Raw genomic sequence first — 57671 nt, forward strand, 5'->3', positions numbered from 1 at the left:
AGAACAGAAAAGGATAGCATGTATGAACTGTCCGCAAAAAATGACCGACTGATATGGTTCAGCGTGAGGGCAGAATTTTGCGTAAAGGCAACGAAAACAAGGAGGTGTTTATTTATCGTTATATTGCCGAGGGTAGCTTTGATTCATATTCTTGGCAAATACTTGAAACTAAGCAGAATTTCATATCACAATTTTTGAGCGGAAGCACATATCAAAGGTGCATCGCAGATCTTGAGGAAAGTGTTTTAACTTATGCCGAAGTTAAGGCATTGGCACTTTCAAATCCATTGATGAAAGAAAAGGCAGAAAAAGAAAACGAACTTAAAAATCTGCTTATTCTCAGTGCAAAGAATAATGAATATGAGTGGTCTCTCAAGGAAGAATATAAAGAATTAAAAGACGCTATTGAAAGACAAAAAATTCGCCTTTCCAACTCAAAATACAATGCACAATATATACAGGAAATCAGTAACACAATTTTAGCGAAACTCAAAGAATTTAAAAATTCCTTCACTCCTGAATTTATTAATTCAAAATCCGATAATATTAATATAGATTTTTTCAATTTCAGTATTTATCCACCATATAATCAAGATAAAAAGAAACCGTATTTATTTATTGAAAGGCTTGAAACAAAATATATTTTATATGTTGGGGAAAGCGCTTCGGGCAATGCAAGAAGACTCAAAAATTTCTTTTCAACATTTGATTTGCAGATCAAAAAAGACAAAGAAGCATTGCTAAATCTTGAAAAACGAAAATTTGATATTGAAAATCACGAAAGCAAATCCCAATACAAAGAGCAAATTAAAAAATGTAGAGATGAGCTTGCAGAAATTGAAAAGCAACTTTCTTTATACTAAATCGTTGCCGTGAAAATTATCTGGATATTAAAACTCCTTTGTGGTATTGTGTGGTACTGCAAAGGAGTTGATTATTTATGACAACACTACAAGATTTATGGTATGGGAATATTAGACCAAACGAAGATAAAGTTATTAGTGACGAGGAGAAAAGATTGGTTGAGTTGATTGCACGGCATCACGAAACATTATCTTCTTCCCTCAAGAATGATGAGTTAGTTGTGTTTGAAAAATATGTTGATTGTTTTACCGAATACGCTTCATTGATTGAGGCTCAGGCATTTGAAATCGGTTTCAAATTAGCACTCAAACTAATGAAAGAATAGGAGAACATCATGTGTAAGATTATTGAATCTTATAGACACGCAGAGCTTATCTCTGTTGAAAAAATATCGGATAAAAATTATCGTGATTGGAGATGGCGTGAGTGTTTCCTTTTCCTAGAAGGTCAGTTGTATATTTTAGAAAGTAAAGATATAAGACAAGGAGAATGCTTCATATATTTCAATCTTAGAGATGGTTATCTAAGAACAAATTTCGGAACATATATAATCGAAGATAACATAATCACAATGACAACCAAAAACAGCGTTTACAAATTCAAGATTTACCATTGATAACAAAATAGGATTGACCCAAACAGTAAAAAATGCAGTCGAAAATCGGCTGCATTACTTTTTGTTTATAAACCTATTCATTTTTGGAAATCGGAAGATAGATTTCAATATATCTTTCTTCTTTATTAATCATAGTCCAGTTAGTTACATAAAGCTGATTGCGTTCATCATCTAATTTGTATCCGCTATTTAACAGCCATTCATTATCAACAAGTGTATGATAATATACATCCTTTAACTGTTCTGTAGGATACTTGCATTTTTCGGTTGTTACCTTTGCGAATAAACCGCCGTCGAAATGTACTTTTTCACATCCGGCTGGAGTATTGTCGCATTTTGTGCAGATGCAGTGAACATACTGAAAATCATCAATCTTTTTATAAACTTCATACCAGATGTGGTCATCTGTCATTATATCGTTTTGCTCTTTTCTTGATGCTTCCCACGCGTCGTCATCATTATCCCATCGAATATCAATATCTGTATTCATATTGCCGGGAGCGATAGTTTTGTAGCCTGTAAAATCTTGACTGCCTAACTTAACAATTTCAAATTTCATTTTGCTTCCTCCGTTTACTTTGATTTCAAGTGTGATTTTGTTAAATAGGTTAAAATTTGTTTTACCCTTTTTGACCTTGTTAGGATTGATGCCGTGGAATTCTTTAAAAGCTCTTGAAAAGCCTTCACTGCTGTCATATCCGTACTTCAAAGCAATATCAAGTACAGAGCTTTTATTGTTGATTAGTTCAAAAGCGGCAAGCGTCAGTCTGCGATTTCTGATATATTCTCCGACTGTATATCCTGTGATGCTCAAAAAAGTTTTCTGAAACTGATTGATATTCATTGAAGTAACGAACTGTAAATTATCATATTTTATTTCTTCCATTAAGTTACTTTCAATATAATCAATACCATTTTGCAAGTTGTCAACTTGATTCATATTCATCCTCCTTTCAACACTATTTTAGTAAACGGAGAGTAATTTTTCTTGATATTTAAAATTTATTTTTATCGGTTATATATTCCAAGAGGTTTAGTTGTTATCCTATGAAATATTTCGTTAATCTTATCATACTCACAGGCAATTGCATAAATTAATCTATGCCGAATGCTTTGCGATAAGTTCCTTTAATAATTTTGAGAAACTAATATCCTTCTTCATCGGCAAAGTCTTTACCTTTGCTGTATGCTTGATAGTTTGGAGTTTGTTCCTTGATTTCAGAGATGAGCTTGTCACCGTCGTAATTTCCGTTTTTGTAATCAGCGATTTTTGGTTCAAACATTTCAACCCAGTTATAATAATCATAAAAGAAATCGTAGCTGTCAAGTTTACTTCTTGTGCAGTACATTTCAATTCTGTGCTTTTCTTTGTGGTACAAATCAAGCACAGGATCGTTCTTAATATTTCTATGGTAAGTCAGCTTGGCTCCAAGCACCTTGCAGGTCTTACCTTTAATGTTCACCCTGTCACAGTACAGGGTGACTTTTTTCGTTTTAGGAACAAAATATTTGTCGCAGTACTTACACTGTGCAATCATTGGATTTGAAATTACATAGTTGTAAAAAAGTGCATTGTAGTAATCGGCAATAGAATCAAGCAACAAATATTCTTTTGATGCCTTGTCCTTGTATTCAAATATGGTTTGCAGATTTAGGTTTAACTCCCGGTCGTACATAGCAACATTTTTTCTGTCTTCATTGATTAGCTGTATATGTGATAGGTGCGTTAAATCCTTTTTGAAATTAAATTGCATATAGATTATGGTTTCGATTTCATACCAAACCTTATCCATATCATCAATATTGATTTGACCTTGAGTTTGTTCTTCCAATCTTTGAATTAAGCATAACAGAATTGCAGAAATAGGATGTGAATATTTCTTAATTTCTTTCACTATCCTTTTTGCCTCAACAAAGAATTGTCTGTAAGTGAAGAAGTCGGAATTGTTTTGCTTAACCTTGTTATAAAACTTTGAAAGTCTCTTTCTGCCCTGTGATATAAACGACAAATCTGCTTCAAGCATTTTGAATATTTCGTTATTAACCGTTGACTCATAATAATGCTCAAAGCAACCGTCCTTTGTTTCTTCGTAATAGTATAACTCTATTTCTTTTCCATTGTGAACATAGAGCCTTGCCGGCTCTAACATATAGTAGTTAATCGGATTCAAGCAATCACTTCCTTGTGATGGATTAAAAATTGAAAAATCGTAATTATCAATCCCTCACGCAAAAAGTTGAGGGGTACGGTTCAATTCTGCTACCATAATATCACAAGGAGGTGGTACAGGCAATAATAATACATCAATAGTACAGAAAATGTATCTGTGGCAAGGAGGTGAAAAAATGAATCGTAAAGAAGGTAATTATTTTCGTGTTCCAAATGATATATTCGGCAGTGGAATTGAAAAGAGAGCATTCGTTGTTTACTGCTACCTGTCAAGGTGCTCGGATATGAAAACAAGGCAATGCTATCCATCACTTAAAACAATAGCAAAGGCTTGCAACTTATCTGTCACAACAGTAAGACGAGCATTGGCTGATTTGGAAAACGGTGGCTGGATTGATATAGCCCAAAGGTTCACAGACAACGGTCAGGAATCAAACCTATACACAGTGCTAAATATTTAGGCTACCCCAGTGGTCAAAAGTAGCAACAAACAATTAAAAACCCTTTCAAAAAACTTAATACGAATACGACAAGGTAATCGGCTAACACACAAAAATCAATTGTGAGCAATTTGTGAGAGCGATTTGAGAGGTTAAAAGACAACTTAATAACGGCGATATGCTGACGATTTTGGAGTGAAATCAGCCTCAAAAAATAGGGTGGATTTTTAAGCAGGATAAAGCAGTGTGCTTAAAAGCACCCTGCGAATCACATCGGACCGGCAGTGCCGACCGAAAAAGTCAGTGTTTTAAGTGGGTTTGAGAGTTAGTGCAGGCTAAAATCCTTGGTGTCTTTCAGTGTTACGAAAATGACGGTTTGATGAAAAATTGATGTCTTTAATATGGTAACACCCCATATTATAGACTTTTCGGGAGGTCTAATGTTGGTGTAATAAGAAATAGGAGGTAAAAATGAGCAATGAAAATAAGCAAAGAGTTGCTCTGTATCTGGATAAAGAGTTAGTCCGAAACGCAGACATAATCAAAACTAAATACGGTTACAAATCACGCAATGATTTCTACGCCAAAGCAATAGAAGCATTTATCGCAAATAAAATTATCGAAAGCAATGACAATGCCATTTGCGAAATACTTGCCAAAGCGATTGAAAAGAGCAGTGAAAAAAGCAAGGGTGCTATTGCACAAGGCTTGTTCAGATATGCAGTTCAATTGGAAATGCTGATGAGAATGTATGCTGAAGATACACAGCACTCTCCAAATGAGATTCGTGCAATAGAGCGTGAGGCAATCAATAATGTTCAGCGAAAGCGTGGCAAGGTTAATCTTGAAGAAATCATTGCAGGATACTACAACGACTATAACGGTTAGGAGGAAAAATTGAATAAGATACATTTCAATGCAAGGTTAAGCGAAAGCACTATGGAAATCATTGATAAGTATTATCAATTTGATAATTACAATTCCAAATCGGAATTCATTGAAGAAGCCATAAAGCATTATGATTCTTATCTTAACGCAGAGGCATCTACTGAATTTCTTGAAGCGGTAATTGATGATGCAGTAAAAAATAATATGGAAGCCATAGCAAATCGTATCGGAACTGTACTGTTCAAGCAGGCAGTTGAGATTGATATGATGATGCATGTTACTGCTGCTACCAATGAAATTGACGAAGGAACGCTGAGCAAGTTAAGAGGAGAGTGTGTTCAGGAGGTTAAATCTTCACTCGGTCGAATTAGCTTTGACAGTGCAGTAAGAATTCAAAAAGGATAATAAAAAGTCCCGGTTGGTTGAGAGCCAGCCGGGCAGAAAGGAAATTTTATGAAAAGAATTTATTATGAAAAATTTGAAACGGAGGTGATGTTTTAACCTAACAAACTTGCATTGGTGATAATATTGGATTTCAATATTAAGAATGTACCAAGTGAAGTTTGGGAATCTATCGCCGAGTTGATTTATCCGCAGGTTGTAGAGTATTTTGAAAACGAAGAAAATCAAAACAAATATGAGCTTTGGTTAAAGCAACAAAGCGATAAATGAGAAAAGGCAAGAGCGTAAAAACTCTTGCCTAATTTATTATCTTGCGTAAAGGTGACTTATGCAAAAAGAAAATCCGAACCCATCGCCTAAAAACGTGAAGTTCGGATTTATCCAATATGGCTCCCCCTGTTGGACTTGAACCAACGACAACTCGGTTAACAGCCGAGTGCTCTACCGACTGAGCTAAGGAGGAATGTCTTTCTTTCTCTCTCGAGTGCTCACATATAATATCACTTTACAAAAGAGATGTCAAGACCTTTTTTATATTTTTTTGAATTTTTTTATCTGCTAATATCTTATGTATACATTCATTTCATTCTCGCCGCGGTTGCCCCATTTGCAGTACGGAATCAGTATTATTTCCTGTTCATCCTCTGCGGGTTTAATGAAGTCAAAATACAGCTCATCATTCTGTCTTTGGCGAAATCCCTTTGCCTTGACTGTACCGCTTTTACTGTCGTAAATCGGCTGGGTATCTGCGTCTATTCTAAGCATTTGCAAATCAGCCCCGTTGTCAATCTCCTCGACACAGTATACAAACGGACCTCGGCACACCGAAAGCTTTCCTACATTTTCTCTCACAAGATTTGAACAGCCTACAAGTCTGACAGACATATTGAAATGAGCATTAACGGTGACTTCGTTTGATACATCAAAATATGCGTAGCCGTTGGCTATTCTTGCTTTTTTGTCAAACGAATAGTCCTTGCACCAAGCGGGAATTCTTAATGCAACGGTGGTTTCTTTTTTGGGTGATATTGTGATGCTAACCTTTCCGTTTTCGGTATATTTTGAATTAACGACAACGGTTGCGTTATTTGCACGGTATTCGCCGCCGATATATTGATGTATATATATAATGTTATTATTTTCGGTTATACAGTATTCTCCTATTGATGACAGAAGCCTTGCAAGATTCGGCGGACAGCAGGCACAGCCAAACCATTTTTGACGTTCTGTTTTTACGTGACGCTTTCTGCTATCGCATTTGCTTGCCTTAGGCAAAACCTCAAGCGGATTAACATAGAAAAATCTGTCGCCGTCCTCGTTCATTCCTGCAAGCACCGTATTGTACAATGCACGCTCAATAGTATCGCCTATTTGTGAGTTCGGTGAGATTTTCAGCATCCTCATTCCGAAAAATATTAATCCTATGGAGGCACAGGTTTCGCAATACGCTAAGTCGTTCGGTAGGTCATAATCAAAGGAAAATGCTTCGCCGTCAACCGTGGAGCCAATGCCTCCGGTAATGTACATCTTTTTTTGCGTGATGCTTTGCCATATCTTTTGGCATGCCGAATAAAGCTCATCATCTTTAAGCAGTCTTGCAGCATCTGCCATACCGCTGTAAAGGTAAACCCCTCTTACAGCGTGCCCCACTGCATCCTTTTGTTCCTTTACGGGAAGGTGAGCCTGATTGTATACATAGCCGTTGCCGTCGGTTTTTATGCCTTGTTCAATGTCAAAATAGTATGGCTTTGTGCCACGTTCGTTGATGAAAAATTCTGCTGTGTCAAGATATTGCCTTTTGCCTGAGGCCTCATAAAGCTTTATCAGTGCCATCTCTGCAATTTCGTGACCGGGGTATCCTCGTTTTGCGTTGCTGTTAAAGGTTGAACATATTAAATCCGCAAAGAGCATTGCACATTCAAGAAGCCTGCGGTTGCAGGTTGCCTCATAGAAAGCAACGCCCGCCTCTGCCAAATGGCCAAAGCAGTAAAGGTCGTGATAATCGTGAAGATTGGTGAAAATATTTTTGGGATTATTGATGGTATACAAGGTGTCCAAATAACCGTTTGGCTCCTGCGCAGAGCAAATCAAATCAATAACCTCGCAGGCATTTTTATACAGCGTATCATCCCATTTATTAGTTAAGGAATAAGCAACTGCCTCAAGCCATTTGTAGGCATCCGAGTCTTGAAAAACCCAGCCGTGAAAAGCATTTTCGTTTGCGTTATTGTCATCGTAATGCCATTTGTCAGTAGGGTATACAGGCAGAGACTCTCCGTTTTTTCTTGCTTCAACAGCCCTTGATGCTTTTTTGAAATTCTCTATACAATAGCTTTTTTCTGCATTTTCAATTCGGTCGTTAAGCGCTTCGTATTGATAGGGAATAACGCTTTGCGAGATTTTATTTTGGATATTGCTCCAAAAGCCGTCGTCAATTTTTATGTTTTTTAATTTGACCTGATTTGAATATTGTTTTGTGTCCATATAATCACCGAGATTATTATAGTACATACCGCATACTTGTTCAACATTTTTACGAGCCTTGTTTACACTTTGTTCGCTTGACATTATCGGATAATGTTGATATTATTATATAATAAGCATTAATATATGTGGAGTGAAATTAATGAAAGATTTGGATTGTCTGTGTGCAGGCTGCTGGAATGAGCTCACCGAGGGTGCGGTTTGTGCCGAATGCGGCTTTGATAATGATACACAAAACGAAACAATTAATCTTGGTATAAAAACAGTTTTGGACGGTAGGTATGTTATCGGTAAGGTCGAAAAGGTAGAGAGCGATTCTGTTACCTATTCGGGCTACGACGGACAGCTTGACAGGCCTATTATTATCAGGGAGTTTTTCCCAAAGGGAATAGCAAACAGGTTTGATGACAGCGATGAGGTGCATGTTCGTCAAAAATATATTAATGAATATGCAAGGTACAAAAAGTCGTTTTACAACCTTTGGACCACTATGCAAAAGCTCCATAATCTGTCTGCTGTTGTTCCGGTTTACGATATGGTTGAGGCAAACGGCACATACTATGCAATTATTGAAAGCACCGAGTCTATTCCTCTAAGAGAATATCTTTTAAGAAATGAGGAAGGCTATATTCTTTGGGATACGGCAAGGCTTATGTTTATGCCCGTTCTTACTACTATTGAGGCACTTCACTCAAACGGTATTGTTCACGGCTCAATTACTCCGGACAACCTCGTGCTGTGCAGGGACGGCAAGGTGCATTTGGCTCCGTTTCCTATTACAGAGGCAAGCGACAAGGCAACTGTTCTTGAGTTTACGGAAAACGAGGGATACACTGCACTTGAGCAGTATGATAATAAGCACAGAATTTGTGCCGCAACTGATATTTACAGCTTTTCTGCCTGCATATACAGGGCTTTGGTAGGCACAAATCCACCGTCTGCCTTGTCTCGCGAGGCTAACGATAAGCTTATGATTCCCAATACTATTGCCGAAAAAATCCCCATGCATGTAATAAAGGCTCTTGTAGGCGGCTTGCAAATTTATCCGGAAAAGAGAGTTAAAACCGTTGACAGCTTCAGAGAGCTTCTTGATGCGGCTCCTGCTGTTAAGGCAAAGGCTGCCGTTGAGCAGGAGGATATTTATCAGGAGGGCGCAACAGGCGGTTATCCGGAATATAACGAAAGTAATGGTGAAAAGAAGCGTAAGGCAGTTGTTATCATTTTAGTTATTTTGATTGTAGCCGCAGTTGCCGCAGCGGTTTATGTTGTGCAGTTCTCCGGCTTGGTTGACAAAAAGGAAACAACAACCGCCGTGTCACAGATTAAAACCTATCAGGTGCCGAACTTTATCAACAACGGCTACACACAAAGCGATATAGAAAACAACGGCGCTTGGAACGAGCAGTTTAACTTTACCTTCCAGGGTGAGTATTCGGCAGATACCGAGGAGGGAATTATCTTTAAGCAGAATGTTGCTCCGGGTGAAACCGTTGACCAGGGCACAGAAATAATTCTTACCGTGTCAAAGGGTATTCAAACCCAGGCAGTTCCCGATGTCAGAGGGCTTGCTCTTGAGGAGGCAACAAAGCAGCTTGAGGAGCTTGGCTTTAAGGTTAGCACGGTTGAGGTTTACAACGACGGCACACATATTGAAAATACCGTTAAAAATTCCGATGCAAGCGCTCCCGCAGTAGGCAGTCTTGCCGCAGTAGGCGAGGAGGTTATTCTTCAGGTTTACGGCGCTCCGGAAACAACAACTGCCCCGACTGCTGTTGTTACAGAATAATATTGCTGTTTTACTCCCCTTAATACAAGGGGAGTTTTTGTATTTAATAAACGGTTTTTATTTATATAGTCTATTATTTTCAAAAAAATTTGACAAGCAGGCTGATTTTTGCTATAACATTAAACGGTTACAAAAAGGTTACAAAAATTACAGATTTGTAAAGGAGACATTGTTATTAGTAGATTATCAGTAAAAATCGTTGCTTCGGTAATGTCTGCTGTGTTTATATTGGGCGCTTCATTTACTGCTTATGCAGGCTCAATTCATCAGGATTACACAGGAGCAAAGGCGGTCGCTGCTTCAGAGCCGTTATATGTACAAAGCACCTTTGATATGATACGCTCACAAAACGAAAACAGCTTTTTTGTTGAAGCATATGATGTTAAGGAAAGCTCGGTAAGGCTAAGGTGGAACGGCGACAGGGTTTATTTGGGCTACAATATTTTTGTTTACAATCCTGTTACTCATCAGTTTGATGAGTATGCAACCACAAATAAAACCGATGTTGTAATTAATAATTTGCAAAACGACACATCCTATGACTTTATGATTACCTCCTGCGTAAATGATGTTATGCTTGGTATGGTGCATGTTGATACCGCATCGCTAAAGCCCGTGCTGCGTGTAAAGGATTCCTCGTCGAACGGTGTTGCTCTTAAGGTAAGCAATACCTACGATGATTCAAGGGTTGAAATTTACAGAAGCGAGGACGGTAAAAAATTCAGGAAAATAGCCACCGTTACCGACGGTAAATATTTTGACAGGGATGTTGAACAAAAGGAGTTTTATCGCTATAAGGCGGTTATGCACTTTGAAAACGGCAAAACCGAAAGCGATATTGTTGAGGCAAATGTTCCCGAAAAAATGGGGCTTCCAAAGGTGTCGGGTGCAACAAAAACATATGCATATTACACAGCCGTAACGGCAAAGGGCTCGCCTCAGTATGCCTTGCTTAATTCACCCGAATGCCATACAGATGAAAAAACAGGCATACGAATGATAGGGGATTATTATTGCGTTGCGCTCGGCTCGTACTACGGCAGCCGTATAGGTACAAGATACCGCATAACATTCTCGACAGGAAAATCTATCAAGGTTATTTTGTGCGACCAAAAGGCTAACAGGCACACCGACAGCAAGCATCAGTATGCCCGCAGAAACTGCGATGTTATGGAATTTTATGTGGAAAAGTCAAAAATTCCCGACGGCGTTCGCGGAAACTACGGCAATCTTGAGCAGTTTAAGGGTGACATTGTCGGCATAGAAAGATACAGCCTGTAATAATTTTAGTTGAGGGTGTATAGTATTATCAGAGGTGTTTGATATGTTTGAACAAATTGAATTCAGTCAAGTAAAGGAAAATGTTGTTGATTTGATTGCAAGGCAATGGGCATTGGTTACCGCAGGCGACGAAAAAGCCTGCAACACAATGACAGTATCATGGGGTGCTGTCGGCGAGCTTTGGGGTGTTGATACCGCAACAGTTTATATCCGCCCTCAAAGGTATACAGAGCAGTTTATTGACAGCAATGACTATTTTACCGTTTGCTTTTTCCCGGAAGAGCTCAAGCAACAAATTCACGGTGTGTGCGGCTCCAAGAGCGGCAGAGATACAGATAAAATTGCCGAGGCAGGCATCACTCCTGTCTATGATGAAAATGCACCGTATTTTGAGCAGGCAAAGCTTGTGCTTGTTTGCAGAAAGATGGCAAAGGGCAAATTTGAGCCTGCACAGCTCTGTGATAAAGGCATTGCGGATAAGTGGTATCCGGAAAACGATTATCACAATATTTACTATGGCGCAATAGAAAAGGTGCTTATCAAAAAATAGATATTGATTTATTACAAATAATATTGTATAATAGACAAACAGAGGTGCTTTTACACCTTCTGCGTAGCGTATGGGCCCTGTGCGACAGGAAGCTACGAACCTTGTCAGGCGGGGAACCGAGCAGCAATAAGTGGATTATTCTGTGTGCCTCAGACAAGTCTGTACGTTACGCTGAGGGCGTAAAAGCATTTATTCATTTTGAGCGAGGTAAAGGGATATGTATCAGGTGCTTTATCGAAAATACAGGCCAAGGGTTTTCTCCGATGTTTACGGACAGGACCATGTTACCTCTACGCTTAAAAATGAAATTCAAAACGGCAGAGTATCACACGCGTATTTGTTTACAGGCTCTCGCGGTACAGGCAAAACTACCTGCGCAAAGATTTTGGCAAAGGCTGTAAACTGTGAGCATAATGTTAACGGCGAGCCGTGTAACGAGTGTGAGGTGTGCAAAGGGATTGATAACGGCTCAATCTATGATGTTGTAGAGATAGATGCTGCTTCAAACAACGGTGTTGACAACATTCGTGAGCTCAGGGATGAAACAAATTACGCTCCAAGCCGAGGAAAATATAGGGTATATATAATTGACGAGGTGCACATGCTCTCAACAGGGGCATTCAATGCATTGCTCAAAACCCTGGAGGAGCCACCCGCTCACGTAATATTTATACTTGCCACAACAGAGGTGCACAAGCTGCCTGCTACAATTTTGTCACGCTGCCAAAGGTTTGATTTCAAGCGTATTCAACCTGAAACAATGGCGGTAAGACTAAAGGAGGTTGCAGGCATTGAGGGACTTGAGCTTGATGATGACGCCGCAATTCTTATTGCAAGAATTGCAGACGGTGCATTGCGTGACGGCTTGTCTGTTCTTGACCAATGTGCAGGCAGAAGCAAAAGCATTACGGCATCACTTGTTTCCGAGGTTGCAGGGCTTGCAGGCAGAGAGGCAATGTACAAGCTTTCCGACTGCGTAGCTAACAGAGACAGCAATTCGGCAATGTCAATCATCAGCGACCTATACCAAAACAGCTTTGATATGGAACGCCTATGTGTAGAAATGATTAATCATTTTCGCAACCTGCTTGTTGCAAAAACCGTGCGCAAAAGCAGAGAGCTCATTATCTGCACGGATGATGAATACAATACAATAATAGAGGCATCAAAGGGATTTAGCGTTGAAAGCATTGTTTTTGCACTTGATTTGCTTCAGTCAACTCTTGTAAAAATCAAGGGCGGTGCCACCGCAAGAATAGAAATGGAAATGGTGTTCATTAAGCTTTGTGAGCCAAAAATGGAGGAGAGTATTGCTTCTCTGCTTGACAGAATTTCAAGGCTTGAGAATGCTGTTAAGGGCGGTACGGTTGTACAGGTAACCCCGACAGCTCCCGCAAAAATTGAGGTTAGCGAGCCAACTCCTGTTCAGCCTCAGGCAACGCAGGAGATTACAGAGCCGGTGGTTGATGAATTGCCGTCGGAGCCTGATGTAAAGCAAGAGCCGGTGGCAGAGGAGCCACCGCTTGACGAACCGCCTCGGCAGGAGGCAGAGGAGCCACAGCCTGCTCCCCGGCAGACGGCACCTGCACCAAGCTCAAACGAAACTGTCGAGTTTATGCAATGGGGAGAATTTATGGATGTTCTGCACAGAACAAACATTCCTCTTTTCGGGGTGCTCAACGGCTCAAAGGGATATGTCAGAGGCGAGTATTTTCTGCTTGACAGCCCAAATCCTGCAGTTAGAGATTTTATAAAGCTTCCTATTCATTCAAAATCAATTAAGAGTGCCTTGCTTGAGGTGACGGGTACAAATTACAAGCTTGGCCTGTTCAAGCGTACGTCGGAGCAATCTGCACCAAAAAGAGATCCGCTTGAGGATTTAATCAATCAGGCATCGGGCTCAATAAATATTGAATACAAATAATAGAGAAAATATTATAAAGGAGAATACTATGAAGGCAAGAATTCCAAAGGGTATGGGCGGCGGCCCACAGAATATGCAGGCAATGCTTAAGCAGGCTCAAAAAATGCAAGAGGATATTGAGGCAAAAAGACTTGAGCTTGAGCAAAAGGAATATGTCGTAACATCTGGCGGCGGTATGGTGGAAATCACTATGACCGGCAACCATGAGGTTAAGGCAATAGGCATCAATCCGGAGGTTGTTGATCCCGAGGATGTAGAAATGCTTGAGGATATGCTTGTAGCAGCACTTAACGAGGTTACTCGCCAAATTGACGAAGAGGCTGAAAGAGAGCTTAATTCCGTAACAGGCGGCTTAAACATTCCGGGACTTTAATTGATATTAGGTAGGTATAATAGCTATGGGGTACAATCTTGCACCGCTTCAAAACTTAATAGATCAGTTTGAACGTATGCAGGGTATCGGGCACAAAACCGCACAGCGTATGGCGTTTTATGTGCTTGGTCTTTCCGATGCACAGGCACAGGAATTTGCCAAGGCAATTACAGATGCCCACTCCAAAATCAAGCAGTGCAAAATTTGCTGTGATTTGGCTGATGACGAGCTTTGCCCTATTTGTAAGGAAAAGGATAGAGATAAAAGCATTATCTGCGTTGTGGAGGACCCGAGAGATGTTGTTGCCATAGAACGCACTAAGGAATACAAGGGCACATATCACGTGCTCCACGGTGCCATTTCGCCTATGGATAATATAGGTCCCGATCAGATAAGGATTAAGGAGCTTATTGCTCGGCTCGGCAGCGGAGAGGTTGATGAGGTCATAATGGCAACAAATCCTACTGTTGAGGGCGAGGCTACGGCTATGTATATTTCACGCTTGCTGAAGCCTATGGGTATCACTGTCAGCAGACTGGCTTACGGTGTGCCTGTCGGTGCGGATTTGGAATATGCCGATGAGGTAACGCTGTCAAGAGCAATCGAGGGCAGAAGCGTTATTTAATACCAAAATAAAGGAGTGGATAGACTTGATTGAAAAAGAGAATACTACCATTGCAACCAATAAAAAAGCCTACCACGACTACTTCGTTTTGGATAAATATGAGGCAGGCATAGAGCTTTTCGGCACAGAAATAAAGTCAATTCGTGCAGGCAGAGTTAATCTTAAGGATAGCTTTTGCAGTGTGGATGACGGCGAGATGTATGTTATAGGTATGCATATTTCTCCGTACGAAATGGGCAATCGCTTTAACCGTGACCCTATGCGTAAGAAAAAGCTCCTGCTTCACAAAAAAGAGATAATGAAGCTTTTTGGCGAAAGTCAGCAGCAGGGTCTGTCAATAGTTCCGCTGGAGCTGTACATCAAAAAAGGCAGAGCCAAGTTGTCAATCGGGCTTTGCAAGGGCAAAAAGCTTTATGACAAGCGCGCCGTTGAGGCTAAAAAAGCAGCAAACCGTTCAATAGAACGTACACTTAAGGAGAATTACAGATAATGAAAAGGACCTGTGTTGATTGCGGTAAAGCATTTGAAATAACGCCGAGTGAAGAACAATTTTATCGTTCAAAAGGTTACAATTTACCTAAGCGTTGCAAAGCTTGTCGTGATAATCGTAATGGCAAAAATATAATAACTGTAAAAGAAAACCGTCCTATACTAATCAACATTTCTATTACTCTTATAGCAGCAACAATAGCATTTGCCTTTTTTACAAAAGATACTTTAAACAATAATACTTCTGTAATTATTTGCTACATTGTTTCTGCAATTTTATCATTACTTTGTTTAATTTTTTCAAGAAAAACAATAGAAGTCGATTTATCGTTTAACAGCAAATATAAATATGGGTTTTATGATGCCGAAAGCTTATATACCCATTATAAAAAACACGGAAGAGAAACCAAATGCAAATCCGCAGAAGAATATCTCATAAAAGCTATCAATGTAATAGAAAACAGGAATGCAATTCATAAACAAACCGTTGATGATGACACAGCATATTACATTGCCCAAACAGGCGAATTTGTAGTGGTTTCACCGGCAAAATACATTCGAACATATTATAGAACAAACTATACATATTATCTAAAACAATAATATTTAATATACGGGGATGAAAGGATTTCGACGGGGTCGGAAAACCTTGGTCAGCGAGTAGTGGAGTTGCACCACTTAAAAAGTAACAACTTAAAATTAACTGACAATAAAACAGTTTCTTTGAAGGCTGCGTAAGCACCCTTCCGTTCTCACCGATAGTGCCACGGATTGGATGAGAGCGTCGATTAGTGGCGAACATGAATAAGAGAGTGCTTCGGCTCTTATCAGGAATCAGAGGCTACCGTAGCATATAGGCTGTTTGCCGCCGATGTGTGAGGGGAATCCCAAATGACAAACTACACTCGTAGAGCCCTTGGCAATCCTGCTTCGGACGCGGTTTCGATTACCGCCATCTCCACCAAAATAACAACCGCCATACTTGGTGGTTGTTTTTTGTTATGGAGATGAGCAGCGTAATCGAAACCGCCTTCTATCAATGCGGAACAACCGCACTGCGCAGAGCGAAGCTCGTTGCGGAGTGCGATTACCGCCATCTCCACCAAAATAACAACCGCCATACTTGGTGGTTGTTTTTTGTTATGGAGATGAGCAGCGTAATCGAAACCGCCTTCTATCAATGCGGAACAACCGCACTGCGCAGAGCGAAGCTCGTTGCAGAGTGCGATTACCGCCATCTCCACCACGTCGTCACAAGTTACGTATCGCTTGTGACGATTTTTATTTTTAATAAAAAATCATCACGCACTCACTCCACTGCTCCTCCTTTCCCCAAAAAGTCTTTGACTTTTCGGGGACCCCGATGGACAATAACATAATGTATAATAAAAAGAAAACAGCCCGTCTGACTGTTTTCAAAGTGTTTTATTAATGCTTGCATTTGCAAAAAATTGCAATCATTGCTTATCAGCGCTTTCGTTCCCATACACATCAATCCTGTAAAAAATATCAACGACCGATAACTCAAAATTATAATTCATAAAAACAATATACATATGAAAATATTCATTTTTATTGACAAGAACAATATAAACAAATATCAAATAATTATGAAATTTTGAAATAAAAGTTAAAGCTAAGTCTGCATTTGAGCAAACTTGCTTTTTGTTGTTAAAATGAATGTAAGCAAATTCAGCTAATTACACATTTTTTGAAGAAGTTTTAGTCTATGTACATTTTTATCTTGTCACAGTGGTCAGCCAATGACTTGTCTGCTTCATTAAATTCTTCTGTAAAGGATTGTAAGCTTCCGGTTGGATTAATTACCAAGTTTGAAAAATCATTATATTCGTCATACAATGCCAATAATGCTTTATAAGCATCTTTATGTTTTGATGGTGGATTTTTCATTTCTTTCATCATATTAAGAATGCTTTTTTGTTTGATTTGGATATTGGCTACCTTTTCTGTAAAATCTTTATCGTTATATAGGTTATCCAGTGAGTCGTTGAAATCTTCGTTAAATTCGTTATTTTCCTTTGTGTATTTGTCAGTATCTTCACTAGTTTCTTTAAAAATAGTATTATACCATACATCATGTATCAAATTGCCACATTCTTCTGCTTCAATACCACTTGATATTATTTCATAACATATTGCATTTAGATTTTGCTGGTATGTATATGATTTATATTGGTTGACACCAACCCAAATCAGTAATGCTGCAATCACCAATATCACTAATACTACAATTGGATTTTTCTTTTTTTTAGACTTCTCAGCATAAATGTTTTCATATTTAATTATAGGACAACCACAGTTAACGCACTTATTGGCATTATCACTGATTTCTTTTCCGCATTCAGGACAATTGATTAATGCCACAATAACATCTCCTTTTAATCTTCATCATCTTCCCATTGCTGAATCCAATTATAAACATTATGAATTGATTCAAGATAAAGAACGAATGACTTCTTGTTTTTATCTTTATTTTTGTTTTTTAATTTAAGATATTCGTCCCTTATCCAATTCCAGCCATTTTCATATTCACGTATTATATTAAGTTTCCAATCAATATTCTGAGAAGGCTTTCTTAATTCAAAAGAATATTTACCATTTTTCCAGTTCTTAAGATAGTAATAACCATCATCAGGATCATCACTTGCATAGTAGATGATTGCTAAATCACAACCATATGTTCTTTTTTTAGTCTTTCTATCTATACAAGCAAAAGTCAGTGCAGAAGTAGAATCTTCAGGGCAATTAAATCTTGTGCCTTTAACCGCCTTGTTAAAAGCATTCATGAAATCTTTGTTTACAACATCAGGCAAGTATTTATAACCATGTTCAGGAGGCTCAATTATAAGATTATAGTCAAAATCGTAACCTTTATTACCACCCTTGATCCGTGTAATCAAGTGTCTTCGACCACTGCCAATCAATTCAAAATAAAATGGAGTTTCATATTTTTCTTCCATAATTATTTGAGCTCTTTTGATAACGGATTCGATTTCGTTTTTTACTGGGCTATATTCAGCGCGAGTCACATATTCGTATTTTTGCATAAAAACCTCCTATAACCCCAAACCGTCCAATTAGTATCATTACTAAATCATATCAGTATAACATAATTTTTGATTTTGTCAATATGATAAATTCATTTTATTTATAGTTTGTAACACATCTATTGTAAACCTATACTAAAAACATTTCTGTTTATATCATTTTTATTGACAACAACTCGCTAACAAAATATTATATAGTTATGATTAAAATTATGTTTGTGTGCCACGGGAACATTTGCCGTTCGCCGATGGCTGAATTTGTGTTAAAGGATATGGTTAGGCGCAGAGGCTTGGAAAAGGATTTTGTAATTGTCTCCTCTGCTACCAGCACGGAAGAAATATGGAACGGTGTGGGCAATCCCGTTTATCCTCCTGCAAGGGCTGTTCTTGAAGCTCACGGTATTAACCCAAGCGGTAAAAGAGCCGTTCAGTTGAAAGCGAGCGACTATGATAAGTATGATTTGTTCATCGGTATGGACAGTGCCAACATTCGCAATATGACGCGTATTCTCGGCGGAGATAAGGACAACAAAATCCATAAGCTGATGGAATACACAGGCAGTAGTGCAGATGTTTCGGACCCTTGGTACACCCGTGACTTTGACAGGTGCTACAAGGACATCTATGCCGGCTGCGAAGCGTTGCTGAACAGCTTAATATAATTATTGATTGAAACTACGAAAGGATGAATTTTTATGAAAATTAAACCATTTAAGATAACAAGCGAGGGTAATGCATTAAGAGGAATAATGCTTAATTGTGATGCGAAAGTGCCTAAAAAGGCAGTCATTTTGTGCCACGGATTTGCAAGCAATATGCTGATTACCTCGCCTTATGCAAAGGCATTTACAGACGCAGGATATACTGTAATTATGTTTGATTTTTGTATGTCAGGCAGTGGAATTTCCGGTGGCAATAGTGTAAATATGAGCGTACAGACTCAAAAGAAAAATCTTTTTGATGTGCTTGAATATGCGAAAAATCTTGATTTTGTTGACAACAATCACATAACCCTTTGCGGTTGCAGTCAGGGTGGACTTGTATGCTCGTTAGTAGCGGCCGAAAAAGAGGATGAAATTGAGAGGCTGATTATGTATTATCCCGCCCTTTGTATTCCCGATGATTCAAGACGCGGATGTGTAATCGGAACAAAGATTGACCCAAACAATGTGCCTGACAGCTTTTACGGTGTTTTTGTCAAGCTCGGCAAAAAGTATGTTGAGGATGCAAGAGCACTTGACCCTTATGAGCAGATTTGCACCTTCAAAAAGCCTGTTTTGATTATTCACGGAATTGAGGACAAGCTCGTTAAGATTGAATATTCAAGAAAAGCGAATGAGAGATATGAAAATTGCGAATTGATTGAGGTTCACGGAGACCACGGATTTATCCTAAAGGGCTTAAAAGCCGGCAAGAAAGCAACTGCAAAATATTTGAAGGATTTGGCTTTTTAATGTGCTATGAAAATTTTAATTGATGCAGACGGTTGCCCTGTTGTAAAGCAGACAATCGAGATAGCAAAAGAGAAACAAATTGAGGTTATGGTGTTTTGCGACACAAGCCACATTATAAACAGTGATTACGCAAAAACCGTAACCGTTTCAAAGGGTGCTGACAGTGTTGATTTTGCACTTGTTAATCAGGTCAGCCGAGGAGATATTGTTGTCACGCAGGACTACGGACTCTCTGCAATGGTGCTTTCAAAAGGCGGTAAACCAATCACTCAAAATGGGCTGATAATAAATGACAGCAACCTAACAATGCTACTTACAACACGCCACGAATCAAAGAAAGCAAGAATGGCAGGTGCCCACCTAAAAGGCCCAAAGAAAAGAACCAATGAAAACGACAAAGCCTACAACGAAATCCTAAATAAACTAACCAAAAAGAAACGAGCAGAAATATTATCAATGTAAGACAAGCAGTAATTATAAAGTCAAAATAAGCTCTCTTTGCGATGGGAGTTTTCTTTTGCACTATTTCAGGTGCAGAAAATTATATTATGGAAAAATAGTAAAAGCCGACAGGTAGAAATATTCATAATTTTGGTGTATAATAGGAAATTAAAAGAAAGACAAATTTTGAATTTGCAAAGATCATTTCTCATAAAAGGAAAGTATGACTTGATGGCATGTAACTGTTCACGCAATTTTGTCATTGAGAGGAATTTCAGATTGTATGGAAATAAAAAACTACAAAAAGACACTGATTACATGTTATATAGGATTTATTACGCAGGCAATTGTTGCAAATTTTACGCCGCTTCTGTTTTTGCGATTTCATGCCGAGTTTAACATACCGATTGCGCAAATCGCCCTGATTTCCACTGTTTTTTACATTGTTCAAATTCTTGTGGATGTATTTTGCGCCAAATTTGTTGATCGGATCGGATATCGAAAATGTGTGGTTGCATCGCAAATTACTTCTGCCGTGGGCTTGATTTCATTGGCTTTTTTGCCAAGCCTTCTGCCAACCCGCCTTTTGGGAATTCTGATCAGTGTTGTGATCTACGCTGTAGGAAGCGGACTGATTGAGGTTTTGGTCAGTCCTATTGTGGAGGCCTGTCCGTTTGAAAATAAAGGCAGCGTGATGAGCCTGCTTCATTCCTTTTATTGTTGGGGCGTGGTGGGCGTTGTTTTTGTCTCAACGTTGTTTTTTTCGCTGTTTGGTATTGAAAACTGGCGTATCATGGCCTGCCTGTGGGCGATCGTTCCGTTCATCAATGCATACAATTTTTCAATATGCCCAATTGAGCGTTTAGCGGAGGAAGGCAAAGGAATGACGCCGAAAGAGCTGTTGAGTAAGCCCGCCTTTTGGGTTTTTATCCTTTTGATGATCGGCGCAGGTGCAAGCGAAGCATCCATGGCACAATGGGCGTCTGCTTTTGTTGAATCTGCTCTGGGGTTTTCAAAGAGCATCGGGGACTTGATCGGCCCTTGTATGTTTGCGGCAACTATGGGCCTCAGCCGACTCCTGTACGGCAAATTCGGTCATAAAATAAAATTGCTGAACTTTATGCTGGGTTCCGGAGCTCTGTGCTTGATATGTTATTTGATGACAGCTATCTCCTCTCGGCCGATCTTCGGACTGCTGGGCTGTATTCTCTGCGGATTTTCTGTGGGGATCATGTGGCCGGGTTCGATCAGCATTTCTTCAGCCCGGATGCCCATGGGTGGAACAGCCCTGTTTGCCTTGCTTGCTATGGGCGGAGATCTGGGGGCATCTATTGGTCCGAGCGTCATCGGCATCTTTACGCAGAATGCAAATGATAATATGAAAGCCGGAATGCTTGCGGGAATCGTTTTTCCTATACTGTTGATCGTTGCGATTTGCATTATAAAATTCTTCATCCCATCAAGCAAGCACGACACTTAGTCCCTGCGTTTTCATCGACAACCTTTGGTTTGTCAAACTAACTCTAAATAAACAAAGACTGCTTACTTCGTGTAGGCGGTCTCTTTCTTAGTATTCGTACGGCGGGTGAGGGGTGGATTTGAACCTGTCTATTACGATTTGGTATCGCTCACAGGCATTTGCCACAGCCTCGTCCCAGCTGATGTAGATGTTGTCTCTTGCTTTTTCACCGACACGGTTGAGCAAATCCTTGTTGTCAATAATACTGTCAATGGTTTTTGCAACACTGTGTGCAGATTCAAGACATAAAAAGCCTGTTTCACCGTCGGTAATGCCCTCTGATGCACAGCTGTCTGCTACCACTATTGTTGGTGTTGCAGATGCGGCTGCCTCACGCACAACAAGACCGTTGGTATCAAATATTGACGGAAACACCTGAACATCGGCTGTTGCGTAGTAGATTTGCAGCTCGTACCTGTCATAAAGCTGGCCGGTAAAAATGACCTTATCATTCAGTCCGAGCTTGGTGCAATATCGCTTGATTTGAGCTTCCTCGGGACCCATACCAATCATTATCATCCTGAAATCCCTGCCGTTTGTTTTTAGTGATTTGCAGGCATCAAGTATGATTTTGATATTCTTATACCACATCATTCTGCCGACAAACAGCAAAACAGGTACATTAGGCGGTATGCTGTGCTTGCGCCTTATCATTGCACGCATATCATCCGTACATTCAAATTTCGGCAGGTCACAGCCGTTTGGCATAACAACAAAATCACCCTCGTATCCAACCTTGCGCAGGCTGTCAACGGTGCCGTGGCTGGTAACCCAAACCTCATCTGCACATTTAAGGTTGTTGAGCAAAAAGCCGTAAGCCCTGTGCCTAATTGCCCAAAGAGGCACGCGCTCTTCAATATCGTACTCATACTTTGTGTGATATGTTAAAATTTGAGGGATACGGTGAAGCCTGTTGATTCTTCTGAAAAAGTAGCTTGTTGCCATGGGACAATGGCTGTGAAGAATATCAAAATCCTTTGCAATAATGTCAGTAGCAAATTCCTTTTTGAACGGCCAACCTACAGGATAGCCCTCGCCAAAGGTGAACAGGCTTTGGTATCTGTAAATCTCGTACGGATACTTATAATCCTCTTGATTCGGATTTTTAGGGGTTACGATAACCGCCTCGCCGTACTTGTCATTAATTATATCTGCATAGCATTTTGCAACGGTGCTTATTCCGTCTATTGTTGGCGGAAAAGACTCTGTACCTATTGCAATTTTGAGTTGCTTATTCATATACATTACTCCTTGTCGCCATTATATCACAGCGAAAATCATAAGTAAACCAATTTATTTTTAATCTGTTCTTGATTAATGCTAAAATGTATTATATAATAAAAATGATTAAGCTTTTATGAGGTGTAAAGCTATGGCTGAAAAATACTATATAACCTTAAAAAAGATTATTGAGGACAATAATCTTGAGATAGTTTATATCCCAATGTCTGCCGACGAAATCCACATTACCACAAATGAGGTTAACCGTCCCGGCATTCAGCTTGCGGGATATACTGATTATTTTGATCCTCTTCGTGTGCAAATACTCGGCTGGACAGAGCTTAGCTTTTTGCAGAATATGTCGGATATCGAAAGAGAAAGAGCACTTGGATATTGGCTCAGCCTTCATCCTGCGGCAGCAGTTGTAACAAGGGGTCTTGATATTCCTGATTATTTTGTGGATGCCTGTGCAAAATATGAGGTTCCGTTGCTTAAAACCTCAAGGGAAACCTCACCGTTTTTGGCATCTCTTATTGCACAGCTTAACCGTGAGCTTGCCCCGAGAATAACCCGACACGGCGTTCTTGTTGAGGTTTACGGTGAGGGTGTTCTTATCGTAGGCGAAAGCGGTGCCGGCAAGAGCGAAACGGCTATCGAGCTTATCAAAAGAGGTCACAGACTTATTGCCGATGACGCTGTTGAAATTCGCAAGCTTGGTGACAACACTCTTGAGGGCTCGTCTCCGAGCAACATACGTCACTTCATTGAACTCAGAGGCATTGGCATTATCAACGCAGGCCGTATCTTCGGTATGGGTGCGGTTAAGCCAAATGAAAAAATTGATATGGTAATTCAGCTTGAGGAATGGGATGCCACAAAGGCTTATGACCGTTTGGGCATAGATAATGAGTACACAAAGCTTTTGGATGTTAAGGTACCTGTTATAACCGTGCCTATCACACCGGGCAGAAACCTTGCAGTCATTGTGGAAACAGCGGCAATGAACAACCGTCAAAAGAAGATGGGCTACAACGGTGCAAAGGAGCTTATGCAGGGTCTTGGCATTGATGACTTGGAGCCGACGGAAAAAGAGCTTGATTTGTGGACTCATAACGAATAATAAAATTGGTAAATTAAAAACAAAGGGGAATATTATTATGTACAGAATCGGTATTGATTTGGGCGGAACAAATATTGTGGCGGCAGTTGTTGACGACGATTGCAAGATTATTGCAAAGGCAAAGACTCCTACTGCTACTCCTCGTTCGGCAGAGGAAATTTTTGATGACATCGCAAAGGTGGCAAAGCAATCGGTAGACGAAGCCGGTCTTACTATGGATGACATTGCATCCGTAGGTATGGGCTCTCCCGGTACGGTAAATGCCGAGGGTGTTATTGAATATGCTAACAACCTTGGCTTTGACCATATTCCTGCAAAGGAAATGCTTATTGAAGGACTTGGATGCAAAAATGTTTACATAGAAAATGACGCAAACTGTGCGGCTCTCGGTGAGGCTGTTGCAGGCTGTGGCCACGGTGCAAAGGACTTTGTTGCAGTAACCTTGGGCACCGGTGTCGGCTCAGGTATTATTGTTGACGGCAAGATTGTTTCAGGCTCAAACAATGCGGGCGGCGAGTGCGGTCATACGGTTATTGTTGTTGACGGCGAGCCTTGCACCTGCGGAAGAAAGGGCTGCTGGGAGGCTTATGCTTCTGCAACTGCGCTTATCAACCAAACAAAGAGGGCTATGGAGGAATATCCTGATTCTGTTATGCATGAGCTTGCAGCAGAGGAAGGCAAGGTATCCGGCAGAACTGCATTTGATGCAATGCGCAGGGGCGATATTGCAGGCATTAAGGTTGTAGACAAGTACAACAAGTATGTTGCCTGCGGTCTTATCAACCTTGTAAATATTTTTCAGCCGGAGGTTATCTGCATAGGCGGAGGTATCTGTAACGAGGGCGAAACACTTTTGCGTCCTATCCGCAGATATGTAGAGAGCGAAAGATATAGTGTTTACTCAAAGGTTCAGTCAAAGATTTGCAAGGCAGAGCTTGGCAATGACGCAGGCATTATCGGTGCCGCTCTTTTGGGTAGGTAATAATTAATCGGGTGAATTTTTTTGACAGAAATTAGTAAATTTTTAGACAGCGCAGGTATTTCATACAGCGAAAACGAGCCTATGAGCCTTCACACCACCTTCAAAATAGGCGGTCCTGCAAGGCTTGCGGTTTTTCCTAAAAGAGAGGAGGAAATATCTGCAGTAATAAAAAAGTGTAATCAATACGGTGTTCGCTTCATTACGGTGGGCAACGGCTCAAATTTGCTTGTGGCTGATGAGGGCATAGATGCAGTGGTTATAATTCTCGGTAAGGATTTTGCCGAGGTGACACTGATAGGCGACGACGTCATTTATGCAAAGGCAGGTGCGTCGCTTATGAAGGTGTGCCGTTTTGCCTTGGAAAACAGCCTGTCCGGCTTGGAGTTTGCGTACGGTATTCCCGGCTCGTGCGGTGGCGGTGCGTTTATGAATGCAGGTGCCTACGGCGGTGAGCTTAAGGACGTAATGTTTAAGTGTGATCATATTGATGCAAACGGAAATGTCGGCAGTCTTGAGGGTGATAAGCTTGAGCTGTCATACAGACATTCTGCATATTTTGACAACGGCGGCATAATTACAGGCGTTTACTTTAAGCTTAAAAAGGCTGACGCAAACGAAATTAAAGCCGCTATGGATGACTATATGAGCAGAAGAAGGGATAAGCAACCTCTTGAATATCCGTCTGCCGGCTCAACATTTAAGCGACCGGAGGGGCACTTTGCGGGAGCGCTGATTGAGCAATGCAACCTCAAGGGCACAAGTGTCGGCGGTGCCGAAATCAGCACAAAGCACGCAGGCTTTGTTATCAACACGGGCAACGCAACCTGTAATGATGTTTTGCAGCTTTGCAAAAGGGTTTCAGATACCGTTAAGGAACAAACGGGTGTTGATTTGGAAATGGAAGTAAGAGTTACAAAATAAAGACATAAGGGGATTATGATATGAAGGAAATAGTTTTACTTACCGGTGTTTCGGGTGCAGGTAAATCAACCGCCATGGGCTTTATGGAGGATATTGGATATTACTGTATCGACAATATGCCCGCAGAGCTTATAGGCAGGTTTATTGAGCTTATTGAAAACTCGGAAACATACAAAAAGATTGCTATTGTTACCGACGTTCGCTCGGCAGGTGTGTATTCAGAATTTTCAAAGAATATTCAGGGGCTTATGGACAGCAATGATTATATTGTAAAAACAATTTTCCTTGATATTAAAAATCATGTTGCCCTTAAAAGATATAAGCTGACAAGAAGAAAGCATCCCTTTGCCGATATGTTTAACGGCTCGCTTGAGGAGGCCCTTAAATACGAAAAGGAAATTTTAGCCCCTGTCAGAGAAAAGGCAGGTTATATTGTTGACACCTCCGATTTGGACGCAAATCAGCTTCGTGAAAGATTGACACAGATTTTGCTCAGCGACGAAACAGAGGTTATGAATCTTCACATTGTGTCATTCGGATTTAAGCACGGTATTCCTGCCGACGCAGATTTTGTGCTTGATGTAAGATGTCTGCCAAACCCTTATTGGATTGAATCAATGAGGAATAAAACAGGTCTTGATAAAGAGGTTAAGGATTATGTCTTTAGCTTCGACGAGGCATACGGTATTTTGGAAAGAACCAAGAATTTGCTTGATTACCTAAACCCGTTGTACATACGTGAGGGTAAAAGTCAGATAGTAATTGCTATCGGCTGTACAGGCGGTAACCACAGAAGCGTTGTTTTTGCAGAAGCACTTAAGGAATATTTCTCTCGCAAGTGGGATAATGTTACTGTAAATCACCGTGATATTGAAAGACAATAGGCAGAGGTACGGTAGAAATGTCGTTTTCTTCTCAGGTAAAAAAAGAGCTTGTGGAATTGCAATGCGAAAATAATTGCTGTAAAAAGAGTCTCCTTTACGGAATGGCTCTTTTTTCAAAGAGCTTTTCATATAAGGAGATAGTGTTTCAGTCAAAGAGCAAGCCTACGGCAGAGCTGTTTTGCAGCTTGTTAAAGGAGCTTTGCTCAATTTCTTCATCAATTAAGGAATCGCCATCGGGCAAGCTGTACACGGTTGCGATAAAAAGACCGTCCGGCGCATCTAAAATAATGGCATATTTAGGGCATGAAAAAAACGAAACAAGCCTTAGGATAAACTTTTCAAATTTTGATTGTGACGATTGTCAAAGTGCCTTTCTGCGCGGTGCGTTTTTGGCGTGCGGTGCCGTATCATCGCCGGAAAAGGACTATCATCTTGAGTTTTCCGTTGCGTATATGAACCTGTCGAAAAGCCTTGTTACTGCCCTGCAGGAAAAGGAGCTTTCTCCAAAGCTTACAAAGCGAAAGGGATATAACATTATATATTTTAAGGACAGCGAGGAAATTGAGGATTGCCTTTACATTATGGGTGCAGGCAAATCCATGTTTGATATGATGAATGTTAAAATTGTTAAGGAGATTCGCAATACTGCAAACAGAAAGGCAAATTGTGAAACTGCTAACATCGAAAAAACCGTTGCCGCCGCATCTCCTCAAATTGCCGCTATTATGAAGATAGAAAGAGAAAAGGGGCTTGACTCTCTTTCCGATCCGTTAAGGGAAATGGCCGAAATAAGAATGGAAAATCCGGACTCCTCTCTGACAGAGCTTGCCGAGATGTTTGATCCTCCGATTAGCAGAAGCGGAGTTAATCATCGTCTTTCAAGGCTTGTAAAGATAGCTCAGGAGCTTTAAGAGGTGAAAATATGTTTACTCATCTTCATTTGCACACACAGTTTAGCTTGCTTGACGGCGCCTGCCGTTTGAGCGAGCTTGTCAGTCGTGCAAGGGAGCTGGGTATGACCTCGCTTGCAATAACCGACCACGGCAATATGTACGGTGCCGTGGATTTTTATAAGGAGTGCAAAAAGCAAGGCATAAAGCCTATTATAGGGTGTGAGGTGTATGTTGCACCGCACAGCCGATTTGATAAGGACAAGACTCGTGACGGTAAATATTCACATCTTGTTTTGCTGGTTAAAAATGAGACCGGATATAAAAACCTTATTAAAATGGTGTCGCAATCCTTTACCGAGGGCTTTTATTTTAAGCCGAGGATTGACAGGGATTTGCTTGAGGCTCACAGCGAGGGACTTATTTGTCTTTCTGCCTGCGTTGCCGGTGAAATCCCGCAGTACCTTTTGCAACGTGATTATGACTCTGCCAAAAGGTCTGCCCTGTGGTATAATTCCGTTTTTGGTGAGGGCAATTACTATTTAGAGCTTCAAAATCACGGGCTTGATGAGGAACGTGTTGTTGCCGACGGAATTAAGCGACTTGCTGATGAAACGGGTATTCCTCTTGTTGCAACAAACGATGTGCATTATGTCAGGCGCGAGGATGCCGAAATTCAGCAGGTGCTTATTTGTATTGCAACAAACCATATATTAGGCGAGGATACGGGGCTTGAATTTCATTCCGACAGCTTTTATCTTAAAAGCGAGCAGGAAATGGCAGAGCTGTTTGCCGACACCCCTCAGGCAATTTCAAATACGCAGGTAATCGCGGAAAAATGTAGCTTTGATTTTGAATTCGGTACAACAAAGCTACCGTATTTTGAAACTCCTAATAATATGAATCACTATGATTTCTTTAGGCAAAAGTGCTACGACGGTCTTTACGAAAGATACGGCAAGGATGTGCCGCAGGTTTACATTGACCGTCTTGAATACGAGCTTGAAACCGTAGAAAAAATGGGATATACCGACTATTATTTGATAGTTCAGGATTTTGTAAGATTTGCGAAAAGCAAGGGCATTCCCGTCGGTCCGGGCAGAGGCTCGGGTGCAGGCTCAATAGCAGCATATTGCATAGGCATAACAGACCTTGACCCTATGAAATATGATTTGATTTTTGAGAGATTTTTGAATCCCCAGCGAGTTTCGATGCCGGATTTTGATATAGATTTTTGCTACGAGAGGCGTGGCGAGGTAATAGATTATGTTACAAAAAAATACGGCGCAGACCATGTTGCGCAAATTGTAACCTTTGGTACCCTGCAAACAAAGGCGGCTCTGCGAGATGTCGGCAGAGTGCTTGGTATGTCTTATGCAAGGGTTGATGCAATTGTGAAAATGATACCCAATGTTTTTCACATTACACTTGATGATGCTGTTAAAAAAAGCAAGGAGCTTAGGCAGGCTATGGACGAGGACCCACAGGTTGCAAGGCTTGTTGAGATTGCACGCAAGGTTGAGGGTATGCCGCGCAACACATCAACCCACGCGGCAGGTGTTGTTATTACGCACGATCCCGTGTCGTCGTATGTTCCCCTTGCAACAAACGATGATTTGGTTGTAACGCAGTACATTATGACTACTCTTGAGGAGCTTGGATTGCTCAAGATGGACTTTTTGGGTCTTCGTACATTAACCGTAATTGATGATTGTGCAAGAGCGTGTAACGTAGACATTGAGCATATTGCCATTGATGACGAGCAGGTTTACAGGCTTTTTTCGCGAGGACAAACTGAGGGTATATTCCAATTTGAGTCGTCGGGAATGAAGCAAATGCTGATGAGCCTTAAACCGACAGGGCTTGAGGACTTGATAGCGGCTACATCGCTTTACCGTCCCGGTCCTGCAAGTCAAATTGATACCTTTGTGCACAATTCAAACAATCCGCAGGACATCACATATGATACGCCTATGCTTGAGCCGATACTGAAAAACACCTACGGTTGTATGGTGTATCAGGAGCAGGTTATGCAGATTTTCCGTGAGCTTGCAGGATACAGCTTCGGCAGGGCTGATGTTGTGCGTCGTGCCATGAGCAAAAAGAAGCACGATGTTATGGAAAAGGAACGCTCGGCTTTTGTTGACGGCTGTGCAAAAAACGGTATTGCTCAATCGGTTGCCAACGGAATTTTTGATAAAATAAGCGATTTTGCTTCCTACGCATTTAACAAGTCTCATGCCGCGTGCTATGCTCTTGTTGCATACCGTTGTGCGTATCTTAAAAAATATCATCCGTCGCAGTTTATGGCGGCATTGCTTACATCGGTGCTTGATAATTCAAACAAGGTTGCACGATATATTGCAGAATGTAAAAGGCTTGGTATTCGCCTTGCACCGCCTGATATTAACAGCTCTATGAAGGGCTTTACCGCAAGCAGTGACAAGGTAATAAACTATGGCCTTCTCGGTATTAAAAACCTTGGAAATGATTTTATTGAGGACATAATCAGAGAACGTCAAAACGGCAGATACAAGGATATATTTGATTTTTGTTCAAGGCTTCAGGGCGGAAAATTTAACCGCAGAGCCGTTGAATCACTTATCCGTTGCGGTGCGTTTGACAATATGGGGGCTAACAGAAAGCAAATGCTCAACGCCTTGCCGGTTATCCTTACAAACATAGAGGAAAAGTACCGTCGTACAATGTATGGTCAGGTTGGACTGTTTGATTTGAATGATGATTTCAGCGACAGCTTTGAAATGCCAAATGTTGAGGAATATTCCAAATCAGAGCTTTTGCAAATGGAAAAGGAAATGACAGGGCTTTATCTGTCAGGTCATCCAATGGATAGATTTGATAATTATGTGAAAAGGGCAGGCTGTGTTCGCACCTACGATGTGCTTGAGGCAGGCAACGAAATGTCAGCCGTTAAGGACGGCTCTGTTGTTACTCTTTGCGGAAGCATAACCCGAATTTCCGTTAAGCAAACCCGAAGCAATAATATGAATATGGCATTTGTAACCCTTGAGGATTTGTACGGTACTGTTGAGATTGTGCTGTTTCCAAAGGTGTTTGCTCAATGCAGTATGCTGATTACACAGGGCAATGTTATTGCTGTTAAGGGTACCGTATCTATCGAGGAGGAAAAGGAACCTAAAATCTTAGTAAACTCGGTTATTGAGCCAAATGCAGATGTAACGGCACAAAATGTTGAGCAAAGGTCAAAGCGTAACGGCTTGTTTCTAAAGTTTTCGTCAAGAGGTGATGAACGCGTTAGGAGTGCCTCTGAAATTCTTGCCGGATACAGAGGAGATTTTCCTGTGTACTATTATTTTGCAGACGAGAAAAAATATGAAAGGCTGAAAAAGGAGCTTGGCTTTTCATATAATGAAGATGCCGTGGCAAAGCTTCGAGGGCTTCTCGGCGACGATAATGTGGTTGTGAGGTTTTAGCTTGTATCCTTTTGATACTTGACAATATTTGTAAAATTAAGTAAAATAGATATATTGCTTAACATTAAATATTTTTATATATTGAACGGAGGAAATATAATGAAAACTATCGCAGTTTTAACAAGTGGCGGTGACGCTCCGGGCATGAATGCTGCAGTTCGTGCAGTTGTAAGAACAGCCTGCGAAAACGGAATTAAGGTTTACGGTGTTATCCGTGGCTATAACGGACTTATCAACGGAGATTTTATCGAAATGGATTTGCGTTCTGTTTCCGATATTATTAACAGAGGCGGTACAATCCTTTACTCTGCGCGTAGCGTTGAGTTTGCAACCGAGGAGGGTATGCGCAAGGCAGTGCGCACCTGTCAGGAAAAGGGCATTGAGGGTGTAGTCGTTATCGGTGGTGACGGTTCATTCCGCGGTGCTCGTGACTTAAGCGAAAGAGGTATCCCCTGCGTTGGTATTCCGGGCACTATTGATAATGATATTGCCTGCTGTGATTACACAATCGGTTATGACACCTGTCTTAACACTATTATGGAAATGGTTGACAGAATCCGTGACACATCGGAATCTCATGACAGATGTGCTGTTATTGAGGTAATGGGCAGAAGAGCAGGCTACCTTGCACTTAACGCAGGTATTGCATGCGGTGCAACTGCTATCCTTATTCCTGAGGTTAAATTTGATATTGAAAAGCACGTTATCGACAGAATGAGAAAAACCCAAAGAACCGATAAAAAGCACTTTATCATCATTGTTGCAGAGGGCTGCGATGTAGATGTAAACGAACTTGCTCAACACATTCAGGAAAAAACAGGTGTAGAATCAAGAGCAATGGTTCTCGGTCATGTTCAGCGCGGCGGTTATCCTACAGTTAAGGACAGAGTTATGGCAACACGTATGGGTAACTACGCCGTTAAGCTTCTTATGAACAACATCGGCAACAGAGTTGTTGCCGCTCAAAAGGAAGAAGTTGTTGATTACGATATTTTTGAAGCACTTAATATGAAAAAATCTATTGATATGAACCTTTACAATATTGCACACGAGGTTTCAATCTAACTGTTACATACAACAATCATAATACAGCAGTGCCGTAAGCTTTTTATTGCCTACGGCATTTGTATTGTTTCTATTTTTTTCCTGTGGAAATAATGTGCTCAATATGATACAATTTCCACAAAGGAGCATATATGCCTACAACAAAAAAGAAAATTAAAAAAAGACCTGCAAGAAAGAGAAAAGACACTCAACGCAAAATCATAATCACTGCGGTTGCGTTGGTGCTTGCAGCAGCGCTTGCGGTAACGGGTATTGCGGTTTCGCACACAGGCAGGAAGCTTCCAAACCCGCTCGTCGCTCTTGATAAGGATAAGGCATACGGTGTTGATATATCTCACCATAACGGTAAGGTTAATTGGAAAACGCTTAAAAACGAGGTTGACTTTGCTATCATCAGGGTTGGCTATCGTGGCTATCAAAACGGCGCTGTGTGCATAGATAAAAATGCAAAAAAGAATTTAAGAGCTGCCAACGAAGCAGGAATACCTGTCGGTGTTTATTTTTACACTCAAGCCGTAAATGAGGATGAGGCAAGGGAGGAGGCAAGAGCCTGCCTTGATGTTATTAAAAAATATGACATCTCTTTGCCTGTGTTTTATGATTTTGAATATCCGACCTTTAACGGTAAGCACACGGGCAGGCTTTTTGAGGCAGGTCTGACAAAAAAAGAAAATTCACGTCTTATCAATGCCTTTTGCACAGAGATTGAGGACGCAGGCTATCAAAGCGGAGTGTATGCATCATCATTTATGTACAAAAGCAATTTTAAGATGAGTGAGCTTTACAAATCAATATACATTTGGGTGGCTGATTACAACCCGTCAGTTACCTATAACGGTGATTATGACCTTTGGCAGTTCAACGATAAAGGGCAGGTTAACGGAGTAAAAAAGAGGGTTGACGAAAATTATTGGTACATAAAAAATTAAGGGGATAAAAATGAGGAAAAATAGTGCAAAAAAACTGTTTGCGTTGGCACTTGCTGCCGTTATTGCAGCGTCGCCGATAACTGCTTTTGCGTTTACAAGCTCAAGCAGGTTTACAACAAAAACCTATACCCATCAGGACAGATTTTTCAACACCGGTATTCAAGAGGGTATTGATGTTTCCTATCATAACGGAAAGCTTGATTGGGGCGTTATTAAAAATGCAGGGGTGGATTTTGCCATTATCCGTGCGGCATACCGTGGCTACGGCAAAAATGGCACCTTGGTTAAGGATACCGAGTTTGCAAACAATATTATGAACGCACAGGCACAGGGTATTCCTGTCGGTGTTTATATTTACTCACAGGCTATTACTACTGCCGAGGCGGTGCAGGAGGCAAATTTTATCCTTGATATTATCAGCGGATACAGCATCGATTTACCGGTTGTGTTTGACTACGAGTTTGCGGGCGTAGAGGACGGAAGGCTTGATTCTGCTTGGTCAAGCGGAAAGCTTAATAAAAGCAAAATGACAGATATTACACTCGCATTTTGCGACACTGTAAAAAATGCGGGCTACGACGCAATGGTTTACGCAAACAAATCGTTTTTGAATACCAATATTGATCACACCGCTATTGAAAACGCAGGCTATCAGGTTTGGCTTGCTCATTACACAACCAATACAAATTACACGGGTGAATACAAGATTTGGCAGTACACATCGGACGGTTCAATCCCCGGAATTGCCAATAAGAGATTTGACTGTAACTTTATGTATTCAGGCTCTTTACCGAGCTCTGCACCGAGGATTCTGCCTATTCCTAATCAAACCTATACAGGCTATGAAATTTGCCCGGAGGTTAAGTTGTCGTACGGTGATTATATTTTAACCGAGGGTGTAGACTACACAACATATTATCAGGATAATGTTGAAATCGGAACGGCTACAGTAAACGTTGTGGGCATCGGTATGTTTAGCGGATACATTGATCTAAAGGCAAGCTTCAACATAGTTGCGCAAACTGTTGAAAATATGAGGTGCACATCCACCTCGTCAAATTCCGCAAATATCGAGTGGGATGCGGTAAACGGTGCCACCGGCTACATTGTTCAAATTCTAAAGAACGGCAAGTGGACCAATGCAGGCACATTTACCGATACAAAGGCAACTGTTACAGGTCTTGCTGTCGGCTCGCTTAACTATATCCACATTGCCGCATATACAAATGTTAACGGTAAAAATTATGTCGGTGCATACAACAAGCACATTACTGTTTCAACACAGCTCGGCCCCGTAAACACAAGGGTATCAAAGTACACCAATTCGTACATTACTCTTGCTTGGGATAAGCAAACGGCATCAAACGGCTACGAGATTTACAGTTATGATTACGGCAAAAAGAAATATGTGCTGTACAAAACAATTACAAACGGCAACACAGGCTCATACAAGATAACAGGTCTTTCATCAAATAAAAAGTACAAGTTCAAAATCCGTGCATATAAGCTTGTTAACGGCAAAAAGACCTATGGCTCATTGGGTAATTGGGTGCTTCAGTACACATCGGTCAAAAAGCCTACATTAAAATCAGCAACATCTCCGTCAACCAAAAGAATAAAAATGACCTGGTCAAAGGTCAGCGGTGCAACAGGCTATCAGGTTATGTGGTCTACATACAGTGATTTTTCACAAAACTATTTGACAAAGTCGGTTTCATCAAAAAATTTGTCAACTACATTGACAACCGCAAAGTCAAAGAAAACCTACTATGTTAAGGTAAGAGCATACAGAACAATTTCGGGCAAAAAGGTTTATTCACCCTGGAGCTCAAAGAAAACATTAAAAACAAAGTAAAAAAACGGCACTCAGTGCCGTTTTTCTCTTTTATTATTTTATTATGTGTGATATAATTGTTTTATCATTTATTGTGAGGATAAATATGAAAAGGATTATTTCTGCATTGATAGCTATGTGCGTTGTGCTTTGTGTTTGCTTGCCTGCATATGCTCAATCAAACGCAACGCTTAATATTTCAAAAAATGATATTGGTGAAAAGACATCTCCGTCCCTATATGGCTTAACTCTTGATGAAGATTCGTTTGCGGTTGACGGCGGCTTGGTGTCCAATATGGTGTGCAACAATTCCTTTGAGTATGCCGACAATCCTGAATATGCGTGGAGCTTTAACGGTGTGTCGCCGGTTGTTTCATCTCAAGGGGCTGTCAATTCCAACAACCCAACCTACGAAACCGTAACCGTTGAGTCATCGGGAAATATGATAAACAGGGGTTATACTCCGCTTTTTGACAGCAAGGGTAATTATGACGAGGCTGTTGCCGACGGTGCGGGTATGAGCTTTGTAAAGGGCAAAACATATCTGTTTTCCTGCTACCTGAGGAATGTTGACTTTGAAGGAAAAATCGGTGTGTTCATCGACTCAAAGGGCAACAAAGCAGACCCTGTTCAGCTAAACATTAATTCCGTTAGCCAAAAAACATGGACAAGGATTAATGTAAAAATTAAGTCAAGTGCAACAGAAAGCGGTAGGCTCGGTATAAGCTTTAACGGCACAGGCTCGGTGTGTATTGATTATGTTACACTTTGCCCTGATGACAGCTACGGTACGGGGGATGAATGGAAATATGTTACCTTGCGACAGGATATGGTGGATGCAATTAAAAACCTTAAACCGTCATATTTGAAATTTCCGGGTGCGTGCTCGGTTGAAGATACAGATTTTTCGTGGAAAAACACTATCGGCGAGCCGGCACTTCGTAAACAATGTGCAGGTGCCGAAAACGATTATTCAAAGGGCATTGCCGTAAACAACACAAGTCTTATGGGGTATCACGAATACTTTCAGCTTGCAAGGGATATAAATGCCGTTCCCGTTGCCGTTGTGGGTGCAGGTGTTGCCTGCCAAACAAACGGCAGGTATGAGGCGTATTTGCAGGCAATGAACAAAACATATATGACCGATGAGCAGTGGGAGACATATCTTGTAGATGAATGCGGATATAAGAAGAGCGAGGTTGCTCAAAGAACGCAGTACATTGACTCGCTCGGTGTAAATAGCGTAGATGATTTTGATGCCTTTGTTGACAGTATGTCGCTCAATCCCGACACGGCGGAATTCACAAATTATGCACAGGATGTGCTTGACCTTATTGAGTATGCAAACGCTCCGTCAACAGCAGGCTATTGGGCGTCACTTCGCAGTGCCAACGGCAGCGAGCAACCGTTTAACCTTAAATATATTCAGGTTGGCGGGGATAACTACGGTGATGTATATTGGCGTAATTTTGAGGCATTAAAAAAGATAATTAACAAAAAATATCCCGATATTGTTGTTTTGGCTTCAACCGGCTTTGCAGGTAACGGAGTAGAGTTTGACACAGCGTGGAACAGAATAGGTACAGATGCCATGGTCAGCGAAAACGTGACGGACAGCAGTGAATACCCCTTGTCACAGTTTGTTACAAGGTACGACAGCTATGCAACCGACGGTACGGATGTAATGGTGCAATACAAAAGTGAGGCCTTGAAAAAAGGCACACAGATAAAAGACAACAATCTTTTTTGTGCCGTGCAGGAGGGCGCGTTTGCTACGGGTATTGAACGCAACAGCGGTGTTGTCAAAATGTCGAGCTATATGACTGCGTTTTCTAAAATAGATGCCGGTAAAAACACGCAAAGCCTTGCTTGGTTTGATAATGAAAGTATAGTTCTGACACCAAGCTACTACACGCAAATGATATTTGCGGGTAATTACGGGGGCAACTATGTCAATTCCAATCTTTCGGCTGATGATGACGGCATATATCAAAGTGTAACTATTGATGAGGGAGCACAGGCATTGTACATAAAGCTTGTTAATGTCAGCGGTTCAAGGCAAACCTTAAGCATAAATCTGAGTGGCTTTGATGACATTTCGGTTGCATCAATGCAAAGTGTGGGTGCAGATACAAAATCATCATTTAACAGCCCTAAAAAGCAAACCATTGCTCCCATTCAGCAGGATTTGGAATTTGAGGCGAGTAATATTGATGTTGAGCTTTTGCCTTACAGTGCCAATGTTGTAAGAGTGGGATACGGTCAAAACAGCGGGGCCGGCTTTTTTAACCTGCCCGACGGTATAGATACGGAGGTTAAATCAAATATTCCTATGGGAACTGTAATTTTTATTATTTTGGTAATTGTGTTATTTGTTTTGGGTAGCTTTGGCGGATACTTTGCCTATTCAAAGCTTGTGCTTGGCGGCAAGGGTATCAAGGATGTAAAAAGAGCAATGAAGGAGAAAAAGGACGATGACGCCGGCAAAGAAGAATAAAATCACCTTTATTTCCTCTGTTACTTCTCCCGAGAGGGCATATGCCAATATACCTGAGCTTGACGGATTTGATGTAAAATTTTTTACCATACTTGACGATTTTGACAAAATTATTGAAAATGCGCCCGACACCGAGTTTTTGATTGTTGATGCTATGGGTAAGGTTAATGCACAGGTGATTGATGCTATGCCTAACCTACGGCTTATTCAGTCGGAGGGTGTTGGCTATCAGGGCATTGATGTTGATTCTGCTTCGAAAAGAGGTATCCCTGTTTGTAATAACAAGGGCATCAATGACACTGCTGTTGCCGAGTCCGCTGTGTTCCTAATTCTCGCCTGCCTTAAAAACTATAATGAGGGCGTCAAGGCAGTTTATGACGGCAGACAAATAGAAAAAAAGGCAGAATCCTTTGGTGTTGTAAAAGAGCTGTCGGAATGTACGGTAGGACTTGTCGGCTTTGGTGATATAGCACGGCAGACCGCAAGGCTGTTAAATGCCTTTGGTGCAAGGGTTGTGTACTATAACCGCACAAGGTATAAAGAGCTTGAAGATGAGCTTTGCGCCGAATATGTCAGCCTTGATGAGTTACTTAATATGAGCGATTTTGTGTCGCTTCATCTTGCGGTATCCGATGAAACAAGGGAGATTGTTAATGCTGATTTTCTTGCAAAAATGAAAAAAACGGCATTTCTTATCAACACCGCAAGGGGCGACTTGGTGGATAATCTTGCCCTGTACGATGCATTGAAAAACGGCAAAATAAAGGGCGCAGGGCTTGATGTTATTGCTCCGGAGCCTGTCACGGCAGACAATATCCTGCTTGATGAAGCAATAAAGGATAAGCTGATAATCACCCCGCACATAGCAGGAATTTCAGCACTTACGGTCAAAAAGCTATACCGCAATTGCTATGATAACATTCAGCGTGTACTAAACAATGAACAACCAAATAACAGGATAAATTAAAAGCGGATTGAACTCGATGTTCAATCCGCTTTTTCCCTCCCTTACAATAAAGGCGAGCCAAGCATAATATCTTTTGGAGTGGTTCAGGCCATTTTTCAATTGTTTTACCATTCTAAATTGTGGAGTTTGCCTTTTTGGACTAATTCGGGGTAATCCCATTGACGCAGGACCTCGTATGTGCCGATTGCCACTGCGTTTGAGAGGTTCAGGCTTCTGATGATGCCCCTCATTGGCATACGCACGCAGGTGTCGTGGTTAGCTTTGAGGAGCTCCTCCGGAAGTCCCTTTGTTTCCTTGCCGAAAATAAGGTAGCAGTTGTTTGGATATTCAACATCCGAGTGTGTCTGCTCTGCCTTGGTGGTAAAGTAGTAGAATTTGCCGTCCTTGTTTTTTTCAAAAAATTCATCGGTGCTGTCGTAAAAGGTGATGTCGAGCTTGTCCCAATAATCAAGACCTGCTCTTTTTACTTGCTTGTCTGTAATGTGAAAGCCCATAGGTCCTACAAGGTGCAGACGTGCGCCTGTTGCGGCACAGGTGCGTGCAATGTTGCCTGTGTTTTGCGGAATTTCAGGCTCAATTAGTACAATGTTAAGCGAGTGCTCCATTTATGTAAACCTCTTTTATGTTCAAATTTTCATCGGCAACAATGAGGTCAGCACATTTGCCGACTGCAATTGAGCCTATTTTGTCATCCTCTTTGATAACCCTTGCAGGATTGATTGTGCATGATTTTAATGCGGTTTTGAAATCAATGCCTATTTCCAAAAGGTTTTTGAACTCGTCAAATACATTTGTGATAGATGCCGCGATCGTGCCGTCCTCAAGCTTTGCAACCTTGTAACCGTCCTTAACATATGTCATCTGACCGCCAAGCTCGTATTCGCCTATGCCGAGACCGGCACCACGCATTGAGTCGCTTATTACACAGGCTCTGTCTTCCCCCAAAATGCTAAATGCGTTTCGCAAAACCGTTGGGCAAATATGCTCACAGTCGCAGATAAGCTCGGCTGTAATATCGCTGTCAAGCACAGCGCCGACAATTCCTGCCTCGCGGTGAGTCATAGGAGTCATTGCGTTAAACAGATGGGTTGCGTGAGCAATTCCTTTATCAATTGATTCTCTTGCTTCTTTTTCGTTTGCACAGCTGTGACCGATAGAAATCGTCATTTTTTGCTTTAACTGTGTGATAAACTCACTTGTGTCGCTTACCTCGGGAGCAATGGTGATAAGCTTTATCTTGTCGCAAATATCAAGCAATTCGTTAACCTCGTCAACGCTTGCATTACGGATATATTCTCTGTTTTGTGCACCCGCTTTTGCGTTTGCAATATACGGACCTTCAAGATTTATTCCCACGAGCTTTGATTTAGGAGAGTTAAAGCTATTTACCACCTCGGCTATTTCCTTTAGCTTTTTGTGCGGCAAAGTCATGGTTGTTGCGCAAAAGGAGGTAACACCCTTTGATGCAAGATAGGTGCTGATTTTTTCAAAGCTGTCGGCAGTGCCGTCAGAGCAATCTGCACCGTTGCCACCGTGAATATGTATGTCAACAAATCCCGGCAGAATAATGCTTCCACTCATATCAACACCGTCATCGTTGATAATTCCGATTTCGGTTATTATTCCGTTTTCGATTTTTATATCGCCGAATTCTTTTTCAAATTCCTCGTTATAAAATGTACAATTTTTAAGTATCATTATTCTATCTCCTTGATTATGCGGTATGACAGCTCCTGAAGCTGTTCAAAGTGCTCGTATTTGCTGATTTCGGCACGAAGCTTCGCACCGCCTCGCATACCCTTTGTGTAGTATGCGGCATGGTGCCTTGCCTCTCGCATGGCTGTGTATTCGCCCTTGTATTCTATGATTTTTTGTATATGCTTTAGCATTACGTTCATTTTTTCAACAGTTGAAGGCTCCGGTATTACCCTACATTCGCCAAGGTATGCGTTTATTCTTGAAAATAGCCACGGATTGCCAAGTGCTCCTCTGCCAATCATTATTGCATCTGCATTTGTTTTTTCAAGCATAATTGCCGCGGTTTGCTCGTCGACAATATCGCCGTTAGCAATGACGGGAATGTCAACTGCCTTTTTTACATCTGCGATTATTTGGTAATCAACCGTACCGCTGTACATCTGCTGACGTGTTCTGCTGTGAACGGCTATGGCACTTGCACCTGCTTTTTGTGCAAGGGTTGCCATTTCTACTGCGTTTACTCTGTCGTCATCCCAGCCCTTGCGAATTTTGACAGTTACGGGAAGGTCAACAGCCTCAACAACTGCCTTTGTTATTTCGTATGCAAGCTGTGGATTTTTCATTAGGCTTGCACCGCCGCCGTTCATTGCAACCTTTGGCGCAGGACAACCCATATTTATGTCGATTACATCAGGCTTGAATTCCAGGCATTTTATTGCCGCCTGTGCCATAATCTGCGCTTCGTCGCCGAATATCTGTGCACCGCACGGCCTTTCGTTACCTATGGTTAAAAGCTCTGCGCTTTTTTTGTCACCCATGGTAAGCCCTTTGGATGACACCATTTCCGTTACGGTATATGCGGCACCGAACTGAACGCAAAGCTCTCTGAATGCTCTGTCGGCTATGCCTGCCATCGGTGCCAAAAAAGCAATATTTTCAAAATTCAAATTGCCGATTTTCATAAAAAATTACCTCTGTTATTCTGCTGATAATATACCATATTAATAACGAGAAATCAAATAATTTAGTTATAATATATCAATATTTGGTAGTTTTTTACAATTAATATAAAATGTAAAAAAAGTCATTGACATATTTGTAATAATATGTTACTCTTTTGTTACCTATTGCGATACAAAATATAGTTAATTTATCGGAGTATTAAGTACAAACACAATATATAGCGTGTTTTTATTTTTTGAGCAATATATTTTGATTTTGCACAAATTACATTTTGGTAAAAATAGATGCATAGATGTTCACATTTACGATGATTTTTGATATAATTTACATCGTAAAAATGCGTGATTTTGATTTTGTTACTACTTCATATATAATTTCCTAATGAACGGAGGGTGAATCGTGGATAATTTTGTAATTAACGGTGGGCATGAACTGTTCGGCGAGGTTGACATCAGCGGAGCAAAGAATGCGGCAGTAGCTATTATCCCGGCAGCTCTTTTGGCAGAGGATACCGTCAGAATAGAGAACATTCCGCAAATCAGCGATGTTCAGCTTATTATAGAAATTCTCAGCAGAATGGGTGCACAAATCAAGGTTGTAAACAAAAACACCCTTGATATAGATACTACAAATATAAACTATCAAAGCGTTCCGTATGAGCTTACATCTCATTTCAGAGCAAGCTATTACCTTATCGGTGCAATGCTCGGCAGATTCAGCAAGGCAGAGGTTGCACTTCCGGGCGGATGTGATTTCGGTGTAAGGCCGATTGACCAGCACGTCAAGGGCTTTAAGATGCTCGGCTCGCAGGTTGATATAATTGACGGTGTTGTTTGTGCAAAGGCAGACAAGCTTGTAGGCACACCGATTTATATGGACGTTGTCTCTGTGGGCGCAACAATCAATATTATGCTCGCGGCCGTTAAGGCAAGGGGTCTTACTGTTATTGAAAATGCGGCAAAGGAGCCTCATATTGTTGACCTTGCAAACTTCTTGAACTCCATGGGCGCAGATGTCCGCGGTGCAGGTACGGATGTTATCAAAATCCGTGGCGTAGAAAAAATGCACGGCTGTACCTATTCCATCATTCCCGACCAAATCGAAGCGGGAACATATATGGTTGCGGCTGCTGCCTGCGGAGGTGATGTTCTTATAAAGAATGTTATTCCAAAGCACCTTGAGTCTATTTCGGCAAAGCTTGAGGAGGCAGGCGCAGAGGTTATTGAATACGACGACGCCGTTCGTGTAACTCGCTTTAAGGCACTTACAAAGTGTAATGTAAAAACCATGCCTCATCCGGGCTTCCCAACCGATATGCAACCGCAGATGGTTGTGCTTTTGTCCATTGCAAACGGTACAAGCATTATGTCCGAAAGTGTTTGGGACAACCGCTTTCAGTACGTTCAACAGTTGTTGAGAATGGGCGCTGATATTCAGGTTGACGGTAAGGTTGCCGTTATTGTAGGTGTTCCAAAGCTTGACGGTGTAACCGTTAGAGCAACCGACCTGCGTGCAGGTGCGGCAATGATTATTGCCGGCTTGGTTGCAGACGGTACCACAACGGTTGAGGATACAATTTATGTTGAGCGTGGATATGAAGACGTTGTTGAAAAATTTGCAGCAATCGGCGCCGACATCAGACGCGTTGCGGTTAAGGAAGAAACTGCACTGCAAACAGCAGGTTGATAATTTGTTAAAATAAAATCCTCGTCACAGACGGGGATTTTTTTGAGGTAATTATATGGCGAAGGCGTGTCAGCTGTTTTCGGGCAGCAAGGGTAATTCAATATATGTCGCATCATCCTGCGGAAAATTTCTTGTTGACGCAGGCGTGAGCGCAAAAAGACTTGATGAAAAGCTTTTGTCCATCGGTGTGGACCCTGATGAGCTTGACGGTATTTTCATTACGCACGAGCATACGGACCATATCGGTGGCTTGCGGGTTTTTTCCGCAAAGCACAATCTGCCCGTTTTTGCTCACAGAGATGTTGTGACAAAAATAAAGGACGGCGGTTATGTAAAGGACGGCGTGCCTGTTTATGAAATTGAAAAGAATATGGAGCTGTGCTCGGTAGAGATTGTTCCGTTTGAAAACAGTCACGACAGTGTTGCCTGCGTTGGCTACCGCTTCAATTTCGGTGAACGTTCAATTTCGGTTTGCACCGATACGGGCTATGTAACCGACGAAGCGAAAAACGCACTGCACGGTACAGATATGATTTATCTTGAGTCCAACCACGAGGTAACTATGCTTCAAAACGGAATTTATCCGTATCCGTTAAAGCAGAGGATTTTGTCTGCCAAGGGGCATTTGAGTAATTTTGCCTGCTCCGAATTTGCAAAGGAGCTTGTCGCCTCCGGCACAACACGGATAGCACTTGCCCATTTGAGCAAGGAAAACAACATACCCGATGTTGCGCGTCAGGCAACCCTGTGTGCACTTGATGAAGCAGGATTTTGCGAAAATGTAGATTTTCGTTTGTATGTATCTCCTGAAGAATGTTATGAAAGACCGATTGTATTATGATTAAGATAACCGTTATTGCTGTCGGCAGGCTAAAGGAAAAATATCTTTGCGATGCCTGTTGTGAATACATAAAAAGACTTGGGCTGTTTGCAAAGCCTAATGTTGTGGAAATTGCAGAGGAGCGTTGCGGTGACAATCCAAGTGCCTCTGAAATAGAAAATGTTAAGCAAAAGGAAGGTCAGCGAATAATTGCAAAAATTCCAAAGGGCTCATTTGTTGTGCCTATGTGCATAGAGGGTGTTCAGCTTTCAAGCGAGGATTTTGCAAAAAAGATTGAGAACACGGCTGTTGCAGGCTTTGGAGAAATAGTCTTTATTATAGGCGGCTCATTTGGTTTATCTCACGAGGTTAAGGCACTCGGTAACATAAAGCTTTCTTTTGGCAAGCTCACATTACCGCATCAGCTTATGAGGGTTGTTCTGCTTGAGCAAATATACAGAGCCTTTACTATACTTAATCACACAAAATATCACAAGTGAAATATTAATTTTACATCTCGGTGATGCCGAGGTGTTTTTTATTGCAATAAGGTTTTGAATATATTATAATAAGCATATGGAATATAATTATGAAAGATTGTCAGACAATATTAAAATTGCTGTAAGCAGTGACCACACCTTTGGTACAGATGCAGTTCTTTTATCTCATTTTGCAACTCCGAAGTACAAGGACAAGGCGCTTGATATGGGAACAGGCTGTGGCATAATACCTATGCTGTGGCTTCGTGATGACAGGCAGAGCGATATTCATTGCCTTGATATTCAGCAAAATGCGATTGAGCAGGTTAATGCTTCAATAAAGGTTAATAATCTTCAGGACAGGCTTACCCCTCATCTTTGTGATTTGCGAGAGGTTAACAGTGAATTTCCTGCCGAGTGCTTTACCCTTGTAACAATGAACCCACCGTACAAGCCGGTTAATACAGGCATTGAGTCGTTGGGCGAAAGTGCAAGGATAGCTCGCCATGAGGTGTGCTGTAACATTGAGGACGCCGTTAAGGCAGGGGCATATCTGCTTACCTATATGGGCAGGCTTTGTATGTGCCACCGCCCCGAACGCTTGGTGGACACACTTGCAACTATGCGACAGTACAAAATTGAGCCAAAGCGACTGAGATTTGTTGTTGACAGGCAGGGCGAGGAGCCGTTTTTGTTTTTGGTGGAGGGCAAAAAGGGAGCAAAGCCGTTTTTGCGTGTTGAGCCAACCCTTGTAATAAAAAACGAGGAGAGCAAATTTACTCCCGAAATGATAGAAATTTACGGCTCATATGCCGACGGATACGAGGATAAAATCAGATAATGAGCGGAAAACTTTATGTTGTAGGCACTCCGATAGGCAACCTTGGCGACCTTTCTCCAAGAGCCGTTCAGGTGCTTAGTGAGGTTGATTTTATTGCAGCCGAGGATACCAGAGTAACATTGAAGCTGTTAAATCATTTTGATATAAAAAAAGAAATGATCAGCTACTTTGAACATAATAAAATTGAGCGCGGACAGGCTATTATCAATCGTCTTATCAATGGCGAAAGCTGTGCTGTTTGTACAGATGCAGGTATGCCTGCAATATCGGATCCCGGCGAGGATTTGGTGAGGCTGTGCCATGAAAATTCAATTACTGTTGAAAGTGTACCCGGTCCGACAGCCTTTGCAACAGCACTTGCAATATCGGGCATGAGCACAAGGCGATTTACCTTTGAGGGATTTTTATCTGCTAACAAAAAGGAACGCAGGCAGCAGCTTGATGAGCTTGCTGATGAAAAAAGAACTATGGTTTTTTATGAGGCACCGCATAAGCTTGCACAGACCTTAAAGGATATGTACAGCGTGTTAGGTAACAGAGAGGTTGCTGTTGTTAAGGAGATTACAAAGCTTCACGAAACCGTGATCCGCACCAATCTTTGCAATGCCTCAACTATGTATGATAATGAAAAGCCGAAGGGCGAGTTTGTTATCATTGTTGAGGGCAAAACACAGGAGGAAAAGGAAATATCGTTTGAAAGAGCAGTTGAGCAGGCAAGGGCGCTCGTTGATGAGGGGATGAGCATAAACTCTGCATCAAAGCAAATTGCTTCGCTCACCTCCTACAAGAAAAATGATATTTACAAGGCACTGCTATGATATGTAATCAATGTCCGAGAAGGTGCAATGTTGACAGGGAAAATGCTCTTGGCTACTGCAGGGCTCCAAATGCCTACAAGCTTGCACGGGCATCGCTTCATTTTTGGGAGGAACCTTGCATCAGCGGTAAAAGCGGATCGGGAGCAGTTTTCTTCAGCGGATGCAATTTGGGCTGTGTGTTTTGCCAGAATTATGAGATCAGTCACAAATGTAAGGGTGTTGAGGTCAGTGAGGAAAGGCTGATAAGAATTTTTGAGCACCTTGTTGATGAGGGGGCAAACAATATAAATCTTGTAAACCCTACTCATTATGCCGTTCAGCTTGCCCATACCCTTAAAAAGTACAAGCCGCCTGTTCCTGTTGTGTACAATACATCGGGATACGACAGCGTGGATACCTTAAAATTGCTTGACGGGCTTGTGGATATTTACCTGCCTGATTTTAAGTATATGCGAAATGACAAGGCATTAAGGTACAGCAGGGCAGAGGATTATCCGCAATTTGCAATGGCTGCCTTGACGGAAATGAAAAGGCAGGTCGGCAATGACGTATTTGACGAAAACGGAATAATGAAAAGAGGAATGATTATTCGTCATCTTGTTTTGCCCGGCAACACAAATTCTGCAATTCAGGCTCTTGACTATTTGGCAGAAAATTTCGGTGATACATATATTTCCGTTATGGCACAGTATGTGCCGTGTACGGATTTGTCCGAATACAAGGAGATTAATCGCAAAATTACCAAGCGGGAGTATGATAAGATTGTGAATCACATACTTGAGTTGGGACTTGAAAAGGTATTTTTGCAAAAGCTTGAATCTGCAACAGAGGATTATATACCCGATTTTGATTTAAGCGGAGTTGTTGATTTGGAATAAATATTGTGTTAATATACAATTAAAAATAAAGGATAATATTATTATGAAAAAGTTTTTTGAGGAATTCAGAGCATTTATTGCAAAGGGAAACGTTCTTGATATGGCAGTCGGCGTTATCATAGGCGGTGCGTTCGGCTCCGTCGTTTCAGGCCTTACCGACAACATTATTCAACCTCTTCTTAACTGCATCGGCGGTGCAGAGGTTCAAGGTAAAATCCAGCTGTTCGGCACAGAAAACTATCTTGATTACGGCGCATTTATTTCTGCAATTATCAATTTCCTGATTATGGCTTTTGTTGTGTTCCTTATCGTAAAGTCTGTCAGCAGAGTATCACAGGCTGCACAAAAGCTTTCAAAGAAGGAAGAAGAGGAGGCACCTGCTCCTACAACAAAGACCTGCCCTTATTGCAGGAGTGAGATTGATATTGAAGCAGTTAAGTGCCCTCATTGTACATCTGACATAACAGAATAGTAATCATTTTATTCTAAAAGGGGTAATACAATATGATAAAAAAAGAGTATACATATAAGAGCTCATCGGGAATTTGCGACATTAAGGCTTGGCAGTGGGCACCCGAGGGCGAGGTTAAGGCTGTTATTCAAATGCATCACGGTATGGCAGAATATACACACAGATACCGCAATTTTATCTCTGCGTTTACCGAGCGTGGATATGCGGTGTTTATGAACGATATGCTTGGTCACGGTCACTCTAATGAAAACCCTGATTTGCTGGGATATTTTGGTGATAAGGACGGATATAAGAACATTATAGCCGACGCCAAGGCATTAACCGATATTGCAAGGGCAGAATATCCCGACAAGAAGTTTATTATCGCAGGCCACTCAATGGGCTCTCTTGTAATGAGGTGCTATATTAACGAATACGGCTGTGATTTTGACGGTGCAATCTTTATCGGCACGGCAGGACCTACACCTATTGCAAAGGCGGGTATTCCCATTATGAAGGCTGTTGGGGCTCTTAAGGGAAAGAAGCATCACAGCAGCTTTTTGAATAAAATTTCTCTTGGTGCGTATGATAAGCCTTTTGAGCACAGAACTCATTACGATTGGGGTATGCGTGACACAAACGAGGTTGATGAATATGTAAATGACCCATTGTGTGGATTTTTGTTTACCGTTGCAGGATTTATGGATTTAAGTCAGCTGACAATTCAGTGTAACGAGCCTCAATGGTACGAGAATGTTGACAAAAACGTTCCTGTTCTTCTTACAAGCGGAGATATGGACCCTGTCGGCAATTTCGGCAAGGGTGTAACAGAGGTTTACAGACGCTTAATTGAAACAGACCATAAGAATGTCAGCCTTAAGCTTTATCATGATGCACGTCACGAAATCCTCAACGAGATTAACAAGGCAGAGGTTTACGACGATATTGAAAAGTGGATTGAGGAGAATGTTCTTTGATGTACACCAATATTTTTGACACTCACGCACATTATGACGATGAAGCCTTTGACGATGACAGAGAATCGCTCATTTTGTCACTTAAGGACAGGGGCGTTGTGGGTATAGTCAGCTGTGGATGTGATATTGCATCTACCGTTGCAAATCAAAATTTATCGCATAGCTTTGATGATTTTTATTTTGCAGCAGGCTTTCATCCCGAAAATCTTGAGGATTTTTCTGTTGAAGATTTGGAAAAATTAGAGCCGTTTTTTGCAGATGAAAAGTGTGTTGCCGTTGGTGAAATCGGTCTTGATTATCATTGGATGAACTCAACAAAGGAAAAGCAAAGGGAACTTTTTGTTGCTCAAATTGAGCTTGCAAAGGCAAAAGGTCTGCCCGTTATTGTGCACGACAGAGAGGCTCACGGCGACACTCTTGACATTCTTAAGGCAACCAAGCCAAGCGGAGTTTTGCATTGCTTTTCAGGCTCGGTTGAAATGGCAAGAGAGGTCATAAAGCTTGGTATGTTCCTTGGCTTTAACGGTGTTGCAACCTTTAAGAATGCACGAAAAATCCCGGAGGTTATCAGGGAAATTCCTCTTGACAGAATTGTGCTTGAAACGGATTGTCCGTATCTTGCACCCGAGCCTCATAGAGGAAAGCGAAATGATTCGTCGTTTATTCCGTTTATCGCACAGCGCATAGGCGAAATCCTCGGTATTTCGGCACAAGAGGTTTTGGACGTAACAAACAAAAATGCAAGAGCATTGTACAATTTGACATAAACAAGAATCAGGACACACCCAAGGGGTGTCCTCAGACTGTCGATAAAGTGGGCTGAAACACGCCATATAAATTAAACAAACCGATTTGAGCCTCTCTTGTGTAAAGGGAGGTGGCAACGCGTATGCGTTGACGGAGGGATTGTAAAAGCGGCTTAGACATCGAATCTAAGCCGCTTTTGGCGTTTTTCGCCTTTTGCTCGGTCGAGGTACCCTCGTACATCTTCCCTCGCAAGAATGCGAAATTCAGCACCATTTCTCAACAGCCTACCAGCGTGTCGAAATTTATAATTCGACTTTTTCGACACGCTGAGGGCATCCAAAGGGATGCCCTGATTTTTTATGCTGATTTTTCGGTTGTGGTTGGGGTTGTGTAAATTTCGAGTATTGTTTGCTCAAGTGCTGTCAGTATTGTTATTGGATTAAACAGAGGTATGCTGTCGTCTACCGTTACAATTCCGTCTGTTATTCCAAGCTCCTGTGCCGTATTTTTTGTTGTGTATATGATAGTGCTTGGGCACTGCTCTCTTATACTGTTTAGGTAGTATGCAGATATTTTTGTTGATGCGTTACTGCTTATTATGGGAACAATAAGTGCTCCGTCTAAATCGGTGCAGGATGTCGGCACATCGTATATCGGTACTGCAAATGCGGGCACTCCGGTCATTATCCTGAATTCCTGTGCAACTGCTTTTGCAACGGCGTTATCCGTTGAGTATCCGCAAAAAATAACCGTGGAGAATTTTGAAATATATTCGCCCACACCCTGAAGCTCCTTTTGGCTGTTCGAGGTAAAGGATTGCTTGCCCGGCAGCATTTGAGCGAGCTTTAATGCCACACTCATATTTATTTTTGACATTCTGCCAAGGATGTTGCCGATGTGTATTCCAAGCATTGCGATGGCAAGATATTCTGATTGAAAGGTGCATATTCCGTCACAGCACTCTGCGGGTATAACCTTGGATTTGCACATTTTTCCAAGCGGTGAGTCGGGCCTTGTGACAGCTATTATTCTTGCTGAGTTTGCGTTAGCTCTTTTAACTGCACAAATTGTATCGTTATCATCGCCGTCAAGTGATACGGCTATTACAAGAACATCACGGTACAGAACACCGCGAGTGCCCATTAGCAGCGGAGCAGGGATGGCCTGCGTGGGTAAATCCGTTAACAGCTCCATATTGTGTGCCATAGCCTGTGCAGAAAAGTAGGATTGCCCTGTGCCTGTAAGTATTATTTGAGCAATGCCCTTTAGAGTGTGCCTGCTTGTTTTTATGTTAGGCAGGTACAGCTTGTCGTTTTGTATTACTCTGTCTAAAAAATGCTTTATTGAGTCGGGTATATCCTTTAACTCGGTTTCGTAAATGCTGTCGGTCATTTGTTTCGCTCCAATCTTGCAATAATTATGCTCATATCGTCAATCTTTTTGTCTTTCATTTTTTCCAACGCCTTTTCCAAAATGTAGTCGGCACTTTCCTGTGCACCGTTTGGCATATTATTAAGCTCGCCTTTGAGCCAATCGTCGCCAAGGTCTGTTATGCCGTCGCTCATAAGTAAAATGCTGTCGTCAACTCCAAGCACGGCAGTACGCTTTGCAAATTCTATTCCTCGTAAAATTCCTGCGGGCATGGATGTCAGCTCGCATTTTGTCAGCCTGTTGTTTTTGATGATGTAGCTTGCGGGAGCACCTGCCTTGAACAGCTCGCACTTGCCTGTAAAAAGGTCAATGTTGGCAATGTCAAGGGTTGCAAGGCTTTCATCGTTGGATTTTACAAGCAGGGCAGAGTTGACTATTTTTAATGCGGAATCAAATCCAAAGCCTGCGTTGATAAGCTTTGACAGTAATCCGGCACCCATAGCGCCGTCAAGAGCGGCACGACTGCCCTTGCCCATTCCGTCACTTATTATCAAAATGGAATGTCCCTTGCTGTCGTTAATAACCTTGATTGTGTCACCGCAAAGCTCGCCCTCGGCGCTGTGCTGTGCAAAGCCCACCTCGAGCGAGTAGCTCGGCTTTTCAAAAAACGACAGCATGGTGTCGTCCTTAAAGCTTGTAATTCTGCCGTTGTCAAAATATCTGTTGCAAATTTTTCCTATTTCTTCCTTAAGGTGTGGATTACTCAAATCCTTGCTGTTTGAATTAGTTAAAATCTCAACTCTCATTCTGCCGTATTTGTCAAGTATTGCAGAAATATTTGACGGGTATATATCATATTCTCCAAGCAATCTGCGTATTTTGTTGCTTGCTGTGGAATCAAAAATTTCTGCCTCGCTGAATTCGTGGGCAAGGTCGTTTAACATGCCCGATATGGAAATAAACTGGTCGGAGGCAACCATTCGTATTTGATTTGTTTTTTCAAGAATAACCTCCTTGGTAACGTATTCCTCGGGGGTCATATACTCCTTTTCTTCCTCGTTTTTCCTGCGGGTGACATCATTTATTCTCTCGCGCACCTGGTCAACGCTGTCGGATATTGCCGCCATGGCATTTGATGCAAAACGAAGCTTCAAAACAAGATTTTGCCTCAATGTTCCGTCGGGAGGCAGGTCTGCTCCCGATTCAAAGAAGGACTCGATTTTATCGGTTAAGCCTGTCGGTAAAAGCACAAACGCAAGTGTGCCTATTAGTACGTCAAGGAATATAGATATTCCCATATCTCCACCCGATGCAATAGCAAAAAATGTTAAAGAGCATAGATATGCACCTGCGCCTGCAAAAACGGATTGCGCAGTAAACAGACCTGCTATAAGTGCCGAAAAGCCATATGCCCCGCATAATATTGAGGTGTCTTTGCTCCTTATCCCCAGGGCAAAGCCGAGTGTCAGCGAAAGCAAAATACCGAGCCTTTCGCCTCCATAGTGCAGAGCGATTAATATTATCCCTGTTGCGATTATTCTTATAGGATGTATTCGCCAAATTGCGAGGCCGTCAAGGCTTAAAAGCAGGGTTGCACCGGAAATAATTATGCACACAAGGTCATTTATGGGCAGAGCCTTAAAGCGTATTTGCCTGTAATTTGCGTTTATGGCCCTGTAATAAAAATAGGATATGCCTGCCGTAAGCAACGCCTCTGCTATCAGTAATATGTATTCGCCTGCTTCGGCAGAGGTTCTTATTTTTACAAATGCACCTGTTACAAGATTGGCAAAAACCGCAACCGCCACACAGTAGGGCGGTATATGGTAAAGGTCAAGCAGCTCTATTAAAAATGCGCCGAGCCCTGCAATCAAAGCTGCACAAAGGTACCTTATGCTGTTTACCGAAAATCCAAAGGCAAGATGGCCAAGTATTGCACCCATTGCAGAAAATATGTAGCCCTTCTTTTTTGATACGGCAACCAATGCTATCCCAAACGGCTTTATATCATATATTGCTCCACCGAGTGCCGATATTAATCCGGCAAAAAAATATCCGCAGTATATCCCTATCTGCTTTAATCCTTCCTTGCTGATGCTGTCTTTAATTTTACTTTTGACTTTAATTTCCATTTTTACGACCTTAATCCTAAACTTTTATTGCCTATTATATTATTGTGTGGGCGAAAAAAATGTCATAAACGGTTGGTGCATAAAAATTTAGTTGAAATTAATTGTGCTATGTGATAAAATACTGTGGATTGTGAATAATTGAAAGGTGAGGTATAATTATGATTTCTGCAAATAATATTTCCGTTCAGTTTGGCGGACGCTCATTGTTTGAAAGAGTAAATGTTGCGTTTACACCCGGCAACTGCTATGGTATCATCGGTGCAAACGGTGCTGGCAAGTCGACATTTCTTAAGGTTCTCAGCGGCGATCTTGAGCCGTCAAAGGGTGAAATTCATATTACTCCGGGCGAAAGACTTTCTGTTTTGAAGCAGGACCACTTTGCTTATGACGAATACGAGGTTGTTCGTACCGTGCTTATGGGTAACCCCCGTTTAATTGAAATTATGGAGGAAAAGGACGCTCTTTATGCAAAGGAGGATTTTTCCGAGGAGGACGGTGTAAAGGCAGGCGAGCTTGAGGCAGAGTTTGCAGACCTTGACGGCTGGAACGCGGAAAGCGATGCAGAATTTATGCTTAATAAATTAGGCGTGCCGGATGAATTCCATTATCTGAAAATGGCAGAGCTTCCGTCGGATATGAAGGTAAAGGTGTTGCTTGCACAGGCTTTGTTCGGCAACCCGGATATTCTTCTTCTTGACGAGCCTACAAACCACCTCGACCTTATTGCTATCAGCTGGCTTGAAAACTTTTTGCTTGATTTTGAAAATACTGTTATAGTTGTATCGCACGACCGTCACTTTTTGAACAAGGTGTGCACACATATCTGCGATGTTGATTACGGCAAGATTACACTTTACACAGGTAACTACGATTTCTGGTACGAATACACACAGATGCGTCAGCGTCAGGCGAGAGACCAAAACAAAAAGAACGAGCAAAAGATTAAGGAGCTTCAGGATTTTATCAACCGTTTCTCTGCAAATGCCGCAAAGTCAAAGCAGGCAACATCCCGTAAGAAACAGCTTGACGCTCTTGAAATGATTGAAATGCCTGTATCATCACGTCGTTTTCCTTATGTTGACTTTAAGCCTGACAGAGAATGCGGTAACGACCTTTTAAGAGTTGACCATATTTCAAAAACTATCGGTGACCGCAAGGTGCTTGATGACATCAGCTTTGTAATTCACCCGAGAGAAAAGGTTGCCTTTGTCGGCTCTGACGTTGTTGCAAAAACAACTCTTTTCAAAATTATTATGGGCGAGATGGAGCCTGATGAGGGTAGCTACAAGTGGGGAGTAACAACAACTCAAAGCTATTTCCCAAGCGATAACAGTGCTTATTTTGACGGCGTAGACCTTAACCTTGTTGACTGGCTCAGACAATATACTACCGAACAGCTTGAGGCTGACATAAGAGGTTGGCTCGGCAGGATGCTTTTCTCCGGTGATGAGGCTCTCAAGATGGCAAACGTTCTTTCCGGTGGTGAAAGGGTAAGGTGTATGCTTTGCAAGATGATGCTTTCAGGTGCCAATGTTCTCATTTTTGATGAGCCTACAAACCACCTTGACCTTGAATCCATTGCGGCGCTTAACAACGGGCTTATCCGTTACCCCGAAACCGTGCTTTTCACCTCGCACGACCATCAGTTTGTCGAAACCGTTGCTGACAGAATTATTGAGATTTCAGGCAGTACCTATATCGACAGAAAGGGAAGCTATGATGAGTTCCTTTCAACCTTTGATGAGGAACAGCTAAAAAGACTGTAACACACAATAAAAAACACCCTAAAGCAAAAAATGCTTTAGGGTGTTTTTGCATCATCATCATCATTATAGGTTTGAGTTCAATTTGTCTGCAAGTGTCATTGCAACAGGGATTCTTTCTTCCTTTTCGGAGGTTGTGCTTTCAACGTCCATCTTTGCCAGGGTGAACTGATTTTGAACCTCGTGAGTCATAGATTTCTCTGTCATATATTTATCTGAATTTTGATTTGTTGCATTGAGCAGCTTTTTCTCGAGTGCTCGTGTTACGCCACCGTTGTATGTGTAAATGTAGCCGTAAAAGGTTTGACCGTAGTGCGAATACATATTGCTGTATGTTACGGTGTCAAAATATCTGCCGCCCCAATGCGACTCTGATAGGGTGACGCTGCCGTTTTCGTTTATTTTTTCAACAACTGCAACGTGCCTGCTCCAGCAGGCAACTGCACCTAATTTTGGCTCACTGCCGTAATCGTAATAGCCGTTTGCCTTGTTGATAAAATACCAATCACCTGCACTTCCGTGGGTGATTAACGGCTTTTCGCCGTTCATTTCGTAAATTCTGCCGTATGCATATGCCACGCAGTTTGGCATACCTGAGCCAACCTGAAAGTAGCGGTTGAGCTGTCTGCTGTAATATGGGCTTGAAGAGCTTGGTGCACTTAAGCGTGGCTCATAGCCGTTATCGTTTGCGTAAACCAAAACAGGCGTTGCAAGCGAAATAATTACAGTCATTATAATTACAAATGGAATTATAAGCAGGGTTTTCTTCTTAGTCATTAGATACCTTCCTTTTTCTTTGGCGATATTGCTATCGCTTTGGGATGATTACGAAAATCTATGTTTTCGATTGAACTCGCTTATTAACTTTGTGTTGCACATACAACGCTATCAATTATACCAAATGTTACATTTTGTAATCTATATAAAAAATGCACAATGTATTTGTAACCTTTTCGTAACTTTTATGCTTTTTTTACAAAATTTATCGATTAGCCTTGACAAAAAATCACGATTTTTGGAGGATTTTGCTTATTGTAATAGTAGGTGCTATGTGATATAATGTCACTATTATTTGAACCGAGGCGTTAATGTTATGAGTGAACATAATCATAGCTCTCATCATCACAATTATCAAAATTGTTGTGATAATCACACACCGGACAATCACGGTTGTGGCTGTTGCGGTGATGAGCATTTTAATGAGCATAAAAAAGAAAAGCTTACAAAAATCATAGTCAGCTCTGTGTTTTTTGCTGCAGGATATGTTATCAGTGAATTTACACAGCTACCTGATTTTGCATATCTTATTTGTTATATCATTGCATATCTTATGGTTGGCTTTGATGTTGTAAGAGATGCGGCAGACAGTGTAATTCACGGCAAAATCTTTGATGAAAACTTTTTGATGAGCTTTGCAAGCATAGGTGCATTTGCAATTAAGGAGTACACCGAGGGCGTAGCGGTTATGCTGTTGTTTACCGTTGGTGAATTTGTGCAGGGGCTTGCAGTGTCAAAAAGCAGAAGGTCTATTGACAGTATCTTTTCCCAAAAGCACGATTCGTATACCTTACCCCGACATTATGATAATAAGGAAAGCCGTACCGAAAAGATGATAACCCGATTTGCAAGGGTGTACACACCTGCAATTTGTATTATTGCGGTGGCTATTGTTGTTGTACCTCCGCTCCTTTTTCATAAGGAGTGGCAGGAATGGCTTCACAGAGGTCTTGCCGCACTTGTTGTCGGTTGCCCATGTGCCATTGTTATTTCGGTTCCGCTTTGTTACAGTGCGGGCATCGGTGCTTGTTCAAGGAAAAACATTTTTGTTAAGAACACATCAACCTTGGATGAAATTAATAATTGCGATACTATTATTACCTACAACGATGATAAAAGTATTGATGACATTAAGGTTTTGCAAAATAATGGAAAAAGGGTTGTGTATCTTGGCAAGGGAATAAATGATATTACAATGCTTGAGGCTGCCGATGTTGCAGTTGCAGTTGGTGAGGATTGCACAGGTGATGCCGTTAATGTTGCCGATATGGTAATGATTAATTACAGCGAGCGCGCTATTGATGACACAAAGAAAATTGCCAAAAAAATACGTACAATAGCTATGGAAAACATTTACTTTTCCATTATAGTAAAGCTGATTATTCTTGTGCTTGATGTTTTGCTTGAGAAGAGTATTCCTATGTGGTTTGCAATTTTCGGCGATATAGGAGTTTGCTTGTTAGCGGTTGCAAACTCGGCAAGGGCAATATCTATAGGTAAAAGTAATAAATAATAAAATCCCTTTAGCATATATGATGCTAAAGGGATTTCTTTATACTGTCAGATTCTTGCTACGCCGTCTTTTCTTGCAGCGTCTGCAACGGCAGATGCAACGGTGTCCTTAATTCTTGGGTCGAATGCGTAAGGCAAAATATAATCTTCGTTCAGCTTGTCGTCGTCTACAAGTGATGCGATTGCATATGCAGCAGCGATTTTCATATTTTCCGTAATAGCAGATGCCCTGACATCAAGTGCACCTCTGAAGATACCCGGAAAGGCAACAACGTTGTTGATTTGGTTAGGGAAGTCGGAACGGCCTGTTCCCACAATCCTTGCTCCTGCCGTCTTTGCCTCGTCAGGCATAATCTCGGGTGTTGGATTTGCCATTGCAAGAACGATAGGGTCCTTGTGCATTGTTTTTATCATTTCTTCCGTCAGCACGCCCGGAGCAGAAACACCGATGAATATATCGGTGCCTACGATTGCTTCCTTGAGTCCGCCCTTAACCATTGCACGATTTGTAACTCTTGCAATTTCTGCCTTTGATGCGTTAAGGTTTTCTCTGCCCTCGTAGATTGCGCCTGTTCTGTCACAAAGGATAACATCCTTGAGCCCCAGTGTCATAAGTAGCTTTGCTATAGCCGTACCTGCTGCACCGGAGCCGTTGATAACAGCCTTACATTCGCCAAGCTCCTTGCCGATGATTTTTGTTGCATTGATTAGAGCGGCAGATACAACAACGGCTGTACCGTGTTGATCGTCGTGGAAAATAGGAATGTCGCACATTGCCTTTAGCTTTTCCTCAATCTCAAAGCATCTTGGTGCAGAAATGTCCTCAAGGTTAATGCCACCGAACGAGCCTGAAATGTTGTATACGGTTTGTACAAACTCGTCAACATCCTTTGTTCTTACGCACAGAGGAAAGGCGTCAACATCACCGAACTCCTTAAACAATACGCACTTGCCCTCCATAACAGGCATACCTGCCTCGGGTCCTATATCGCCCAAGCCCAAAACAGCCGTGCCGTCGGTGATAACGGCAACAAGGTTGTTACGGCGGGTAAGCTCGTAGCTTTTGTTGTAGTCCTTTTGTATTTCAAGGCAAGGCTCTGCAACACCCGGTGTGTATGCCAGCGAAAGCGCCTTGCTGTCGTTTACCTTTGCTTTGGCAACGACCTCAATTTTTCCGTTCCATTCGTAATGCTTTTGCAATGATTCTTCACGAATATTCATAGCTTTAATCCTTTCATTTGCCTTTTTGTATTTGTGATTTTTTTCACAAAAAACGGGCAGGCTACTCTCGGACAGAAGCCCGAGGGCATCCTGCCCTTTGTGTTATTTGATTTTATTACTTTCTTTCAATGTGAGAGGTAATCTTTTCGTCCTTTTCGTAAGGAACGTAATTGTCTTCCCAAGGGAAGGTGTAGCTCAAGCCAAGCTTGTCCCTTACCTCGCAGATTTCCTTTTGAACAGCCTCGTTGATAGGAACACCGCTGTTTTCTCTTTCCTTCCAAACAAGATATTCCTTTTCGCCTGCAGTATAAATTCTTTCCTCGCCCGGAGCCTTCTTTGATGCTCTGATGTCACGAAGGATTTCGCCTGTCTTCTTTCTTGTTTCGGCCTCGCCTACA

General features: G+C 41.6%; 55 protein-coding genes, 1 tRNA gene and 2 other RNA genes (1 of these 58 running past the window's edge). 43 read left to right on the forward strand and 15 right to left on the reverse strand.

Annotated elements, in window-relative coordinates; genetic code table 11:
* Positions 1-194: 194 nt before the first annotated feature.
* The 3 genes from Q0P34_RS02690 to Q0P34_RS02700 all read left to right on the forward strand — a co-directional run bounded on the left by Q0P34_RS02690 (position 195) and on the right by Q0P34_RS02700 (position 1480).
* Entirely contained in the window at positions 195-863 is a 669-nt protein-coding gene (locus Q0P34_RS02690) for a hypothetical protein (protein WP_294952484.1), read from the forward strand.
* Between the two features lie 77 nt (positions 864-940).
* Complete coding sequence (locus tag Q0P34_RS02695; RefSeq protein ID WP_294952487.1) at positions 941-1189, forward strand: DUF6809 family protein; 249 nt, start codon at positions 941-943, stop codon at positions 1187-1189.
* A gap of 9 nt (positions 1190-1198) precedes the next feature.
* Entirely contained in the window at positions 1199-1480 is a 282-nt protein-coding gene (locus Q0P34_RS02700) for a hypothetical protein (RefSeq protein ID WP_294952490.1), read from the forward strand.
* A 73-nt stretch (positions 1481-1553) separates the two neighbouring features.
* Here Q0P34_RS02700 and Q0P34_RS02705 read toward each other — a convergent pair whose 3' ends face one another.
* Together Q0P34_RS02705 and Q0P34_RS02710 are read right to left on the reverse strand one after the other, a co-directional pair.
* Entirely contained in the window at positions 1554-2420 is an 867-nt protein-coding gene (locus Q0P34_RS02705; protein ID WP_294952493.1) for an AraC family transcriptional regulator, read from the reverse strand.
* A 205-nt stretch (positions 2421-2625) separates the two neighbouring features.
* Positions 2626-3651 carry a DUF6076 domain-containing protein gene (locus Q0P34_RS02710; protein ID WP_294952496.1) on the reverse strand — a complete coding sequence of 342 codons (1026 nt, stop codon included), beginning with the start codon at positions 3649-3651 and terminating at the stop codon, positions 2626-2628.
* A 175-nt stretch (positions 3652-3826) separates the two neighbouring features.
* Between Q0P34_RS02710 and Q0P34_RS02715 the strand changes: the two genes are divergently transcribed.
* The 4 genes from Q0P34_RS02715 to Q0P34_RS02730 all read left to right on the forward strand — a co-directional run bounded on the left by Q0P34_RS02715 (position 3827) and on the right by Q0P34_RS02730 (position 5650).
* On the forward strand, positions 3827-4111 hold the full coding sequence (locus Q0P34_RS02715; RefSeq protein WP_294952528.1) for a helix-turn-helix domain-containing protein: 285 nt from the start codon (positions 3827-3829) through the stop codon (positions 4109-4111).
* Between the two features lie 450 nt (positions 4112-4561).
* Entirely contained in the window at positions 4562-4978 is a 417-nt protein-coding gene (locus Q0P34_RS02720) for a hypothetical protein (protein WP_294952531.1), read from the forward strand.
* Between the two features lie 9 nt (positions 4979-4987).
* Positions 4988-5383, forward strand: coding sequence for a hypothetical protein (locus Q0P34_RS02725; protein ID WP_294952534.1), 396 nt, complete (start codon positions 4988-4990; stop codon positions 5381-5383).
* 123 nt (positions 5384-5506) lie between these two features.
* Positions 5507-5650, forward strand: coding sequence for a hypothetical protein (locus Q0P34_RS02730; protein WP_294952537.1), 144 nt, complete (start codon positions 5507-5509; stop codon positions 5648-5650).
* A 117-nt stretch (positions 5651-5767) separates the two neighbouring features.
* On the opposite strand, the gene Q0P34_RS02735 is transcribed toward Q0P34_RS02730, so the two are convergent.
* Together Q0P34_RS02735 and Q0P34_RS02740 are read right to left on the reverse strand one after the other, a co-directional pair.
* Positions 5768-5843: transfer RNA gene (locus Q0P34_RS02735), tRNA-Asn, on the reverse strand.
* A gap of 95 nt (positions 5844-5938) precedes the next feature.
* Positions 5939-7948, reverse strand: a complete 2010-nt coding sequence (locus tag Q0P34_RS02740) for a beta-L-arabinofuranosidase domain-containing protein (RefSeq protein ID WP_294952539.1) — start codon at positions 7946-7948, stop codon at positions 5939-5941.
* Between the two features lie 58 nt (positions 7949-8006).
* Here Q0P34_RS02740 and Q0P34_RS02745 point away from each other — a divergent pair, with 58 nt between their 5' ends.
* The 10 genes from Q0P34_RS02745 (at position 8007) to ssrA (ending at position 15856) form a co-directional block, all read left to right on the forward strand.
* Positions 8007-9650, forward strand: a complete 1644-nt coding sequence (locus tag Q0P34_RS02745) for a PASTA domain-containing protein (RefSeq protein WP_294952542.1) — start codon at positions 8007-8009, stop codon at positions 9648-9650.
* Between the two features lie 219 nt (positions 9651-9869).
* Complete coding sequence (locus Q0P34_RS02750; protein WP_294952545.1) at positions 9870-10931, forward strand: fibronectin type III domain-containing protein; 1062 nt, start codon at positions 9870-9872, stop codon at positions 10929-10931.
* Between the two features lie 43 nt (positions 10932-10974).
* Entirely contained in the window at positions 10975-11481 is a 507-nt protein-coding gene (locus Q0P34_RS02755) for a flavin reductase (RefSeq protein WP_294952548.1), read from the forward strand.
* A gap of 68 nt (positions 11482-11549) precedes the next feature.
* An RNA gene (gene ffs, locus Q0P34_RS02760) (signal recognition particle sRNA small type) lies at positions 11550-11649 on the forward strand.
* 49 nt (positions 11650-11698) lie between these two features.
* A complete protein-coding gene (gene dnaX / locus Q0P34_RS02765) occupies positions 11699-13405 on the forward strand; it encodes a DNA polymerase III subunit gamma/tau (protein ID WP_294952551.1) in 1707 nt (568 codons plus the stop codon).
* Between the two features lie 28 nt (positions 13406-13433).
* On the forward strand, positions 13434-13778 hold the full coding sequence (locus tag Q0P34_RS02770) for a YbaB/EbfC family nucleoid-associated protein (RefSeq protein ID WP_294952554.1): 345 nt from the start codon (positions 13434-13436) through the stop codon (positions 13776-13778).
* Between the two features lie 25 nt (positions 13779-13803).
* Complete coding sequence (gene recR, locus Q0P34_RS02775) at positions 13804-14403, forward strand: recombination mediator RecR (protein WP_294952557.1); 600 nt, start codon at positions 13804-13806, stop codon at positions 14401-14403.
* Positions 14404-14428: 25 nt separating this feature from the next.
* A complete protein-coding gene (gene smpB, locus Q0P34_RS02780; RefSeq protein ID WP_294952560.1) occupies positions 14429-14893 on the forward strand; it encodes an SsrA-binding protein SmpB in 465 nt (154 codons plus the stop codon).
* The gene (locus Q0P34_RS02785) at positions 14893-15495 is read left to right on the forward strand and encodes a zinc-ribbon domain containing protein (RefSeq protein ID WP_294952563.1); all 603 of its coding nucleotides are present in this window, start codon (positions 14893-14895) and stop codon (positions 15493-15495) included. Before smpB ends, Q0P34_RS02785 begins: the two co-directional genes overlap by 1 nt.
* 12 nt (positions 15496-15507) lie before the next feature.
* Positions 15508-15856: a transfer-messenger RNA gene (ssrA, locus tag Q0P34_RS02790) on the forward strand.
* A gap of 758 nt (positions 15857-16614) precedes the next feature.
* Here ssrA and Q0P34_RS02795 read toward each other — a convergent pair.
* Together Q0P34_RS02795 and Q0P34_RS02800 are read right to left on the reverse strand one after the other, a co-directional pair.
* On the reverse strand, positions 16615-17277 hold the full coding sequence (locus Q0P34_RS02795) for a zinc ribbon domain-containing protein (protein WP_294952566.1): 663 nt from the start codon (positions 17275-17277) through the stop codon (positions 16615-16617).
* Between the two features lie 14 nt (positions 17278-17291).
* Positions 17292-17960, reverse strand: coding sequence for a hypothetical protein (locus tag Q0P34_RS02800; protein ID WP_294952569.1), 669 nt, complete (start codon positions 17958-17960; stop codon positions 17292-17294).
* Positions 17961-18160: 200 nt separating this feature from the next.
* On the opposite strand from Q0P34_RS02800, the gene Q0P34_RS02805 reads away from it, so the two are divergent.
* From Q0P34_RS02805 to Q0P34_RS02820, 4 genes are all read left to right on the forward strand, one after another.
* Positions 18161-18622 (forward strand): low molecular weight protein-tyrosine-phosphatase, encoded by a 462-nt coding sequence (locus Q0P34_RS02805; protein ID WP_294952572.1) that lies wholly within the window; start codon positions 18161-18163, stop codon positions 18620-18622.
* 33 nt (positions 18623-18655) lie between these two features.
* On the forward strand, positions 18656-19414 hold the full coding sequence (locus tag Q0P34_RS02810; protein ID WP_294952574.1) for an alpha/beta fold hydrolase: 759 nt from the start codon (positions 18656-18658) through the stop codon (positions 19412-19414).
* Positions 19415-19420: 6 nt separating this feature from the next.
* Positions 19421-19876: a DUF188 domain-containing protein gene (locus tag Q0P34_RS02815; RefSeq protein ID WP_294952577.1), complete on the forward strand. Its 456-nt coding sequence runs from the start codon at positions 19421-19423 to the stop codon at positions 19874-19876.
* Positions 19877-20138: 262 nt separating this feature from the next.
* Entirely contained in the window at positions 20139-21335 is a 1197-nt protein-coding gene (locus Q0P34_RS02820) for an MFS transporter (RefSeq protein ID WP_294952580.1), read from the forward strand.
* An 87-nt stretch (positions 21336-21422) separates the two neighbouring features.
* Here Q0P34_RS02820 and Q0P34_RS02825 read toward each other — a convergent pair whose 3' ends face one another.
* Positions 21423-22613: a glycosyltransferase gene (locus Q0P34_RS02825; RefSeq protein ID WP_294952582.1), complete on the reverse strand. Its 1191-nt coding sequence runs from the start codon at positions 22611-22613 to the stop codon at positions 21423-21425.
* A gap of 133 nt (positions 22614-22746) precedes the next feature.
* Between Q0P34_RS02825 and hprK the strand changes: the two genes are divergently transcribed.
* The 11 genes from hprK (at position 22747) to Q0P34_RS02880 (ending at position 38139) form a co-directional block, all read left to right on the forward strand.
* Positions 22747-23715 (forward strand): HPr(Ser) kinase/phosphatase, encoded by a 969-nt coding sequence (gene hprK / locus Q0P34_RS02830; protein ID WP_294952585.1) that lies wholly within the window; start codon positions 22747-22749, stop codon positions 23713-23715.
* A 37-nt stretch (positions 23716-23752) separates the two neighbouring features.
* Positions 23753-24697 carry an ROK family protein gene (locus Q0P34_RS02835; protein ID WP_294952588.1) on the forward strand — a complete coding sequence of 315 codons (945 nt, stop codon included), beginning with the start codon at positions 23753-23755 and terminating at the stop codon, positions 24695-24697.
* A 21-nt stretch (positions 24698-24718) separates the two neighbouring features.
* A complete protein-coding gene (gene murB, locus Q0P34_RS02840; RefSeq protein ID WP_294952591.1) occupies positions 24719-25618 on the forward strand; it encodes a UDP-N-acetylmuramate dehydrogenase in 900 nt (299 codons plus the stop codon).
* Positions 25619-25638: 20 nt separating this feature from the next.
* Positions 25639-26502, forward strand: coding sequence for an RNase adapter RapZ (gene rapZ, locus Q0P34_RS02845; protein ID WP_294952593.1), 864 nt, complete (start codon positions 25639-25641; stop codon positions 26500-26502).
* A 17-nt stretch (positions 26503-26519) separates the two neighbouring features.
* Complete coding sequence (gene whiA, locus Q0P34_RS02850; protein WP_294952596.1) at positions 26520-27413, forward strand: DNA-binding protein WhiA; 894 nt, start codon at positions 26520-26522, stop codon at positions 27411-27413.
* Between the two features lie 11 nt (positions 27414-27424).
* The gene (locus tag Q0P34_RS02855) at positions 27425-30847 is read left to right on the forward strand and encodes a DNA polymerase III subunit alpha (protein ID WP_294952599.1); all 3423 of its coding nucleotides are present in this window, start codon (positions 27425-27427) and stop codon (positions 30845-30847) included.
* 99 nt (positions 30848-30946) lie between these two features.
* Positions 30947-31912: a 6-phosphofructokinase gene (pfkA, locus tag Q0P34_RS02860; protein ID WP_294952602.1), complete on the forward strand. Its 966-nt coding sequence runs from the start codon at positions 30947-30949 to the stop codon at positions 31910-31912.
* A 131-nt stretch (positions 31913-32043) separates the two neighbouring features.
* Positions 32044-32841, forward strand: a complete 798-nt coding sequence (locus Q0P34_RS02865) for a glycoside hydrolase family 25 protein (RefSeq protein WP_294952605.1) — start codon at positions 32044-32046, stop codon at positions 32839-32841.
* A gap of 10 nt (positions 32842-32851) precedes the next feature.
* Positions 32852-34696 carry a GH25 family lysozyme gene (locus tag Q0P34_RS02870; RefSeq protein ID WP_294952608.1) on the forward strand — a complete coding sequence of 615 codons (1845 nt, stop codon included), beginning with the start codon at positions 32852-32854 and terminating at the stop codon, positions 34694-34696.
* A gap of 85 nt (positions 34697-34781) precedes the next feature.
* Complete coding sequence (locus tag Q0P34_RS02875) at positions 34782-37172, forward strand: alpha-L-arabinofuranosidase C-terminal domain-containing protein (protein WP_294952611.1); 2391 nt, start codon at positions 34782-34784, stop codon at positions 37170-37172.
* Positions 37150-38139 (forward strand): 2-hydroxyacid dehydrogenase, encoded by a 990-nt coding sequence (locus Q0P34_RS02880; RefSeq protein WP_294952614.1) that lies wholly within the window; start codon positions 37150-37152, stop codon positions 38137-38139. The genes Q0P34_RS02875 and Q0P34_RS02880 overlap by 23 nt, the downstream gene beginning before the upstream one ends.
* Positions 38140-38243: 104 nt before the next feature.
* Here the strand turns inward: Q0P34_RS02880 and trmL are convergent, their stop codons facing one another.
* From trmL to dusB, 3 genes are read right to left on the reverse strand one after another with little or no spacing between them, the layout of a single operon-like run.
* Positions 38244-38744, reverse strand: a complete 501-nt coding sequence (trmL, locus tag Q0P34_RS02885) for a tRNA (uridine(34)/cytosine(34)/5-carboxymethylaminomethyluridine(34)-2'-O)-methyltransferase TrmL (RefSeq protein WP_294952617.1) — start codon at positions 38742-38744, stop codon at positions 38244-38246.
* Positions 38728-39837: an N-acetylglucosamine-6-phosphate deacetylase gene (nagA, locus tag Q0P34_RS02890; protein ID WP_294952620.1), complete on the reverse strand. Its 1110-nt coding sequence runs from the start codon at positions 39835-39837 to the stop codon at positions 38728-38730. The genes trmL and nagA overlap by 17 nt, the downstream gene beginning before the upstream one ends.
* A complete protein-coding gene (gene dusB, locus Q0P34_RS02895) occupies positions 39837-40799 on the reverse strand; it encodes a tRNA dihydrouridine synthase DusB (protein ID WP_294952623.1) in 963 nt (320 codons plus the stop codon). The genes nagA and dusB overlap by 1 nt, the downstream gene beginning before the upstream one ends.
* Before the next feature lie 400 nt (positions 40800-41199).
* Here dusB and Q0P34_RS02900 point away from each other — a divergent pair, with 400 nt between their 5' ends.
* The 9 genes from Q0P34_RS02900 (at position 41200) to Q0P34_RS02940 (ending at position 48517) form a co-directional block, all read left to right on the forward strand.
* Positions 41200-42486, forward strand: coding sequence for a UDP-N-acetylglucosamine 1-carboxyvinyltransferase (locus Q0P34_RS02900; RefSeq protein WP_294952626.1), 1287 nt, complete (start codon positions 41200-41202; stop codon positions 42484-42486).
* A 55-nt stretch (positions 42487-42541) separates the two neighbouring features.
* On the forward strand, positions 42542-43327 hold the full coding sequence (locus Q0P34_RS02905) for an MBL fold metallo-hydrolase (protein ID WP_294952629.1): 786 nt from the start codon (positions 42542-42544) through the stop codon (positions 43325-43327).
* Positions 43327-43806: a 23S rRNA (pseudouridine(1915)-N(3))-methyltransferase RlmH gene (gene rlmH / locus Q0P34_RS02910; RefSeq protein WP_294952726.1), complete on the forward strand. Its 480-nt coding sequence runs from the start codon at positions 43327-43329 to the stop codon at positions 43804-43806. Before Q0P34_RS02905 ends, rlmH begins: the two co-directional genes overlap by 1 nt.
* A 76-nt stretch (positions 43807-43882) precedes the next feature.
* Positions 43883-44626, forward strand: a complete 744-nt coding sequence (locus Q0P34_RS02915; RefSeq protein WP_294952631.1) for a methyltransferase — start codon at positions 43883-43885, stop codon at positions 44624-44626.
* On the forward strand, positions 44626-45444 hold the full coding sequence (rsmI, locus tag Q0P34_RS02920) for a 16S rRNA (cytidine(1402)-2'-O)-methyltransferase (RefSeq protein ID WP_294952634.1): 819 nt from the start codon (positions 44626-44628) through the stop codon (positions 45442-45444). Before Q0P34_RS02915 ends, rsmI begins: the two co-directional genes overlap by 1 nt.
* Positions 45441-46322, forward strand: coding sequence for a radical SAM protein (locus Q0P34_RS02925; protein WP_294952635.1), 882 nt, complete (start codon positions 45441-45443; stop codon positions 46320-46322). Before rsmI ends, Q0P34_RS02925 begins: the two co-directional genes overlap by 4 nt.
* Before the next feature lie 43 nt (positions 46323-46365).
* The gene (mscL, locus tag Q0P34_RS02930) at positions 46366-46794 is read left to right on the forward strand and encodes a large conductance mechanosensitive channel protein MscL (protein ID WP_294952637.1); all 429 of its coding nucleotides are present in this window, start codon (positions 46366-46368) and stop codon (positions 46792-46794) included.
* A gap of 32 nt (positions 46795-46826) precedes the next feature.
* Complete coding sequence (locus Q0P34_RS02935) at positions 46827-47750, forward strand: alpha/beta hydrolase (protein ID WP_294952639.1); 924 nt, start codon at positions 46827-46829, stop codon at positions 47748-47750.
* Positions 47750-48517 (forward strand): TatD family hydrolase, encoded by a 768-nt coding sequence (locus Q0P34_RS02940; protein ID WP_294952641.1) that lies wholly within the window; start codon positions 47750-47752, stop codon positions 48515-48517. The genes Q0P34_RS02935 and Q0P34_RS02940 overlap by 1 nt, the downstream gene beginning before the upstream one ends.
* Before the next feature lie 337 nt (positions 48518-48854).
* Here Q0P34_RS02940 and Q0P34_RS02945 read toward each other — a convergent pair whose 3' ends face one another.
* Together Q0P34_RS02945 and Q0P34_RS02950 are read right to left on the reverse strand one after the other, a co-directional pair.
* Positions 48855-49889: an SIS domain-containing protein gene (locus Q0P34_RS02945; protein ID WP_294952643.1), complete on the reverse strand. Its 1035-nt coding sequence runs from the start codon at positions 49887-49889 to the stop codon at positions 48855-48857.
* The gene (locus Q0P34_RS02950; protein ID WP_294952646.1) at positions 49886-52000 is read right to left on the reverse strand and encodes a SpoIIE family protein phosphatase; all 2115 of its coding nucleotides are present in this window, start codon (positions 51998-52000) and stop codon (positions 49886-49888) included. Before Q0P34_RS02950 ends, Q0P34_RS02945 begins: the two co-directional genes overlap by 4 nt.
* Before the next feature lie 158 nt (positions 52001-52158).
* Here Q0P34_RS02950 and Q0P34_RS02955 point away from each other — a divergent pair, with 158 nt between their 5' ends.
* Positions 52159-53766 carry an ATP-binding cassette domain-containing protein gene (locus Q0P34_RS02955; RefSeq protein ID WP_294952649.1) on the forward strand — a complete coding sequence of 536 codons (1608 nt, stop codon included), beginning with the start codon at positions 52159-52161 and terminating at the stop codon, positions 53764-53766.
* A gap of 63 nt (positions 53767-53829) precedes the next feature.
* Here Q0P34_RS02955 and Q0P34_RS02960 read toward each other — a convergent pair whose 3' ends face one another.
* On the reverse strand, positions 53830-54540 hold the full coding sequence (locus tag Q0P34_RS02960; protein ID WP_294952652.1) for a CHAP domain-containing protein: 711 nt from the start codon (positions 54538-54540) through the stop codon (positions 53830-53832).
* Between the two features lie 316 nt (positions 54541-54856).
* Between Q0P34_RS02960 and Q0P34_RS02965 the strand changes: the two genes are divergently transcribed.
* A complete protein-coding gene (locus Q0P34_RS02965) occupies positions 54857-56053 on the forward strand; it encodes a hypothetical protein (protein WP_294952655.1) in 1197 nt (398 codons plus the stop codon).
* Between the two features lie 47 nt (positions 56054-56100).
* Here Q0P34_RS02965 and Q0P34_RS02970 read toward each other — a convergent pair whose 3' ends face one another.
* Complete coding sequence (locus Q0P34_RS02970; RefSeq protein ID WP_294952658.1) at positions 56101-57273, reverse strand: malic enzyme-like NAD(P)-binding protein; 1173 nt, start codon at positions 57271-57273, stop codon at positions 56101-56103.
* Positions 57274-57388: 115 nt separating this feature from the next.
* Positions 57389-57671: the end of an Ldh family oxidoreductase gene (locus tag Q0P34_RS02975; protein ID WP_294952661.1), read on the reverse strand. Its footprint extends 881 nt past the window's final position; only the last 283 of its 1164 coding nucleotides appear in the window; its start codon lies beyond the right edge, outside the window; the stop codon is at positions 57389-57391.

The sequence above is a fragment of the uncultured Eubacterium sp. genome (assembly GCF_945980375.1).
In the GTDB taxonomy this organism is placed as follows: domain Bacteria; phylum Bacillota; class Clostridia; order Oscillospirales; family Acutalibacteraceae; genus Eubacterium_R.

Excerpts from the sequence above, each read along its gene's own strand:
- Q0P34_RS02695 (WP_294952487.1), top strand. The coding sequence starts at position 941 with ATGACAACACTACAAGATTTATGGTATGGGAATATTAGACCAAACGAA.
- Q0P34_RS02700 (WP_294952490.1), top strand. The coding sequence starts at position 1,199 with ATGTGTAAGATTATTGAATCTTATAGACACGCAGAGCTTATCTCTGTT.
- Q0P34_RS02705 (WP_294952493.1), bottom strand. The coding sequence starts at position 2,420 with ATGAATCAAGTTGACAACTTGCAAAATGGTATTGATTATATTGAAAGT.
- Q0P34_RS02715 (WP_294952528.1), top strand. The coding sequence starts at position 3,827 with ATGAATCGTAAAGAAGGTAATTATTTTCGTGTTCCAAATGATATATTC.
- Q0P34_RS02720 (WP_294952531.1), top strand. The coding sequence starts at position 4,562 with ATGAGCAATGAAAATAAGCAAAGAGTTGCTCTGTATCTGGATAAAGAG.
- Q0P34_RS02740 (WP_294952539.1), bottom strand. The coding sequence starts at position 7,948 with ATGTCAAGCGAACAAAGTGTAAACAAGGCTCGTAAAAATGTTGAACAA.
- Q0P34_RS02745 (WP_294952542.1), top strand. The coding sequence starts at position 8,007 with ATGAAAGATTTGGATTGTCTGTGTGCAGGCTGCTGGAATGAGCTCACC.
- Q0P34_RS02755 (WP_294952548.1), top strand. The coding sequence starts at position 10,975 with ATGTTTGAACAAATTGAATTCAGTCAAGTAAAGGAAAATGTTGTTGAT.
- dnaX (WP_294952551.1), top strand. The coding sequence starts at position 11,699 with ATGTATCAGGTGCTTTATCGAAAATACAGGCCAAGGGTTTTCTCCGAT.
- Q0P34_RS02770 (WP_294952554.1), top strand. The coding sequence starts at position 13,434 with ATGAAGGCAAGAATTCCAAAGGGTATGGGCGGCGGCCCACAGAATATG.
- recR (WP_294952557.1), top strand. The coding sequence starts at position 13,804 with ATGGGGTACAATCTTGCACCGCTTCAAAACTTAATAGATCAGTTTGAA.
- Q0P34_RS02785 (WP_294952563.1), top strand. The coding sequence starts at position 14,893 with ATGAAAAGGACCTGTGTTGATTGCGGTAAAGCATTTGAAATAACGCCG.
- Q0P34_RS02800 (WP_294952569.1), bottom strand. The coding sequence starts at position 17,960 with ATGCAAAAATACGAATATGTGACTCGCGCTGAATATAGCCCAGTAAAA.
- Q0P34_RS02805 (WP_294952572.1), top strand. The coding sequence starts at position 18,161 with ATGATTAAAATTATGTTTGTGTGCCACGGGAACATTTGCCGTTCGCCG.
- Q0P34_RS02810 (WP_294952574.1), top strand. The coding sequence starts at position 18,656 with ATGAAAATTAAACCATTTAAGATAACAAGCGAGGGTAATGCATTAAGA.
- Q0P34_RS02815 (WP_294952577.1), top strand. The coding sequence starts at position 19,421 with ATGAAAATTTTAATTGATGCAGACGGTTGCCCTGTTGTAAAGCAGACA.
- Q0P34_RS02820 (WP_294952580.1), top strand. The coding sequence starts at position 20,139 with ATGGAAATAAAAAACTACAAAAAGACACTGATTACATGTTATATAGGA.
- Q0P34_RS02825 (WP_294952582.1), bottom strand. The coding sequence starts at position 22,613 with ATGAATAAGCAACTCAAAATTGCAATAGGTACAGAGTCTTTTCCGCCA.
- hprK (WP_294952585.1), top strand. The coding sequence starts at position 22,747 with ATGGCTGAAAAATACTATATAACCTTAAAAAAGATTATTGAGGACAAT.
- Q0P34_RS02835 (WP_294952588.1), top strand. The coding sequence starts at position 23,753 with ATGTACAGAATCGGTATTGATTTGGGCGGAACAAATATTGTGGCGGCA.
- rapZ (WP_294952593.1), top strand. The coding sequence starts at position 25,639 with ATGAAGGAAATAGTTTTACTTACCGGTGTTTCGGGTGCAGGTAAATCA.
- whiA (WP_294952596.1), top strand. The coding sequence starts at position 26,520 with ATGTCGTTTTCTTCTCAGGTAAAAAAAGAGCTTGTGGAATTGCAATGC.
- Q0P34_RS02855 (WP_294952599.1), top strand. The coding sequence starts at position 27,425 with ATGTTTACTCATCTTCATTTGCACACACAGTTTAGCTTGCTTGACGGC.
- pfkA (WP_294952602.1), top strand. The coding sequence starts at position 30,947 with ATGAAAACTATCGCAGTTTTAACAAGTGGCGGTGACGCTCCGGGCATG.
- Q0P34_RS02865 (WP_294952605.1), top strand. The coding sequence starts at position 32,044 with ATGCCTACAACAAAAAAGAAAATTAAAAAAAGACCTGCAAGAAAGAGA.
- Q0P34_RS02870 (WP_294952608.1), top strand. The coding sequence starts at position 32,852 with ATGAGGAAAAATAGTGCAAAAAAACTGTTTGCGTTGGCACTTGCTGCC.
- Q0P34_RS02875 (WP_294952611.1), top strand. The coding sequence starts at position 34,782 with ATGAAAAGGATTATTTCTGCATTGATAGCTATGTGCGTTGTGCTTTGT.
- Q0P34_RS02880 (WP_294952614.1), top strand. The coding sequence starts at position 37,150 with ATGACGCCGGCAAAGAAGAATAAAATCACCTTTATTTCCTCTGTTACT.
- trmL (WP_294952617.1), bottom strand. The coding sequence starts at position 38,744 with ATGGAGCACTCGCTTAACATTGTACTAATTGAGCCTGAAATTCCGCAA.
- nagA (WP_294952620.1), bottom strand. The coding sequence starts at position 39,837 with ATGATACTTAAAAATTGTACATTTTATAACGAGGAATTTGAAAAAGAA.
- dusB (WP_294952623.1), bottom strand. The coding sequence starts at position 40,799 with ATGAAAATCGGCAATTTGAATTTTGAAAATATTGCTTTTTTGGCACCG.
- Q0P34_RS02905 (WP_294952629.1), top strand. The coding sequence starts at position 42,542 with ATGGCGAAGGCGTGTCAGCTGTTTTCGGGCAGCAAGGGTAATTCAATA.
- Q0P34_RS02915 (WP_294952631.1), top strand. The coding sequence starts at position 43,883 with ATGGAATATAATTATGAAAGATTGTCAGACAATATTAAAATTGCTGTA.
- rsmI (WP_294952634.1), top strand. The coding sequence starts at position 44,626 with ATGAGCGGAAAACTTTATGTTGTAGGCACTCCGATAGGCAACCTTGGC.
- Q0P34_RS02925 (WP_294952635.1), top strand. The coding sequence starts at position 45,441 with ATGATATGTAATCAATGTCCGAGAAGGTGCAATGTTGACAGGGAAAAT.
- mscL (WP_294952637.1), top strand. The coding sequence starts at position 46,366 with ATGAAAAAGTTTTTTGAGGAATTCAGAGCATTTATTGCAAAGGGAAAC.
- Q0P34_RS02935 (WP_294952639.1), top strand. The coding sequence starts at position 46,827 with ATGATAAAAAAAGAGTATACATATAAGAGCTCATCGGGAATTTGCGAC.
- Q0P34_RS02940 (WP_294952641.1), top strand. The coding sequence starts at position 47,750 with ATGTACACCAATATTTTTGACACTCACGCACATTATGACGATGAAGCC.
- Q0P34_RS02945 (WP_294952643.1), bottom strand. The coding sequence starts at position 49,889 with ATGACCGACAGCATTTACGAAACCGAGTTAAAGGATATACCCGACTCA.
- Q0P34_RS02950 (WP_294952646.1), bottom strand. The coding sequence starts at position 52,000 with ATGGAAATTAAAGTCAAAAGTAAAATTAAAGACAGCATCAGCAAGGAA.
- Q0P34_RS02955 (WP_294952649.1), top strand. The coding sequence starts at position 52,159 with ATGATTTCTGCAAATAATATTTCCGTTCAGTTTGGCGGACGCTCATTG.
- Q0P34_RS02960 (WP_294952652.1), bottom strand. The coding sequence starts at position 54,540 with ATGACTAAGAAGAAAACCCTGCTTATAATTCCATTTGTAATTATAATG.
- Q0P34_RS02965 (WP_294952655.1), top strand. The coding sequence starts at position 54,857 with ATGAGTGAACATAATCATAGCTCTCATCATCACAATTATCAAAATTGT.
- Q0P34_RS02970 (WP_294952658.1), bottom strand. The coding sequence starts at position 57,273 with ATGAATATTCGTGAAGAATCATTGCAAAAGCATTACGAATGGAACGGA.